Genomic DNA, 56,643 nt, shown 5'->3' with positions numbered 1-56,643 from the left:
TGCGCTTCGAGCCACGCCCACTGGGCTTCACCGAGGACGGTGGCGCCGGGGTCGGCGTTGGGGGCGTAGGGCGGCACCTTCTCGCCGGGGAGCGGCGACTTGGCGCGGGTGAGCTTCGTGCGGTGGTAACGCGTGTCGAGCATGATGACCTGCACGCGCTTGCCCGGCGGGCCGAACACGGCGGCGGTGTAGACGCCTTTCTGCGTGCGGCGCGGGTCGTTGGCGGCGGCGCCGAAGAAGTCGAGGAACAGCTTCTGCGAGGCGTCCTTGAGGGCGAAGTCGCCGCCGGCGTCGTTGGCGCCGAGGTCGTGGTCGTCCCAGGTGGCCATGAACGGGCACGTCGCCTTCAGCTTCTGGAAGCCCGGGAGGCCGCGGAGGATGTCGTACTTCGCGGCGATCCGCTCGGCCGTGATCTTCGCCGCGGGGATGAGCTTGTTCGTCTTCTCGTCGATGTCGGCATAGATGTTGTCGCCGAGGAACAGGAACAGCTCGGGCTTCGCGGCGACGATGCTGTCGAGGATGGGGAGCGGCTGGTCCTGGTCGCCGCAGCTGCCGAAGGCGATGCGCGTGAGGGGCGCGGCCGGCGGCTGGGCGGGGGCCAGCGACACGGCCGCGACGAGGACGGCGAAGGGGAGCAGCAGCCGGCGCATGGTGAGTCAGACCATTCGGAGGAGGAACGGGATTTCGGCGAGGACGTGCAGCAGCGCGACGGTGAAGTACACGCTGCGGGTGGTCGGATAGTCGAGTAGGAAGCACGCCCACAGCGTCAGCACGACGAGCAGGCCGCAGGCGAAGAACGCCGCCACGCCGCGGCCCCACGCCGGGCTGCGGCGGGCGGCGGGGATGGCGCCGAGCTGCCACGGCCACGCCCGCAGGCCGACGAGTGGGATGAGTACCACCCACGCGCCGTAATGCACCATTTCGAGAAACGTGTGCGCCGCGACGAGGAAGTGCGTGGACACGTTCTCCAGGTAGCCGGCGCCGGCGTGGTTCGTGATCGCGGCCGTGAGCGCGTCGGTGCCGGGCAGGTCCGGGGTGTCGTGGAGCCGGCCGTACAGCAGCGCCAGCCCCAGCGGCACAGCCAGCAGCGCGACGCGGTACGCCGGCCGCCACGCCTTCCGTGAGCGGCCGAGTTCGCGGTCGAGGAGGAGCAGCGCCATCAGCGGGTGGAGGTAGACCATCACGACGTTCAGCGCCACCGGGTTGAGCCACACCCCGGCGGTGAGCAGGAACGCGACCGGCCACACCCAGCCGCCGTCGAAGCGGGGGTTGGTGCGCGAGCGCATCCCCGTCAGCGCCGCGACCCAGAACACGAACGCGGTGTTCCACGTCGCCAGCACGGCGCCCTGGCCCGCGGCGGTGTCGAACACGTCGAACAGCCACGGCAGCGCGGCGAACCCGGCGGTGAGGCCGACCATCCCGACGGCGGACAGAAGGAAGAACGGCCACAGCTTGCCGACGCGGGCGGGGAGCCGGCCGAGGACGTAGCGGGCTTCGAGCCAGTTGTGCGGCCCGGCGAACAGGAACACGGTGGCGATCGAGAACGCGACCGGCACCGCCCCCGCGAGCACCCCCGCGCCGACGACGAGCGCCACGAACGCGACGGCGAACGACAGCCCCGGCACCCGCATCGCAGGTACGGGCGGAGCCGTGAGCGGCGCGGCGGCGCTCATGCGGCGGCGACCTTCCGGTTTCGGCGGGCCAGCCACAGCCCTAGGCCCATGACGGCCAGCCCGAGGGCCGACCCGATCACGACCGTCTCCATCGAAGTAGTGGATGGCGGCGGCGGAGGCGGCGGGGGCGGCAGGCGGACGTCCGCCCGGGCCGCGGCCGCAGTGAGAGTGACGACCAGCAGCGCGAGGGAGGCGATCTTCACGGGCCGTCCTCCTCAACGCGGGTGAATGTCGTTCGGGAGCGGCGGACCAGCCAGTAGCCGAGCCACGCGATGCCGGCCGCGCCGAACACGCCGGCCACGACCATGCCGCCGAGAACGACGTAGACCGGCCACACGGCCACGTCGGCGAACAGGGCGGTCATGCGGCGGCTCCAGGTGTTGCTTCCAGTATAACTGGCCGGCGGTCAGTCCATCAGCCCCGCCGCGGTGAGGATGGCGCGGAGCTTCTGGCGCTTTTCGTCGGACAGCGGCGCGATCGGCCAGCGGTTCGGGCCGGCGGGGCGGCCCAGCAGCGCCATCGCCTCCTTCACCGCGCCGTTGCCGGTGCCGAGCGTCATCGCCATCCGCACGCCGTGGAGGCGGGACTGATACTCCTTCGCCGCCGGCAAATCGCCGCGGACGAACGCCTCGTACAGGCTCACGCACAGGCTCGGGGCGATGTTGCACGACGCCGGGATGGCCCCCGCGCACCCCATCTGCAGTGCCGAGAAGATCAGCGTGTCGCGGCCGTTCAGCACCGCGAACGTCTCGCGCGGCGTCTGCCGCAGGATCTCGATGGTGTTTTGCAGGTCGCCAGAGGAGTCCTTGATGCCGACGATGTTCGGCACCGCGGCCAGCCTCGCGCACGAGTCCGGGTCGATGCTGACGCCGCCGCATGTAGCCGGGTTGTTGTACAGCACTACCGGCAGCGTTGTGCTCTCGGCGACGCGGCGGAAGTGATCGACGAGTTCGGCCTGAGTCGGCTTGAGGAAGTACGGAGTGATGACGGACACGCCGCTCGCCCCTTCCTGTTCGGCCATCTTGGTGAGTCGCACCACCTCGCGGGTGGTCTCGGCCCCGGTGCCGACGAACACCGGCGACGTGCCGCCGCAGTGCGCGACCGCGGCGGCGACGACGGTCTGCTTCTCGCGCTCGTCGAGGGCGTAGAACTCGCCGGTGGTGCCGAGGACGAAGATGCCGTGGACGCCGTGGGAGAGCTGGTAGTCGATGCCGGCGCGGAGGCCGGGGAGGTCGAGTTCCTGGTCGGCGGTCATCGGCGTGACGACCGGCGGGATGATGCCGCGCAGCTGCATGGGCGGGGCTCCGGGGTAGGTGTCGCTGTTGTACGGCTCCGCCGGGCGGCGTAGGCTGCCTGGGTTACCAATCGGGGGGTGTGGCGTGTGGGGTGTCGAACTGCTGGTGATGGCCGGGATGATCGCCTTCAACAGCGTGTTCGCGGCGTTCGAGATCGCGCTGGCGTCCATCTCGAACGCCCGCCTGCACTCCCTGGAGGCGGCGAAGCGGGCGGGGGCGACCGCGGCCCGCTACATGAAGGAGAACCTGGAGGGGAGCCTCGCAGGGGTGCAACTCGGGATCACGCTCGTCGGCGCGATCGCGGCGGCCGTCGGCGGGGCCGGGGCCGAGGAACAACTCGCCCCCACCCTGGAGGGGTCGCTCGGCATCTCATCGGGCACGGCCGAGGTGATGTCGATCGCCCTGGTCGTCGCCCCGCTCACCGTCGTCACCATCATCTTCGGGGAGCTCATCCCGAAGGTGTTCGCGCTGCGGAACAAGGAACTGGTCTGCCTACGCCTGTCGCCGCCGATGAAGCTGTTCGTGACCGGGGTGTGGCCGGTCGTGTGGGTGCTGGAGAACGCGACGACCGGCCTGATGAGCCTGGTCGAGCGACGGCTGAAGGCGCCGGGCGGGCCGGCGTCGAAGTCCGAGGCTGCGGAGTTGCAGGAACTGCGGGCGAGCGTGGCCCTGGCCCGCACGTCGCGGCTGATCGGCGTGCAGGAGGAGCGGATCATCCTCGGCGCGGCCGCCCTGTCGCACCGGCCGATCCGCGACGTGATGCTCCCCGCCGCGGCAATTAGCACGCTCGACGCGACCGCCGGCATCGCCGACGCCCTGGTCGCCGCCCACCTCGACATGCACACCCGCTTCCCGGTGACCGAGGCGCCCGGCGACCCGAACCAGATTGTCGGCTACGTCAACTTCAAGGACATCGTGGCCCACGCCCGGCTGGCGCCGAACGATCCCACGCTCCGCGGTGTCGTCCGGTCGATCCCGTCGGTCCCGGCGGACATGCTGGTGTCCGACGTGCTTGCCCGACTCACTCGCGAGTCGACGCACATCGCGCTCGTGCGGGACGCGGCGGGAGCGGTGGTCGGCATGGTGACGCTGGAGGACATCATCGAGGAACTGGTCGGCGACATCGAGGACGAGTTCGACCGCCTGCCGGGCTCTCTGGCGAAGGCGGGGGCCGGGTGGGTCGTCGGCGGCGGGGTGACGCCGGACCGGCTGAAGGCGACGACGGGGATCGACCTGCCGCCCGGACCCGGCGGCGAGCCGCCGCGGCACCTCAGCGAATGGGTGTTGGCCCGCCTCGGGGGTGTGGTCCGCGGCGGTGAAGTGGTGGACGCCGACGGCGTGCGAGTGTTGGTTCGCAAGGTCCGCCGCCAGAAGGTACAGGAGGCGCAGGTCGAGGCCCGCGGCGGGTGAACACCGACGCGGACGCCCGGCCCGGCTGTCACCCCGCCGCCGCTCCCGCGTCCTTCGCCGCCGCGTTGATGCGCTCCTGCAACTCGGGTGTCATCTTCGAAGTACCCTTGCACTTGGGGTACTTCTTGCAGCTCAGGAAGTAGCCGCCGCCGAACCGCGACGGCTTCAGCATCATCGGGCCGTCGCACTGCGGGCACTGCTCGGTGATCGCCACCTGCGGTACCGCCGGGCCGGCGCCCTTCTCCGACTTCGGCGGCGCCGCCGGCAGCTCGATCCCCTTCGCCTTCAACTGCTCGCGCAGCTCGGCGTTGATCGACTTGGCGTTGCGGCACTTCGGGTAGCCGCTGCACGACAGGAACGGGCCGCGCCACGCCACCTTCACCACCATCGGGCTGCCGCACTTCTCGCACGCGATCCCCGTGTCCGGCGGCACCACCGGGTTGCCCTGGTCGTCCGAGTCGGAGATGAACTTGCACTTCGTGTCGGGGCACTGCACGTACTTCTTCCCCGCCTTGCTCTCCTTCAGCAGCAGCTTGTGCTTCTCGCACTTCGGGCAGGTCACCTGCGTCGGCAGCGCCGTCACGACGCGGCTGCCGTCGGGGCGGAGGTTCATCGTCGTCGGGCAGTCGGGGGCGCCCTCGCAGGTGAAGAAGACGCCGAACCGGCCCTCCTTCCGCACCATGAACTTGCCGCACGCCGGGCACGGGATGTCCGTCACCTCGGGGCCGAGGATCTCCTTCCCCTCCGCGTCCCGCTTGTACCGGCAGGGGTTCTCCTTGTCCTTCCAGTTCACGCAGCCGATGAAGTAGGTGCCGGTCTTCGCCGTGTAGCGGCGCTCCAGGTTCCCGCCGCACTTCGGGCACACCTCGCCCTGGATGATCTCGCGGACCGGCGCCAGGTCGTTCCCCGCGGCCGTTAGCGCCTCCGAGAACGGGCCCCAGAACTCGTCCAGCACCTCCCGGTACTGGCACTTGCCAGTCTCGATCTCGTCCAGCTCCTCCTCGAAGTGGCTCGTGAACTTCAGGTCCATCACCCGCGGGAACGACTGCACCAGCAGGTCTGTCACGACCTTGGCGATCGGCGTGGCGCTAAACCGCCCCTTCTCCTCGACCACGTAGCCGCGCTTCTGGATGGTCGAAATGATCGTGTTGTAAGTGCTCGGGCGGCCGATCCCCTCCTTCTCCAGCGCCTTCACCAGCGACGCCTGGTTGTACCGCGGCGGCGGCTGGGTGAAGTGCTGGGTCTCGAACAGGTCGAGGCGGTCGAGCGGGTCGCGCTCCTTCACCAGCGGCAGCTCGCTGTCGTCGGTCTTGCTCACCGGCGACAGCACCTTGCGGTAGCCGGCGAACTTCACGACCTGGCCGCGGGCGCGGAACAGCCCCTGGCCGGCGGTGATGTCGTAAGTGGTGACGCCGACGACCGCGGGGGCGCACTGGCAGGCCACGAACCGGCGCCAGATCAGCTCGTAGAGGCGGTACTGGTCGCCGGCGAGACCGAGGTCTTGTGCCCGCTTCGGGGTGACGGTCACGTCGGTCGGGCGGATCGCCTCGTGGGCCTCCTGGGCGCTCTTGCCGCTGGCGTACACGTTCGGCTTCGCCGGCAGGTAGCTCGGCCCGAGGTTCGGGCTGTCGTGGATGAACGTGCGGACCGTGTTCAGCGCGTCGGGCGAGATGCGCGTGCTGTCGGTTCGCATGTACGTGATGAGCGCCGTCTGCCCGAGGCCGGACAGCTCGACGCCCTGGTACAGCGCCTGGGCGGCGCTCATGGTGCGGCTCGTGCTCATCCGCAGCCGCAGGAACGCCTGCTGCTGGAGGGTGCTGGTGGTGAACGGCGCGTGCGGCCGGTCCTGGCGGTCCTTCTGCTCGACGCGCGACACCACGAACGGCACGTTCTGCAGCGCCGCGACCACGGCGTCGGCCGCGCTCTCGTTGCCGAGCTTCGGGTCGGCGCCGCTCCAGCGCACGAGTTCGGCCATGAAGGCGCCGGCGGGCGGCTTCGGCAGCCCGCCCCCGCTACGGGCCGGCGCGCCGGGGGCGTCAGCGCCCGCAGCCTGTGCCGTCTCGCCGTCCGTCTCGGGCTCCGCGTCCTCGGTGTCCTCGACCGGTTCCTCGGGCTCGTCGCTCGGGGCCGCCTTGGCCTTCTCGTCGCCCGGCTTCTTCTTGGCGAAGATTTTGGACAGCTTCGCGTCCGCGCTCCAGGCGATGCCGCTCCCCTGCGGCGCGAGCAGCGCCGTGACCTTCCAGAACTCGTCCGTCTTGAACGCCTCGATCTCGCGCTCGCGGTCCACGATCAGCTTCACCGCGACCGACTGCACGCGGCCCGCGCTCAGCCCGCCGGCCACCTTCTTGCCGAGGAGGTTCGACAGCGGGAAGCCGACGACGCGGTCCATCGCCCGGCGCGCCTCCTGGGCCTCGACGCGGGCGGTGTTGATCTGGTCCGGCTGCGCCATCGCCTGCTGGATGGCGTTCTTCGTGATCTCGTTGAAGCGGATGCGGAACGTCCGCTTCGGGTCGAGGCTCAGCTCGTCGGCGATGTCGCGGGCGATGGCCTCCCCCTCGCGGTCGGGGTCGCTCGCCAGCAGCACCCGGTTCGCCTTCGACGCCTCGCGCCCCAGCTCGGAGAGGATGTCGCCGGACGTGCGGCGGCGGCGGTCGCCGTCGTCCTGCTTCTCGTCCACGGCGTAGCGGAGTTTCCACCCGTCGGCGATGCGGATGCCGGCGACTTCTTCGCCCTTCTGCTTGCGGCTCGACAGGTCGCGGACGTGGCCGTAGCTGGCCAGCACCTTGTACGCGCCGCCGAGGTACTTGTTGATCGTCTTCGCCTTCGCCGGCGACTCCACGATCACCAGGTCGAACGTGCGGCCGCCGGGCGGCGGGCCGTCGCCCGGCACCACGGCCCACGGGCGGCGCGGGGCGTCCTGCACGACCGCCGTCGGCTTGGCCTTCGGCGCAGCCTTCCTCTTAGAAGGGGCTTTGGGGGTGGTCGCCGACTTCTTCCGTGGCGTTGGCACCAGCGGTCACTCCAAACAGAGCTAGGGCGTCGAATGAACCCGATTCTAGTCACCCCGGCAACGGGGGGTGAAGTTAGATGGGCGTCGGGGGAGGGTGGTTCCGGCACGAAAGCCCACCCGCTGCAGCGGGTGGGCTTGGCCCGACGCTTCCCCTCCACCCGCGGCGTCAGAATCACTACAATCGGGAAGCCGGGGGCGGGAAACGCCCATCACCACTAGTACAGCATCTCGCCGGGTGTCAACCCCCCCGGCGGGGTTGGGACGTGGTACCGGTCGCCGCAAGTCGAGGACTGGCAATGGCTTTCAGCCCGTTTAACGTTTTCCGCCGGAACCAGCGGGCGATCTTCGCGGTGGTGACCGTGTTCATCATGTTCACCTTCGTGCTCTCCAGCGGCCTCGGCGGCGGGGCCGACTTCTTCGACTGGTTCCCCCGCCAGTTCGGCGGCGGCGGCGACCGCCTCTGCACCATCGACGGCGACCGCGTCAACGACCGCGACGTCCGCGAACTGCGGCTAAACCGCGTCATGGCCAACCGCTACATGCTGCTGGCGGCCACCGACGTGTCGGGATCCCTCCGCCGCGACGCGCAGGAGAAGCTCCTCGACGCCACCCCCACGCTCGCCAACCCCGCCCGCGCCGTCCTCGAGGGGAAGGACCCGCAGGCCATGGGCATGTTCCAGATGCTGTCGGGGATGATGGCCAACGCCCCGAACGCCCGCCAGGCGGACAAGAGCCTCGTCGCCGTCATCGACGCGTGGCTGACGGTGGAGCGGCACAAGGCCTTCTCCGAGCAGGCCGGCGGCACCTACTTCCTGAACGCCCCGAACAGGACCGTGCGCGACGCCATCGACTTCATGTTGTGGGAGCGGAAGGCGACCGCGATGGGGATCGAGTTCACCGACGACGACGTGAAGAAGCTCGTCCGCCGCGAGTTCTTCGAGCAGTTCCGCAACGACATCGCCGTCCGCGAGTACATGACCCGGGAGTACGCCGGCCGCTTCACCCCGAACGCGATCTGGCGGGCGCTGGCGGCCGAGTTCAAGGTCCGCGCCGCCCAAACGGCGCTGCTCGGGCCGGTGTCCGAGAGCAGCGAGCGGACCGCCACCGCGGCCCCGATCTTCACCACCCCGTTCGACCTGTTCAGCTACTACAAGGACAAGGCCAGCCCGACCGAGTACCGGGCGCTCGCCGTCCCCGCGTCCAGCTTCGCCTCGCAGGTCACCGGCGAGCCGTCGGACGGCGACGTGCAGCGGCTGTTCAACGACCGGAAGGACTACGAGCCCGACCCCTCCAAGGAGGAGTTCGGGTTCAAGGAGCCGCGGAAGGTCAAGATCGAGTGGGTCGCGGCCAGCGGCGACGAGCCGTACTACAAGAAGGCCGCGGCCGACTGGATCTCCCGCACCGAGCTGTTCGCCAAGGGCGGCGTCGCCACCCTGACCGTGCCGACGCCGGGCGTCGGCCCCGCGGGGTGGGCCGCGGCCGCGACCGCCCCGATGTCGCTGACCGAGCCGCTGGTGCAGTCGCTGTACCAGGGGAAGGTGACGGCGCACAAGCAGTCGCTGTCCTTCAAGTGGACGGAGGCCGACCGCGTCAGCCCGGTGTACCTGCTCGACAGCAGCTACACGATGTGGACCAACCGGGCCGAGCGGACGCACGAGAACAACCTCAAGAAGCTCCCCTACTACGCCGCCGGCCCGGAACTGGCCGCGATGATCACCGGCCTGGGCACCACGGCCATCGGCGGAAATTCCATCGTCCAGCCGGCGGCGTTCCACGCGCAAGCCGTCGCCCACGAGTCGCGCGACCGCGGCATCTCCGGCGGCCTCCTGTTCCTCGCCGGCGTCCCCGGCCCGGGGCTGCTGGGCCGCGTCGTCGTCACCGAGGCCGCGTACCGGCAGACGCTGCCGCCGCCGCCGCCGGTCGAGGCGCTGCGGGCCGAGTTGCTGACCGACCTGACCGACCGCAAGGCCCGCGAGCTGGCGGTGACCGATCTGCGGAAGTTGCAGACGGAGCTGGTGAAGCTCGGCAACAACGGCCGGCCGGCGGACAAGGGCGCCGCCGCCCGCGCCTACGTCGCCGAGTTCATCAAGGAGCGCGGCCTGAAGACTGGCGCCACGCCCGAGGGTGTCAGCACCTGGACCGTCCGCGACGAGCCGGCGCTGGCCCCGCTGCGGGACTCGCAGAAGGCGCCGCCCGGGTTCGACCCGCACGGCGGGATGAACGTCAACTTCGGTCAGCGGTTCTTCACGAGCATCGACCCGAAGCGCGGCGTGCCGGTGACGGCCAGCGGGCTATACCTGCCGGAGTTCTACCCCGAGCAGATCGACCCGCGGATGCTGACCGGGAAGGACCCTCTGTACATGGCCTGGCGGACCGACGACCAGGCGGCGCGGAGCATCCCGCTGCAGACCGCGAAGCCGCGGGTCGTGGAGGCGTGGCGGCGGTCGAAGGGCCGCGAGGACGCCAAGAAGGTGGCCGAGGACTACGCCGCCCGCATCCGCGCCGTGCCGGGCAACGCCCCGGCGCAGTTCGCGCTCCTGCTGGCCGACCTGCAGGGCGAGCTGCAGGGCAAGTTCGCCGACCCGAAGGCCAAGCAGGCGGTGAAGCTGTTCAAGCTCGACAACGTCTCGCCGATCCAGATTCTGAACGACGTGAACGGCATGGCCCGGATGTTCAGCCTGGCCGGCATCCCGGACCTGCCGTTCCCGACGGCCGACATGGCCAAGCAGCTGGTCGACCACCGGCTGGACCCGGTGAAGACGGTGCTGGTGATCCCGGACGCGGCGAAGGACACCTACTACGTGTTCGTGCTGACCGGCCGGCAGGAGCGCGGGGTAGAGGAGTTCCGGGCGCACCTGTACTCGCCGATGGGCCGCGGCCCGGTCCGCGAGCTGGTGCTGGCCGGCCACGCCCGCGACGCCGTGATCCGCGCCCGCGACTCGGTGATGGCGATGCTCCGCACGGAGTTCAAGTACGAGGAGACGGACGCCCAGAAGGCCAAGCTCGACGAGCGCGACAAGAAGGGCGAGGAGTAGTGTCGGGTGCCGGCGTGAATTAACCACAGAGGCACAGAGGGCACAGAGGGAAGACAGAAGACCGAGGCGGGGCAGAGTTTGAAATCAATCAATCTTCTGACTTCTCTCGACCTTCTGTCTTCCTCTCTGTGCCCTCTGTGCCTCTGTGGTTAATCCTCCTTCCGATCCACCCCCATGACCGTTCCGACCAACCTGATCACCGGGTTCCTCGGGGTCGGGAAGACGACCGCGGTGCTCGACCTGCTCGCCCGCAAGGCGGCCGGGTCGCGGTGGGCGGTGCTCGTCAACGAGTACGGCGAGGTCGGCGTCGACGGCGCACTCATCGACGGCGCCGCCCCCGCCGGCGTGACGGTGCGCGAGGTCGGCGGCGGCTGCGTCTGCTGTGCGTCGGCCCCGTACCTCGGCGTCGCGCTCCACTTCCTGCTGATCGACGCGAAGCCCGACCGCTTGCTGATCGAGACGACCGGTCTCGGCCACCCCGCGCGGCTGATCGACACCCTGCGCGCGAGCTACCGCGGTCGGCTCGACGTGCGCGCGACGCTGGGGCTGATCGACCCCGCCGACTTCGCGCAGCCGGCGATGCGGGCCAACCCCATCTTCCGCGAGCAGGTGGAACTGGCGGACGTTCTGGTGCTGAACAAGCTCGACGCGGCCGGGCCTGCGCTGGTGGCCGAGTTCCAGGCGTGGGCGAACGACTTGGACCCGCCGAAGCTGCTGGTCGCGGCGACGGAGCGCGGGCGGATCGACGAGGCGTGGCTCGACCTGGAAGCGGACCGCGCCCCACCGAGCCGGCCCCGTCAGGGGTCGGAGCCTCAAGCGGCGCGGACGGCTCCGACCCCTGACGGGGCCGGCTCGGGCGTGCCGCACGCCCGCGGGTGGACCTTCCCGCCCGACGTCGTCTTCGACCGCGACCGCGTCGTCGCGCTGCTCGCGGCGCCGGGCCTGGTCCGCGCCAAGGGTGTGTTCCGCACCCCGTACGAGTGGTACGCCGTCAACCGCGCCCGCACGTCGGCCCCGACCGTGACGCCGACCGCCTACCGCCGCGACAGCCGCGTCGAGGCGTTCGCCGACGCCCCCGACTGGGCCGCGTTCGAGCGCGAGCTGCGCGCCGCCATCCTGCCGCCGAGGTGACCCCCATGCGGGCCGTGGACATCATCCGCGCCAAGCGCGACGGCGGCGAACTCACCCCCGCCCAGATCGACAGCTTCGTCGCCGGCGCCACCCGCGGCCACGGTTGGTCCGACTACCAGCTGTCGGCGCTGCTCATGGCCGTGTTCTTCCGCGGCATGTCGCCCGCCGAGGCGGCCCACCTCACGTCGGCGATGACGAACTCGGGCCGCCGCTACGACCTGTCCGACCTGCCCGGCCCGAAGGTGGACAAGCACAGCACCGGCGGCGTCGGCGACAAGACCTCGCTGATTCTCGGCCCGCTCGCGGCGGCGTGCGGCGTGGTGGTGCCGATGATGTCCGGCCGCGGGCTCGGCCACACCGGCGGCACCCTCGACAAGCTCGAAAGCATCCCCGGCTTCCGCGTCAACCTCCGCGAGGACGAGTTCCGCGCGGCGCTGAAGGCCGTCGGCCTCGGCATGATCGGCCAGACCGCGGACGTGGCACCCGCCGACAAGAAGCTCTACGCACTCCGCGACGTGACCGGAACGGTCGAGAGCGTGCCGCTCATCACGGCGTCGATCCTGAGCAAGAAGCTGGCAGAAGGTATCTCCGGGCTGGTGATGGACGTGAAGGCCGGCCGCGGGGCGTTCATGAAGACGCACGTGGACGCGAAGGTGCTGGCCGAGTCGCTGGTGCGGGTGGGCACGGCGAACGGGTTGAAGGTGCGGGCGGTGCTGACGGCGATGGACGCCCCACTCGGCCGGTACGTCGGCAACTCGCTGGAGGTGGCCGAGTCGGTAGAGACGCTGAAGGGGAACGGCCCCGCCGACCTGACAGAGCTGTCGGTGCTGCTCGCGGCCCGGATGGTGGAGTTGGCCGGCATCGCCGACGCGGAGGCGAAGGTGCGGGCGGCGCTGGCGTCCGGCGCGGGCGTGGACGTCTTCCGCCGGTGTATCGAGCAGCAGGGCGGCGACCCGCGCGTGACCGACGATTATTCGCGCCTGCCGACGGCGCCGCACACGACGCAGGTGCGGGCGCCGCGCCGCGGGTACGTCGTGGCCATGGACGCCGAGAAGGTGGGCGTGGCGACGATGGTGCTCGGCGCCGGCCGCCGCCGCGCGGAGGACGCCGTGGACCACGCCGTCGGCGTGATCGTGCGGGCGGCCGTGGGCGAACAGGTGAAGGCGGGCGATACGGTGTTCGAGGTCCACTACCGCGACGCCGCCACGCTCGCCGCCGCGCTGCCGCTGCTGACGGAGTCGCTCGCGCTCGGCGACACGCCGCCGGCCGCGCAGCCGCTGGTGCTGGAGGAGATCGGTTGACGCGGCCCGGTGCGCGTGCGACTCTACATTCACCCGCCGGTCCCCGCTTTCCCCGCGACCCCCCCATGCACCCGACCCCCCGGCCGCTGTCTCGCCGCACGTTCCTCCGCGGCGCCGGCGTCGCCCTCGCCCTGCCGTACCTCGACGCCATGCAACCGGCCCGCGCCCGGGAGCGCCGCGAGGTGCCGCGGCGGATGGTTTGCGTCGAGACGAACATGGGCATCCTGCCGCAGTTCTTCTTCCCCTAGAAGGACGGCGCCGACTACGTCCCCACCCCGTACCTGCAACGCCTCGTCGCGGTGAAGAACCAGCTGACCGTGTTCAGCGGCGTCAGCCACCCCGGCGTGACCGGCGGCCACGCGGCCGAGAAGTGCTTCCTCACCGGCACCCCGCACCCGGAGCGCGGCGGGTTCCGCAACGGCGTGTCGCTCGACCAGTTCGCCGCCGAACAGGTCGGCAACCGCACCCGCTATCCGTCGCTGGTGCTCGGCGTGGGCCAGGAGGGGCAGACGCTCAGCTACACCCGAAGCGGCGCCCCCATCCCGATCGAGAAGAGCCCGAAACGGCTGTTCGAGAAGCTGTTCGTGCAGGGGAAGCCGGGCGAGGTGGCCGCCCGCGTCGAGGAGATTCGGCAGGGCCGCAGCACGCTGGATTTCGTGGGCGACCAGGCCCGGCGGCTGAACGGCACGCTCGGCCCGGCCGACCGGCAGCGGCTCGACCAGTACCTCACGTCGGTCCGCGAGCTGGAGCGGCGGCTGGCGAGTGCGGAGGACTGGGAGCACCGGCCGAAGCCGGTGGTGTCGGCGACGCCGCCGGTGGACGTGACCGACGCGAAGGAGTTCGCCCGGCAGACGGCGATCATGTTCGACGTGGTGAAGCTGGCGCTGGAGACGGACTCGTCGCGGCTGGTGAGCGTGTTCATCGACACCACGGTGATCCACAACATCACGCACCACGGCAACCGGCCGGACGTGCTGGCCGAACTGCGGGCGAAGGAGGAGGCGCAGTTCGACGCCCTCGGCGGATTCCTGTCGTCGCTGGCGGGCGCGGCCGAGCAGGGCGACACGCTGCTGGGGCGGACGATGGTGCTGTACGGCACGTGCATGGGGAGCGCGAACAGCCACTCGAACACGAACCTGCCGGTGCTGCTGGCCGGCGGCGGCTTCCGGCACGGGAAGCACCTGGCGTTCGACAAGCAGAACAACTACCCGCTGGCGAACCTGTACGTGTCGATGCTGCAGCGGCTGGGGGTGGAGGCGCGGGAGTTCTCGTCGGGGCAGGGGACGATGCGCGGGTTGGAGACGATGGGGTAAGGACAAGCCCGACCGACAACACACTCGCCCCCGTGAAACATCGCATGAACCGGCTCGCCGTCCTCGCGCTGCTCGCCCTACCGGCCGCGGCGCGCGCTGCCCCGCCGGCCGCGTTCCTCGACGCGCACTGCGTCTCGTGCCACGACGCCGCCACGAAGAAGGGCGGCCTCGACCTCACCGCCCCGCTCGACGCCGCCGGCTGGGTCAAGGTCCACGACCGCATGGCCGCCGGCGAGATGCCGCCGAAAACACGCCCCCGCCCGCCTGCCGCGGACCTGGCCGCGGCCGTCGCCGCCGTCCACGACGACCTCATCGCTGCCGAAAAGTCCGGCGCCGCGAAAGACGGCCGCACCCGGCTGCGCCGCCTCACCCGCGCCGAGTACGAGAACACCGTCCGCGACCTGCTCGACCTCCCCGGCATCCTCCTGCAAGCCGACCTGCCGCCGGACGGCCAGGCCCACGGGTTCGACCGCAACGCCGACGCCCTCGACGTGTCGCACGTCACCCTCGCCCGCTACCTCGAAGCTGCCGACCGCGCTCTCGACACGGCCGTCGCCACCCGGCCGCGGCCGCCGGCGGTCGTGAAGCAGCGCGTCTCCCTGGCCAACCCACATGGGTTCGTCGCGCACGTCCTCCTGCACGGCGACGGGGTGCTGCTGAAGAACAAGCAGCCCGACCCGGACTTCCCGCCGGCCGGCGCGCACGAGCACATCGACCAGGGGGCGCACGAGCGCATGGGCTCGTTCCGCAACGGGGCCAGCGTCGGCCTGTTCCGCCCCGAAGACGAGTCGTTTCACCCGTACTTCAACGAGTTCGTCGCCGTCTACCCGGGCCGCTACCGCCTCACCACGAGCCTGTGGGCGTTCGGCTGGGACAAGGGGAAGGTGCTCCCCGCCCGTGGCACGGAGGCGGCGCGGCTGTCGATCGTGCAGTTGGTCGGCGACGGCCGCGGCGGCGGACACCCGAGCACCGTCCTCGGCTACTACGACGCCCCCTCGCTGAAGGAGCAGCTTCACGAAGTGCCGACGTGGCTGAACCCGCGCGAAACGGTCGGGTTCAACGCCGCTTCGCTGGCACACGCCCACACCCGCGGGCCGTTGCGGGCAATGGGTTTCACCGGCCCCGGCATCGCCTGCGATTTCCTCGACGTGGAAGGCCCGATTCACGACAGTTGGCCGCCGCTCGGCTACAAGCGACTGTTCGGAGACCTGCCGATCACGCGATTCGACGCCAAGAGCAGCGTGCGTCCGCCGTCGCGGCAGCCAGACCGGCAGCAGCTGGTCATGGGGAAGAACAAGGCCGACCCCGTCGAAGGGCTGTGGACCGTCAGTTCGACGCAACCGCTCGTGGACGCCGACAAGCTGCTCGCCGACTTCCTGCCACGGGCGTTCCGCCGGCTGGTGAGTGCCGACACCCGCAAGAGCTACGTGGACCGCGTCGCCGACCGGCTCAAGGCGAACGACTCGTTCGAGGTGGCAATGCGTTGGGCGTATCGCGCCGCGCTCTGCTCGCCGGACTTCCTCTACCACGTCGAGCCGGCCGGGGAACTGGACGACTTCGCGCTCGCCAACCGGCTCTCGTACTTCCTGTGGAATTCGCTTCCCGACGACGCCCTGACCGCGAAGGCGAAGGCCGGCGAGTTGCGCAAGCCCGGCGCGGTGAAGGCCGAAGCCGCGCGGATGCTCACCGACCCGAAGGCGCAGCGCTTCGCCGATGACTTCCTCGGCCAGTGGCTGAAGCTGCGGCTGATCGCCGCCAACGACCCCGACCGCAAGTTGTACCCGGAGTTCAGCAAGTACCTGCAAGACTCGATGATGTTGGAGTCGGTGGCGTACTTCCGCGAGTTGCTGGCGAAGGACCTGCCGGCCGACTACCTCGTGCGCTCCGACTTCGCCATGCTCAACGAGCGGCTCGCGGTCCATTACGGCATCCCGGGCGTCAGCGGGTCGGGGGTGCGGCGCGTGGCCCTACCAGCGGATAGCCCGCGCGGCCCGTTCCTGACGCAGGCCGCGGTGCTGAAGGTCACGGCAAACGGCACCACGACGTCGCCGGTGCCGCGCGGGGCGTTCGTGCTCGACCGCCTGTTGGGTCGCCCGCCCGAACCGCCGCCGCTGAACGTGCCGGCGGTCGAGCCGGACGTGCGCGGCGCGGTAACGATCCGCGAGCAGTTGGAGAAGCATCGGGCGAACGCGGCGTGCGCCGGCTGCCACGCCCGCATCGACCCGCCCGGGTTCGCACTCGAGGAGTTCGACGTGATCGGCGGGCAGCGGTCGCGCTACCGGTCGCTCGGCGCCGGCGACCCGGCCCCGCGCGGCACCATCGACCCGTTCATCGGCATCGGCTTCAAGCTCGGCCCGAAGGTCGATCCGAGCAGCGTCCTTCCGGACGGCCGGGGCTTCAAGGGGGTCGGCGAGTTCCAGGCGCTGCTGGCCGCGGACCGCGACGTGCTGCTGGCGAACCTGGCGCGGCAGTTCGCTGTGTACGGCACGGGCCGCGGCACGTCGTTCGGCGACCGGGCGGACGTGGCGGCGCTCGTGGCCGCGACGACCCGCCAGGGCGGCGGCGTGCGGACGCTGCTGAACGAGCTGGTGGAGTCGAAGCTGTTCCGCGCCCGCTGAGGCCCGCACGTATGCGAACCGCTCTTTGCGTGATCCTGTTCGCCGCCGGTGTCGTCGCCGCGCAAACCCCGCCGCTGCCGGCGGGGCCGTACACGTACCGCGTCGTCGGCCTGTTCTCGAAAGAGCGCGAGGCCGACCTCCGCGCCGCGTTCGCGGAGCTGCCCGAGTTCAAGCTCACCAAGGTGGACTTCGACGACGCCGAGGTGACGATCGAGTTCGCGCCGGCGAAGCTGTTCCCCGGCCAGAAGGCGGAGCGCGTCGCGGAACTGGTGAACGACCGCGTACGGCAGGCCAGCGGCCACACGTTCGGGCTGAAGCCGCGGCGGACGGTGCCACGGGAGAAGCTGCAACGGGTGGTCATCCCAGCGGCCGGGCTCGACTGCAAGGCGTGCTGCCTGGCCGCCTACGAGATCGTCGCCGCGGTCGATGGCGTCGAGCAGGCGACAGCTAGCTTCAAGGACGGCCGTATCACGGCGCTGATCGACACGGCGCGGACGGACCGGGCGAAGCTGGAGGAGGCGTTGACCAAACGCGGCGTGAAGGTGGGGAAGTGACGCCGCTCGCGGCGTAGCGATGGGATGCTACGCCGCGAGCGGCGGCCGAACTACTTCCCCGCGACCAGCCGCTTGACGCGATAGTCCTTGCCGGGGCCGGCGAGCCACTTCACGAACGCCTCCTTCGTCACCGCCGCGAAGTCCACCGGCTGCCCCGGTTGCGGCCGCACCTGCGGCTGCACCCACCCGTCTTGCGGCGTCAGCCCGAGTTGGTTGAACGCCGTGAACGGGCTCGGCGAGTTGAACCGGTTGCCGAGCTTCCAGTCGCCCTCGGCTAGCCCCTTCAGGATCAGCCGGCTCTCGTCGGCCGCCACCGGCTCCTCCTTCGGCTCGCCGCCGCCCTCCGGGTACGCCCGGTACTTCGCCACCAGCATCGTCGCCGCGAACGCCCGGTCCTCGGCCTTCGCCGCCGTGAGCGCCTTCGTCGGCTCGGCGACCACCGCCAGCGACCTCTTCACCTCGGCCAGTTCCGTCTTGCCGTTCTCCGACTTGGGGTCCAGCGGCGGGCTGCTGAAGGGCATGACGTAGAAGTTCCCCTCGTGGTGCCGGGTCAGGAATAGCACGTACTGGTCGCCCTCCTTCAACTCGACGCCACCGCGGCGCGGGAGGATCGGCCGGCCCGGCTGGGGCGCCGGCGCCCCCACCGACACGAACCCGACCTTGAGGTGAGTCAGCCCGGTGGCGCCGGCCAGCGCCTCGTCCACCTTCACGACCGCCAGCTTGTACGGCACCTTCCCCGGTGCCCCCCGGCCGGGCGACACCTCGACCGGCGCCTTGTCGATCGACGTGACCGTGCCGACGACGACGACCTGGGCCGCGACCGCGCGCTGCGCCGGCGGGCTGAACGCGACCACGAGCCGGGCCAGCGCCGGCCCGGCGAACAGGACGGCGACCGCGGCGGCGGGGAGTGCGAGACGGAACCGCATGAAACGCTCCGGGTTCGGGAGGTGACCCCGCCATTCTACCGCGTGCCGCCCGGCGGGCCGTAGTTGTTACGATCCTGACACGAATTCTGGACGCCGATTATTGCTCCGATCACAATCGTGGTCTAAAGTGTTAACAGATCGCAACCACCCGCGTGGGGCGGTCTCCCGGCCGCCCGGTGGTGTCCCCGCACCCCGGGCGGTGTCGTTTCCGCCCAATCTTCTGCCGCCGCGGGCGAATCCCCGGTATCCCGTCCGCCCGGGAGGCCGACCCGTGTCCGAGCTCGACCGCAAGCCGCCCGTCCTGCTGGTGTTGGCCGCCGAGGGCGTGCTGCCGGTGCTCGCCGGCTGCGCCGGAGTCGCCGCCGCGGGGCCGGTCGGGGGTATGGCCGGAGTCGCCGTCGGGCACGCCGTGGAGCGGGCCATTAACCTGTTCGGCCGCGGCATCGTCGCCCGCTGGCAGGCGTGGTTCGCCGAACACCCGGAGCAGGCGAAGGCGGCCGTGGCCGAACTCGCGGCGGCCTCGCCGACGGAGGTCCGGGCGGAAGCCAAGAGCATCTTCCTGGAACTCGCCCCCGATGCCGCCCCCGAGGACGTGGAGCGGGCCGTCGAGTTCCTGACCGCGATCCCGCCGGCCGTGGATCGGGCGCTCGTGCCGGACGCGGCCGGCACCCGCTCCGTGCCGCCGACTGTGCTGTGGGACGACCCGCGTTCGCTGTTGCAACTGCTGCCCGAAGACGTGCCGCCGTACCCGGCCGACGCGCCACTGAGCGGCACCCCGTACCGCCTCCGCGAGCTCCTGGGTGCCGGCGGCTTCGGGGCGGTGTATCGGGCGGAGTCGCCGTCGCTCCAGCACCTGCCGCTGGCGATCAAGTTCTGCCTGGACAAGACGCTGCTGCCGGCGCTGCACCGGGAGCGGAGCAACCTCGAACGCCTAATGCGCGCCGGCGGCCGCGGCTCGGCTCACGTCGTGCGGCTATACGGCTACGACCTCGACCACGCGACCCCGTACCTCGTCTACGAGTTCGTCGACGGCGGCGACCTGACGAAGTTGCTGGCCGCGCGGGTGGCGGCGCTCGGCCGGGCGCCGGGGGCCGCGGAGGTGTTCGGCTGGGTGACGCAGATTACGGAAGGGCTGGCGTTCGCGCACGCGGCCGGGCTCGTTCACCGCGACATGAAGCCGGCCAACGTGTTAGTCACCGCGGACGCCCAACTCCGGCTCGGCGACTTCGGCATCGGTGGTATCGCGGCGGCCGCGGCGGCGGTGCGTAGCCGGATCGGGGCCAGCACCATCGACTTCCTCAGCCTCGCCGACCAGGCGAGCTTGTTCCGCGGGGCCGGCACGCCGTTGTACATGTCGCCGGAGCAGCGCCGCGGCGCCGCGCCCGACCCGCGGCACGACCTGTACGCCCTCGGCGTGATGTGGTTCCAACTCCTTGTCGGCGACGTGTCCCGCGAGCTGCCGCACGGCTGGGCGAAAGAACTGACGGTGCGATACGGCGTGCCGGCGGAGCACGTCGCGCTCATCGAGCGCTGCGTGGGCTGGATGGACGAGCGGCCGAAGGACGCCGGCGAGCTGCTGCCTCTGCTGCGCGGGGCGGCCGGGAACGCCTCCACTCCCGTCGAGCCGCCGCCGCTCGTGGCGGTCCAATCCACCGTTCCTACGATCACGAACGCCGCGCAGGTCACGCCGTCGCCGCTGACCGACGGCCGCCGCCGCGGGTTGTCCGCGGCGCTCGCCCGGCTGACGGCCGCCTACGAAGAATTGAACGACATGGCGAAGTGGACGTTCGGGTCCACCGCCCGCTGGGGCCTGCTGTTCGCCGCCCCGATCGCCGTCATCCCGGTCGTCATCGACATGCCAGTGCTGACCTGGTTCAGCGTCCTCTTCGGCCTCTTGGCGGTGGTCGTGTGGGCCGGCTACGTGTACGTCATCCGGTCGGGGGTCCGTGGCGTGGCCGACGACCTTCGGAAGAAGGCCGAGGCACTGGTGGACGAGGTGGCGACCGACTTCCCCGCCGAGGTCGCCGACTGGGGCGGGAAGGCGGCGCTGCGGCACGCGCCGACCGTCCGCCGCCTCCGCGCCGAACTCGACCCGCCGCCCGCGCCGCCGCCCTCCACGACGGCCGGCCTGTCCGCCGCCGACGTGGCCGCGGACGCGACCTCCAAGACGCTGCTGCTCGGCCGACTGGCCGAGGTGCGGAATACTCGCAAGTCGGCGAAGGACAACCACGACGGGACGTGGGTCGCCCAGGTGTTTCTGTGGATGTTCACCGTCGGCCCGAGCGGGGCGGCCGCCTACGGGCTACTGGGCGAGATGTGGCACCTGAACCACGGCTTCGCCGGCGCGGTCGCGGTCGCGGTCGGGGTCGCCGTGTTCGCCCTCGTGTGGCGGTGGATGGCGGCGGTCCGCGTGCGGCAGGCGCGGTGGGTGGCCGAGACGACGGACCGGTTCGCCGCCGACTACCCGCGGCTGGTCGAGGCGTGGGGCGGGCGGCGGGTGCTCGACAGCCCCGAGTCGCTGGAGGCGATTACCCGCCTGCTCGACCCCGCCGCGGCGGGCGGTCGCGGCGGGTGGCTCCGCCGCGTGTTCGGGGGCTGAGGTCGTCGCGGGGCCGGTCACGAACCGGCCGTACCCGCGCGGCCAGTTGGAAACCGGCCCCGCGACACCGGTGTCATTCCGGCAGGCGGCTCCTTCGCTCGCCGCGCAATCTTGGCAGAATGCACTTCCCCTCGGCACGCCGGCCGCATCGCAAATCCCTTCGGATGAACAACTTTCGTCGTCGTCATCGGCCGGGCACGGCCTTTGCTGTGGGGGCGGGGCACGCAGACTGACGCCGCTCCCGGAGACGACCGCGATGGGGCTCAAGCCGATCGGTGACCGTATCATCGTCCGCCGCGAGGCGGCCGAGGCCAAGACCAGCGGCGGGATCATCCTGCCGGACACCGCCCAGAACAAGCCGCAGAAGGGCGAGGTGGTCGCCGTGGGCCCCGGCCGGGTGAAACCGGACGGCACCCGCGCCCCGATGCAGCTGAAGGCCGGCGACAAGGTGCTGTTCACGTCCTGGGCCGGCGACGAGTTCAAGGACCGCGGCCGCGACGGCGAGATCCTCGTGATGCACGAGGGCGACGTCCTGTGCGTCATCGAAGGCTGAGCGGCTCCGCACCCCAAAACACCTGACACCCCACCCCGAAGGTAAACGAACCATGGCAGCCAAGCAGATCGCGTTCGACCAGGAAGCCCGCGAGGCCATGCGGCGCGGCATCGGCAAGCTCGCCAAGGCGGTCAAGGTGACCCTCGGGCCGAAGGGCCGCAACGTCATCATCCAGAAGTCGTTCGGCAGCCCCACGGTCACCAAGGACGGCGTCACCGTCGCCAAGGAGATCCAGCTGCCCGACCACTACGAGAACATGGGCGCCATGATGGTGAAGGAGGTCGCCAGCAAGACCTCCGACGTGGCCGGCGACGGCACCACCACCGCGACGGTCCTGGCCGAGGCCATCTTCAACGAGGGCCTCAAGGCCGTCGTCGCCGGCACCAACCCGATGCTGATGAAGCGCGGCATGGAGAAGGCCGTCGAGGACATCGTCGCCAAGCTGAAGGGGCTCAGCATCCCGGTCAAGGGGAAGGCCGACCTGCAGAACGTCGCGACGGTCGCGGCCAACGGCGACACCGTGATCGGCAGCATCATCGCCGAGGCGATGGACAAGGTCGGCAAGGACGGCGTCATCACCGTCGAAGAAGCCAAGACGATGGAGACGGGCCACGACTTCGTCGAGGGGATGCAGTTCGACCGCGGCTACCTGTCGCCGTACTTCGTCAACAACCCCGAGACGATGGAGGCCGAGCTGGAGGACGCCTACGTCCTCGTGTACGAGAAGAAGATCAGCGCCAACCGCGACCTGGTGCCGGTGCTGGAGAAGGTGCTGCAGCAGAACAAGCCGCTGCTCATCATCGCCGAGGAGGTCGAGGGCGAGGCGCTGGCCACGCTGGTGGTCAACGTCATCCGCTCGAACGGCGCCTTCAAGGTGTGCGCCGTGAAGGCCCCCGGCTACGGCGACCGCCGCAAGGCCATGCTCCAGGACATCGCCATCCTCACCGGCGGCGAGGCCATCTTCGAGGACCTGGGCGTCAAGCTGGAGACGGTGACGCTGAACCAGCTGGGCCGGGCCAAGAAGATCAAGGTGGACAAGGACAACACGACGGTGATCGAGGGGGCCGGGAAGAAGGCCGACATCACCGCCCGCATCGCCAGCATCCAGAAGGAGCTGGACAAGAGCACCAGCGACTACGACAAGGAGAAGCTGAGCGAGCGGATCGCCAAGCTGTCGGGCGGCGTCGCCAAGATCAACGTCGGCGGGGCGACCGAGAGCGAGGTGAAGGAGAAGAAGATGCGCGTCGAGGACGCGATGCACGCGACCAAGGCCGCGCACCAGGAGGGCATCCTGCCCGGCGGCGGCACGGCGCTGCTGCGGTCGTCGAACGGCTTGACCGCCCCGGACACGCTGACGGACGACGAGAAGATCGGGTACAACATCATCGTCCGCGCCTGCCGCGCCCCGATCAAGCAGATCGTGGAGAACGCCGGCGGCGACGGCAACGTGGTGGCGAAGGACGTGCTCGCCAACAAGGACAAGAACTACGGGTACGACGCCCGCGCCAGCGAGTACTGCAACATGGTCGAGAAGGGGATCATCGACCCGACGAAGGTGGTCCGCAGCGCCCTGCAGAACGCCGCGAGCGTGGCGACGCTGCTGCTGACCTCGGACGCGATGATCGCCGAGGAGCAGAAGGACGACCACGGCAAGAAGGGCGGCGCCGCCGGCGGCGGCTACGACGACATGTACTGAGTTGAGCGGCAGGTTTGATCCGCCGCTTGCGACGCAGCGAGGCTGACCCCCTCGCTACGCCGCAAGCGGCGGTGCTCATTTCACCCCACGATTCCCGCCGCCTCCGCGCGCAGCCGCGCCAGCACCCGGCTCTTGGCGATGTACACCGCGTTCGGCGTCGTCCCCGCGGCGCCCGCGGCCTCGTCCGCGCTCTGCCCGTCGATCACGACGCGGCGGAACAGCTCCCACGTCTCTGGGGCGAAGTCGCCGCGGATGCGGTCGAGCAGGTGCCGCGTGACGGCGCGGTCGTGCTCGCGGTCCCAATCGCTTGCCAGCGGGTCGGCGGGGTCTTCGAGGCGCTTCAGGTACTCGCCGAAGTCGGTGCCGCCCGCCGCAACGGGGGCGCGGCGGCGGGCGCGCCAGAAGTCGCGGGCGCAGTTGGCAACGATGGCCCGGAGCCAGCCGCGGAAGGCGCCGGGCCGCTCCGGGTGCACGAACTCGGGGAAGCGCCGCACGACGACGGCGAGCACGTCTTGAACGAGGTCGTCGGCATCGGGCCCGCGGGCGCCGAGGCGCTCGGCCCAGCCGCGGAGGAGCGGCCCGTAGACGCCGAGGAGCGTGGCCCAGGCGTCGGCGTCGGCCGGGTCGCGGAGGCGGGCGAGCAGCGTGGGAGACGTGTGCGCCATCGCGGTCAGTCTACGACACACCGCCGCGCGCCAACTCCACGATCGTCCGCACCATGCACCCCGTGCCGCCGGCGTCCGCGGCAGCCGACTCCCCCTCGGACCACGCCGGGCCGGCGATGTCGAGGTGAGCCCACGGCACGTCGCCGACGAACTGTTGCAGCAGCTTCGCCGCGGTGATCGCGCCGCCGTAGCGGCTGCCGCCGGTGTTCCGCATGTCGGCGACCTTGCTGCGGATCATGTCGTCGTAGTGCGCGTCCATCGGCAGCTTCCACGCCCGCTCGCCGGCGCGGCCGGCGGCCGCGAGCACGCGGTCGCCCCACGGGTCGTTGTTCGTCATCAGCCCGGACACGTGCGGCCCCAGGGCGATCATGCACGCCCCGGTCAGCGTGGCGAAGTCGACCATCGCCGCGGGCTTCTGCTCGGCCGCGAAGGCGAGCGCGTCGGCGAGGATGAGCCGCCCCTCGGCGTCGGTGTTCAGCACCTCGATGGTCTTGCCGAGCCGCGTCGTCAGCACGTCGCCGAGCTTCATCGCCTTGCCCGACGGCATGTTCTCGACCAGCGCCAGCACGCCGAGCAGGTTCACCGGCAGTTTGAGTTCCGCCGCCGCGCACACGCCGCCGACCACGGCCGCGGCGCCGGCCATGTCGCACTTCATGTCCACCATCTGGTCCGTCGCCTTCAGCGACAGCCCGCCGCTGTCGAACGTCACGCCCTTGCCGACGAGAGCGAGCGTCGGCCCGCCGGGGTTGCCGGCGTAGCGCAGGATCACGAGCCGCGGCGGCTTGTCGGAGCCGCGCGCGACGGCGAGCAGGGCGCCCATCCGCTCCGCTTCGAGCCGCGATTCGTCCCAGATTTCGGCTTCCACACCCACGGCCGTGGCGTGCTCGGCGGCGACGGCGGCGAACGACTCGGGGAACAGCTCCGACGGCGGCGAGTTCACCAGTTCCCGGGCCAGCCACAGCCCGCGGGCCTCGGCGGCGACGCGGGCCACGACCGGCGTGGGGTTGAAGCCGCAGTCGGCGGGCAGGGCGAGGACGAAGTGGTTGGGCGCGTGCCGCGTCGGTGTTGCCTTGCGGAGGCCGGGGCCGACGAAGCCTTGAGTGATGCCCACGGCGAAGGCGTGCAGCGCGTCGGCGTCGCTCAGGCCGCCGCCGTGACCGGGCGCGGCCGCGGCGAGCGTCGCCACCGGCTTCCCGGTGATGGCCCGCGCCGCGGCGGCACCCGCCTCGTGGAAGCGGAGGCGCGTCGCGTCCGCACGCTTGCCCAGGCCGACGAGCATGAGCCGTTGCGCCGTCAGCCCGGCGGGCTTCAGCAGCGGCACGAGTTCGAGCGGCTTCCCGGTCAGGTCGCCGGCGGTGGTGAGCCACGACAGCAGGCTGCCGGTCGCGGCGTCGAGGTCGGTAGGCGGCTTCTCACCCTCCCAGACGCCGGCGACGAGCCAGTCGGCGACGACGCCCGTCGGCGTGGCGGGAACCCGTTCGATCGGCGTGGTGGGGATCATTCAGTTCTTTGGGACGGGGACGCGGTCGAACCGGCGGAGCATTTCTTCCACGTCGGCGACGAGCCGCGGGTCACTCTGCCGCAGGGCCGCGACGAACCGGCGGGCGTCGTCGTTCGGACACGTGAGAGCATAGCGGACGATGGCCCGGCGGACGATCGGCGCGGCGTGCGTCGGCTTCGGGAACTGGGCCAGCACGTCGGCGGTGAGCTCCCAGTAGCCCCAGCGGCGCAGGTCTTCGACGGCCTGGTCCGCGAGGTCGCCGCAGGGCAGCAGTGCGGCGCAGCAGCGGAGGACGTTCGGCTTGCTCTCCGCAGGGCGGGTGGCCTGGAAGAAGCGGACGGTGTTCACCGCCGAGAGGCGGTCGCCGTAGCCGCGGCGCTCGTCGGCGAGCACCGTCGCGGCGAAGGCCCAGCCGTCCTGCGGTTTCAGCAGGATGTACCCCGCGAGCAGCCCGCCGAACGCGGCCGACGTGCGCTCCGCCGGCGGGTTCGCGGTCAGCAGAGCGGCGAGGAACGCCGCGTCGTCGGCGGCGCCGCAGCTGCCGAGGAGGAAGGCGAACACGCCAAGCCGCTCCGTCGGCGTTGCGGGTGCCGCGATCAGCGTTCGCAGCTTGGCGCGGTCGAAGGCGGGGGCGGCCTTCAGGATGTCGGCGTCGGCCGCCTTGGCGAATTCGAGGAAGGCGTCGGCCGCGACCACGGGCTGAGCGTGGTCCAGGCGGCGGAAGAAGAAGCCGAGCTGCTTCGCCGGGTCGGCGTCGGTCGCGGCGGCGGCCGCGCGGGCGTACTCGACCACCGCAGCTGGCGCCGACAGGCCGAACGTCGGGTCGAGCGTGCCGTTCACCACGTCGCAGTAGATCAGGTAGTCGGGCGGGGTGTCGCCGATGACCGGCAGGTACTTCGGGAGCGTCAGCACGGCGCGGCCGCCGCGGGCGGGGTCGTCCTTCAGTACCACGGTAACGTGGAACTCGGTGGTGCCGCCGCCGGGGGCGTTGGCATCGACGCGCGGGTTCCGCAGCTGGCCGGCGAGTACGGCCTTGGCGCCGGCGTGGTGGAGGCGGAGCGTCTGGCGGCCGCGGAAGCCGCCGTCGCAGAACGTACACGCGGCGGCGGGCTCGGCGGCGATCAGCAGCAGGGCGAGGGCGGCGGCTCGGGTTCCGCGCATGGGCTGTTCCTGGCGGGGCGACGCTCCGTGATACCCCATCGGGAGCGGCACCGGAAAGGGGAATCCGTACACCAACCGCACCCACCCGGAGTTCCACCGATGCCCGCCGCGGCCGTCCGCCCGCTCGTCGACCGGTACACCGCCGAGTTCCCCGGCTCGAAGGCCCGTTTCGAGCAGGCGAAGGGCATCTTCCCCTGCGGCGTCACCCACGACACGCGGATGATGGACCCGTTCCCCGTCTACGTCACCCACGCCGCGGGGGCGCACAAGTGGGACGTGGACGGCCACAAGCTCACCGACTACTTCGTCGGCCACGGGTCGTTGTTGCTCGGCCACTCGCCGCCGGACGTGGTCGCGGCCGTGCAAACACAGATGGCGAAGGGGACGCACCACGGCTCGTGTCACGACCTGGAAATCGCGTGGGGCCGGCTCGTGCAGCAGCTGGTGCCGTCGGCGGAGCGGGTGCGGTTCACCGGCAGCGGCACCGAGGCCACGCTCATGGCCCTGCGGCTCTCGCGGCTGTTCACCGGGCGGCCGAAGTTCCTCAAATTCCTCGGCCACTTCCACGGCTGGCACGACACTGTGACCGTCGGCTCCGACCCGCCCTACGACGGCGCCGCGGCGCCGGGCGTGCCCGAAGGCGTGGCCGCGCTCTGCGTAGCCGTCCCGCCGAACGACCTGAACCGCGTCGAGGCGGCGCTGAAGGCCGACGACGGCATCGGCGCCGTGATCCTGGAACCGACCGGCGGCCACTGGGGCGCCGTGCCGATCCGCGGCGATTTCCTGAAGGGGCTGCGCGACATCTGCACCCGCCTCGGCCGCGTGCTCATCTTCGACGAGGTGATTACCGGCTTCCGCGTGGCCCCCGGGGGGGCGCAGGGCTTCTACGGCGTCACGCCCGACCTCACGTCGATGGCGAAGATCCTGGCGGGCGGCCTCCCCGGCGGCTGCCTCGCGGGCCGTGCCGACATCCTGGCCTACATCGAGCCGCGGCCCGGCAAGCCGAAGATGAAGCACCCCGGCACGTACAACGCGAACCCGCTGTCGGCCGCGGCCGGGGTCGCCATGCTCACCCGCGTCGCCACCGGCGAGCCCGGCCGGCTGGCGAACGCGGCCGCGGTCCGGTTGCGGAACGGGTTGAACGAGCTGTTCGAGTCGCACGGCTGGCCGATGGTCGCCTACGGCGACTTCTCGATGGTCCGCGTCGTGTTCGACTACCACGGCCCGCGCCCGGCCACCGACGCGGGCGTGAACGACGGCCTGATCCCCTACGACGGCGACCTGGAGAAGCTGGACGGGCCGAAGAACGCGAAGCAGTCGAACGCCCTGCGGCAGGCGATGCTGCTGAACGGCGTGGACTGGTGGGGCACCGCCGCGATGACGAGCAGCGCCCACACCGAGGACGTGACCGACCACACCCTCGCGGCGTTCGAGGCGGCGGTCGAAGACCTGCGGGCGGAGGGGTTCGCGTGACCGAGAATCAGGCGCCGAATCGGGTGTCGGGCAAGGCCGTGGTGATCGGCCTGAGCGTGTTCGGGGTGGCGTTCTTCATTTTTATGCTGGTGCTGGCACTTCGGCTGACGCCGGCCGCGGAGCGGTTCCACAACCCGACGCGGGCCACCAGCAACAAGTGACGCCGCAAGCAGCGGATCAGGAGCCGCCGCCCATCAATCGGCTCAGCCGCTCGGCCAATTCGTCGTCGGCGGTCGGCGTCCACGCGAAGTCGGGCGGCGGCTTGAACCCGCCCTCGGCCGTCAGCGCCGCGCTCGGCACCGGCCGCAGCGACGCCGACCCCAGCACCCGCCCCTTGTGCCGCAACTCGAACCCGCCGACGGTCGGCGTCTCGGCCGCGTCGAGGAGGCCCGGGGCGAACACGGTCGGGCCGTCGGTGACGAGCACGTCTTGCTCCATCAGCAGCGGCGGCCGGCGCTCCCCCGGCGTCGCCGCGTGAATTTGGAGCCGGCACACTCCTGCCATCCCCGGCTCGGAACTCGCCACCAGGAAGCACGGCCCCACGCGCGCCGCCTCGCCCGTCGCCGGCGGCTGCCGCAGCACACGCACCGCGCCGGCCTTGTCGGCGGCCACGAACCGCGTGTCGGCCACCCGCAGCGACGCCTCGAACCGCCGCGCCGGAATCGCCTCCACCCGCTGCACGCACATCTCGCGCCCGCCGATCACCCACGACACCGCCCACCGCCCGACCCGCCGCGGCACCTTGGGACAGGCCGCCGTGAGCAACGCCTCCCGCGCCGCCAGCTGGCTGCTGCTCAGCGTCACCGGCACCTCGTAAGTGGTGCCCGCGCGCTCGCTGCGGAACACGGCCGTCAGCCCCAGGTCGCCGACGGGTGCCAGTGGCGTCGCGCCCCGCAACACGCACGTGGCCGTCAGCCCGCGGCACTGCGACGCCACGAACGTCTGCGCCGCGACGGTCTGCGCGCCGAGGCGTACCGCGACCGTCGGCAGCGTCAGCCGCAACCCGGTGAGGAACTCCCCGACCGTGAGCACCGGCACGCTCACCCGCGACAGGTGCTTCGACTTCCACAGCAGTTCGCCGTCGGTGGTGGAAGCCGGCACGGGGAGGCGGAACAGGAGGCGGTGGCGGCTATCGGCCTCGGGGCGAAGTGACTCCGCCGGCACGGGCTCGCGGCCTGGCAAACGAAGAGTGAAATCACCCTTCTTGCGCGCCGCGGGCGGCAGCTTCAGCAGCACCTCGACCACGACGGCGTCCGCGTTCCACGGCACCGGCAAGTCGTAGAGAGCCAGCCCGGCCTTTTCGTACCGGGTGTGGACGGCCTGCCCGTGCGGGCGGGAGCGGGAGAGGGGGAGCACGTCAGTTGTCACCCAGTCGAGCCAGCGCTTCATCCAGGGCCACATCGAGCTCCTCCCCGGCCGGGGCGGGTCGGGCCGCGCACACCAGGCACGCGGCCGCCTTTTGGATGGCGAACCGGTACGGCCGGTACGCCGCGTCGAACACCCCCGGCACCGCCGCCAGGGTGAACAGCAGGCTGGTGAAGTCGGGCGGCGGCGTGCCGCCGAGCACGTCGAGTGTGAGTGTGGCGTGCAGCGACGCGATGACTGCGATGCTCGCCCGGCTCGCGGGCACGGTCGTTTCCTGAGCGGCGCCGCCGGGGTCGGAGTAGTCGGGCGCGGGGGCCGGGGCTTCTTCCGTCACGCTGCGCCGGAGGTGGGCGGCGACGCAGCCGTAGCAGGCGCCGCCGGGCGCGAATCGGTGAACCCAGCCGCCGATGCCGCCGCTCAGGACTTCCCCGAGCGTCCAGGGCTTGCCGGCGGCGCGCATCAAGGCGTCGAACGCGAACTTCGCCGGCTCGTTGTCCACGGCGCACACGCCGACGTCACACGCCTCTGCGAACCGGTGGAAGTCGTCGGCGCGGGTCGGGTCGGTCAGGTCGGCGACGACGGCGTCGACCGTCACGTCGGGCCGGCGCTCGCGGACCCACTCGGCGGCCAGCTCGGCCTTCAACCGGCCGACGGCCGCGGGCGGGAGCACATGGCGGTAGACGTTGTGCGGCTTGTAGGTGTCCGGCTCGACGAGGGTGAGGCGGGTGACTCGCGGGTCGCGGGCCACGAGGTCGAGGACGACAATGCCGCCGCTGCCGGCGCCGACCTGGAAGACGTGCATGGGTCGATCCGTGGCCCGTCTGCTACTTGGCTTCCGGCAGCGGCCACTCGCCGGTCTCGTGCCACACCTCGTAGCACGCCAGCCACCGCCACGCCGCCTGCACCGCGAACACGCACGTGAACTGCGCCGGATCCCAGCGGCTCGCCGCCCGCGTGCTCCCCTGCCGCCACAGGCACAGCGTCTGGCCTTCGAGCAGGTGCGGGCAGTGCTTCAGCGGCGTCAACACCCGCGTCTCGGGCGGCACCGTCGGGTAGCTGGAGAGGAGCCGCGTCTCCAGCCGGTACACGTTGTGACACGGCTTCAGCTGGTAGCCGAGCACCAGCGCGCCGCCGACGCGGTTCAGCGCGATGCCGAACCCGGCGTCGCGGCCGCAGTTGTACGCCTCCACCGCCGGCACCTCGACCGTCAGCAGGCGGCGCTTGCCGAACTCGGTATCCAACAGGCCCATGTCGTCATTCGTCATTCGTCATTCGTCATTCGGCCTGGGTCGTACCCGAAGGACGAATGACGGATGACGAAGGACGCGCTAGTAGTGGCACGGGACGGACTTGATCGCGGCAATGACCTCCTCGTCGGGCACCTCGTCGGCGGCGCCCATGAAGCTGGTGTCGCGGCGGTCCATGAGCAGCGACAGGCCGCGGTCGGCGTTGCCCCGCAGGGCGGTGACGAGTTGACGGCGTTCGACCTCGTTCAGCGGACGGAAGTCCATGAGAGTGGCCTCCTGACACGGGCGACGGGAACGGAACGACGATTCGGGTGGAACCATCGTGCGGGCGGCGCGGGAGAGGTCGCGCCGTGTTTCGCTGCGGCGTCAGCCGCGGGCGGCCAACTCGGCCAGGATGCGGTACACGCCCTCGTCCGGGGCGGACGCCTCGGGATCGACCTGGAAGGCCGACTCCCCGGCCTCGTACACGTACCGCGCTTCGGGGCCGTCCAGCACCACGCGGACGCCGTGCCCCGGCTCGGCCAGCCCCACCACCACGGCGAGGGCCGGCCCGTACTTCCCTTCCACCACCTCGAACCGCACCCGGCTCTGCTGTTGAGCCAGTCGGTCGAGCCGGGCGGCGTGTGCCTCGAACTGCGGCCACACCGGGCGGAGGTCGCGGGCCAGGTCGGGGCCGATCACCAGTTCCAGCGCCGCGTCCTGGTACTTCTTCGCGTCCGCCGCCAGGGTGTACCAGCTGAAGCGGAGGCCGCCGAGGCACTGCGTGTTCGGCGTCGGGTGACAGCCCACTGTCGTGCCGTCCGCGTTCTGGTCTGCATCCGCCGTGCCGATGGCGAACACGCCCTCACCGCCGCGTAACTGCCGCACCCAGTCGCGGTCGCCCTGGAAGTCGCCGCGGCTCGGGTGCCGCAGGCTGCCCGGGTGCGTGTGAACCACGCCGAGCAGCGCCAGGCGTCGGTCCTTCTGCCGCACCGCCCGGCTGGCGACCGCCTGCGCCGCGCTGTTGAACTTTACGTGCGCCTCGCCGGCGTCGCGCTCGGTGCCGGCCGGCAGGGTGGCGAGCACGGTGGCGGTGTCGGGGCCGCGCACGCCCAGCAGCACCCAGCCGATCTCCTCGTCGCCGCGGTCGCCGGCGCGGTGGGCAGCGTACTCGCCGAACAGGGTGCGGTTCACCTCGTCGGTCAGCACCACCTTCGCCAGCGGCTCGTAGGTCGTCGGGGCGGCGGCCGCCGGGGTCGGCGGTGCGGGCGGGTCCGCGGTCAGCTCCCGGGCCTTGCGGATCAGGTCGCGCAGCAGCGGGGTCCAGCGGATGCCGCGGTCTCCGGTTGTCGTCGTCGTCGTGGCCCCCGGGCGGGGGTGGGGCCGGGTTGTCGGGAGGGGCGGTCGGAAGAGGCCGGTCCTGGCTTCGGGATCGGTCGGTTCGCGTTGCCGTCGCCACCTGAACGATAAACCGCGCCGGCGGCGAATTCAAGTCCACGCGCGGGGCGCGCGGAAGCCCGGGGCAGTCGCCCCGGGCCTCGTGCCGTCTCACTTCTTCTGCGCGGCGTGGATCGAGGTGATGTCGAAGTTGGCCTGCTCGGTGCCGCCGGCGGGCACGTCGTAGTCCTTGCCGCCCTTGTCCGAGTACCACTCGGCCGGGATCGGGTCCACCTTGCCGCCCTTCTTCGGGACCGGCGCGGCGCCGCGGTCGTCCGAGCCGACGGTCGGGTCGTAGAAGGCCGCGGGGTCGTCGCGCTTCGTCTGGATGCGGACCTTGTGCTTGCCCACCACGGCCCCGCGCTCGCCGGTGTCCACGTATAGCGTGTAGTGGCCGTTCGAGTCGGTGACGGCGCTCGACCCGCGGCCCGGCGACGGGTTCTCCTTCGTGCCGACCGGCTGGAACGACACGACGGCGTTCGGGTACGGCTGGTCGTCGACTTTGACGAAGCCGGAGACGGGGGCCAACTTCGGCCCGTCGCCGCCGCACCCGGCTGCGGCGAGGAGCGCGGCCAGGGCGAGCGGCACGGCCGTCCGGGAGAGGAGGGGGTGGTTCACGGGACGGCCACCTCGCCGCCGGAGAAGGTGGCGGCGTTGCCGAGCAGCGTCATGTCCACGCTGGTGTTGATGACCCGCACCGACCCGTCGGCCATGCAGAAGTTGATGACGTTGGTGTGGTTGCTGCTGAAGTTCCGCTTGCACATCTGGTCGCCGTACATGGTCGTCGGCGTGTAGCACCCGCTGCCGGCGGTGCCGTTCCCGTACCGGTTCATCAGGTGGAAGCTCTGCGGCCCGATGCTCGACTGGTTGTACGAGGCGTAGGTGTACGCCCAGAACGTCGCCCGCCGGGGCACGTCGGCGAAGGTGCACTCGCCGACCAGGAGCGTGTTGCTGGTGCCGTCGATGACGGACGCCATCCGCTCGGGGCCGCCCATCTGCGCGGCCACGCCGCCCGCCGCGCCGCCGCTCTGCGCCGGCACGCCGTTGTATGCGGCGCCGGTGCCGTGCAGGACGCCGGCGTAGGCCCGGTCGAACTTCGCGCCCGGCCAGTTGTTCGGCTCGAACGTGTCCCAGCACCCCCACGACACCGCGTACTGCACCTTCCCGGACACGGCGCGGTAGCTCCCGTGCGCCCACTGCCGCGACGTGTCCGGCCCGCTCGCCGGGGCGGCCGACCGGCCGGCCAGCAGGTCCGACGGGCACTCGTAGGTGGCCACCCGGGTGTTGGCGAGCGCGTTGTAGTTCGCGGTGTCGGTGTTGACGCGGAGTTGGTTGTACCGGGTGTAGAGTGCCTGCTGCTCCATGAACGGCAGCGCCTCGATGGCCCAGTTGGTGTAGCAGGCGGTGCCGTTGTTGCCGGTCTGCATCCCGCCCGGGGGGAACGTCCCCTTCGTGTCGTGGTGCGCGTGCAGGGCGATACCGATCTGCTTCAGGTTGTTCGCGCACTTGGCGCGGGCGGCGGCCTCACGGACCTTCTGCACGGCCGGCAGCAGCAGGCCGATCAGGATGGCGATGATGGCGATAACGACCAGCAACTCGATGAGCGTGAACCCGCGGCGCGGGCCGGACCGTGCGTGTGGAGACATGCGAGCCCCTTCGTGGAGAGAAGGACAGGGCTTTCGACGAACGCGGCGACTACCCGGAAACGGGTGTAAGGCTTATCCTCGTGACAGGGCGACCGCGAGCTTCCGGGTTGCGAGCCCCGGCGGGTGGCGGACGGGTGAAATGAAACCGCCCGCTCCCATTCTTTTCTCATGTATACACTCCGGGAATGGGCGACGCCAACACGAATCTGCAATCTGTGACCCTCCCACTGCCCGGCGGCGGGGAGCTGGTCGGCGACTACCTGCCGTGCCACGCCGGCCCCGCCGACTTCGCCGTGCTGTGGGTCCACGGGTTCGGCAGCCACCGCGGCGGCGAGAAGGCCGCGGCCGTGCGCGACGAGTGCGCCCGCCGCGGCTGGGCGTTCGCCGCCTTCGACTTCCGCGCCCACGGCGCCTCGTCCGGCGCCGTACTGGAACTGACGGCAACCGGGCTGCTCGCCGACCTGGACGCGGCCGCGGAGTTCCTCGCGGGTAGGGGGCACACGCGGCTCGGCCTCGTGGGGTCGAGCATGGGCGGGTTCGCGTCGGCGTGGTGGGCACTCGACAACCCGAACTCGGTAGTCGGCTGCGTGCTGCTGGCGCCGGCGTTCGGCTTCGTCCCGAGCCGGTGGGACCGGCTGACGAAGGCCGAACGCGACGACTGGAAGCGGACCGGCCGGCTGCGGATCAAGAACAAGTGGATCGACACCGAGATCGGCTACGCCCTGGCCGAGGAGCGCGACCGCTTCCGCCCCGCCGACCTGGCCAGGCGGTGGCGGGCGCCGGCGCTCGTGTTCCACGGCGTCGCCGACGACACGGTGCCCTACGCTGGCAGTCTCGACTTCCTCCGCGACGCGGCCGGTTCGGCCGTGGAGGTGCGACTGTTCAAGGACGGCGACCACCGCCTGACCGCGTACAAGGACGAGATCGCCGCCGAGGCCGGGCGGTTCTTCACCCGGCTGCTGTCTCCTACTCCCGGAGCCTCGACGTGAACGTGACCCGCGCCCTCATCGCGCTCCTCCTCGCGGCACTCGCACTGGCCCCGGCGCCGGCGCAGCCGAAGGCCGAGCCGCCCGCCCCGCCGGCGGCGCTCACCGACTACGTGAGCCGCGAGGACAAGTCGTTCGCGTGGAAGCTCGCCGACAAGACCGTCACCGACGCCGGCACCGTGTACACGATCGACCTCGTGTCGCAGACGTGGCACGACATCAAGTGGGAGCACAAGCTGCAGGTGATTGTCCCGGCCGGGATGAACCCGCAGAAGTCGATGATGCTGTGGAACCAGGGCGGCCGCCCCGGCCCCACCTCGGCGCTCCTCGGGCTGGAAATGGCGAAGCGCGTCGGGGCGCCGGTGGCGTTCCTGTTCGGCGTGCCGAACCAGCCGCTGTTCGGGGGCAAGACCGAGGACGCGCTCATCGCCGAAACGTTCGTCCGCTACCTCGACACGAAGGACGCCACCTGGCCGCTGCTGTTCCCGATGGTGAAGTCGGTGATCCGCGCGATGGACGCGCTGCAGGCGTTCGCGCGGGAGCACCTGGGCGTCGAGCTGACCGGGTTCGTGGTGACCGGCGCGAGCAAGCGGGGCTGGACGAGCTGGCTGACGGCCGCGACCGGCGACCCGCGGGTGAAGGCGATCGCCCCGCTGGTGATCGACACGCTGAACTTCCCGGTGCAGGTGCGGAACCAGCTTGCGGCGTTCGGCCGACCGAGCGAGATGGTGAAGGACTACACCAACCGCGGCCTGATCCCGATCCCCAACACGCCGGAGGCGACGCAGCTGTGGCAGATGGTGGACCCGTGGGTGTACCGCAGCCGGGTGCGGGTGCCGAAGCTCATCATCAACGGCACGAACGATCCGTACTGGCCGCTGGACGCGCTCAATACCTACTGGGACGACCTGCAGGGCGAGAAGTACCTGCTGTACGTCCCGAACGCCGGCCACGACCTGCGCGAGACGGACAAGGACGGCAGGAAGGAGCTGCTGCCGCAGCGGGCGGTGAACGCGCTGTCGGCGTTCACCAAGGCCAAGGTGTTTGGCAAGGCGATGCCGGCTCTGACGTGGAAGGAGGTCGCGCCAGCCGCCACCACACTCGCCGTCGGGTTCGAGTCGGACACGAAGATGAAGGGCGTGCGGCTCTGGGGTGCGACCGCCCCGACCAGGGACTTCCGCAAGGCCCGCTGGGAGTCCGCTCCGCCCGCCGGCATGATCTGGACCAAGGGCGAGGCGACGTTCGCGGTCCCGGAGTCGGGATCGTTGAAGGCCGGGTTCGTCGAGGCCGAATACGAGTTGGACGGGCAGCCGTTCTCACTGACGACGCAACTCCGCATCCTGGAACCGAAGAAGTGAGCTGGGACTTCGCGCGGGAGCTGGCGCGGTGGGGGCCGGCGAGCGGCCCGCGTCAGCGGGCTGTTCCTGAGAGCGACAGCGGCGCTCAGAAACAGCCCGCTGGCGCGGGCCGCTCGCCGACTTTGGCGCAGGCCCGCGCCTACTGCGCTCACGTCGCCCGGTCGCACTACGAGAACTTCACCGTCGTGTCGGCGCTGCTGCCGCGGCGGCTCGTGCGGCACTTCCACGCCGTCTACGCCTACTGCCGCTGGTCCGACGATCTCGCCGACGAAACCAGCGGCGGCCAGGTCGCGCTCGACCTCCTCGCGTGGTGGCGCTGCGAACTCCTCACCTGCTATCGTGGCACGCCCACGCACCCCGTGATGGTCGCTCTCCGCGAAACCATCCGCCGCTTCGACATCCCCGCGGAGCCGTTCCTGGATTTGCTCTCTGCCTTCGAGCAGGACCAGATCATCAAGCGGTACGACACCTTCGCGCAACTGCGTGACTACTGCCGCCGCTCCGCCGACCCCGTCGGCCGGCTGGTGCTGTACCTGTTCGGCTGCTTCAGTCCCGAGCGGGCGGCGCTGTCCGACGAGGTGTGTACCGGCCTGCAGCTCGCCAACTTCTGGCAGGACGTGGCCCGCGACTTCGCCATCGGTCGCGTCTACCTGCCGGCCGAGGACCGCGCCCGCCTCGGGTACGCCGACGACGAGTTGGATGCCAGGCGGTGTACGCCGGCGTTCCGCGATCTGATGCGCTTCGAGGTCGAGCGCGCCCGCGGCTACTTCGACCGCGGCGCGAAGCTGCTGCCGCTGCTGCCGCGCGAGGCGCGGGTGGACATCGACCTGTTCATCGCCGGCGGCCGGGCGATCCTGCGGGCCGTCGAGCGGCAGGGGTACGACGTGTGGGCGCGGCGGCCCGAGGTGGGGAAGGGCGAGAAGGTGAAGTTGTTACTGGGCGCCGCGTGGCGGTGGTGGGTGTCATAGTTCCGCCGCTTGCGGCTTGGCGGCGCCCACGCCGCGAAGCCGCTAGCGGCGAATCCTATCAGTCCTTCTTCAGCGAATTGAACACGAGCCCCGTCAGCAGCTTCGGGTAGAAGTACGTCGACTTCTGCGGCATCTTCTCGCGGTTACCGGCGATCTCCTCGACGTGTTCCATGGTCGCCGGCGGCACCAGCACGGCCAGCTGACACGCCTTTGCCGCGACCGCGTCCGTCACCTCCTTCACGAGGTGGACGAACGTCAGCGACGGCGTGCCGAGCGCCGCGAGTTGCTTCTCCAGCACCAGCTTGTGCAGGATGCTGACGCCGAGCCCCTGCCACTCGGCCGACTGCTCCGGCGCCAGCCCGGCCATCACCGCGGGGTCGCGCAGCTTCGCGGCGAACCACTTCCCGTCGGCCACGGTCCCGAACCCGAGTACGTCCTGGCCGCCGTCCATCTCCAGGTGCTCCCAGCACTCCTCGGCGTTGTCGAACCGGCCGACTACCTCGAAGTGCTCGCCCAGCGCAGCCTCCACCTGCGCCGCCGTGACCGCGGGAAGCCCGCTCACGAGCCGGTGCGTCGGCAGGATGATGAGGCCGGGGTCGCCCATGCTCACCAGCATCATCAGGCAGTAGTTCGCCGGCGCCTCGGGGTCGGTCGCGCCCTGCTCCTCGGCGTACTTCAGGCCCGTCTCGTAGCGGTGGTGGCCGTCGGCGATGAACACCGGCTTCGGCCCCATCAGGCCGATGACGGCGCTGATCGCCTGCGTGTCGGTAATCACCCACAGCCGGCTCGTCACGCCCAGGTGGTCCTTCGCCACCAGCGGCGGCCCCTTCCGCGTGAACGGCTCCAGCACCCGGAAGACTTCGATCTCCGGGTCGGGGTACAGGCCGAACACCGGCGACAGGTTGAACCCCGTCGCCTGGTACAGCTTCAGCCGGTCGGCCTTCGGGCCGCTCATCGTCTGTTCGTGCGGGAAGATGCGACCCGTGCCGAACGGTTCGAGGCGGACGCGGGCGAAGAAGCCGCGGCGGGTGTACGTCTTCCCCTCGGCCTCGAACTCCTGCTCGTACACGTACAGCGACCGGGCCGTGTCCTGCCGCAGGGCGTCCTCGGCGATCCAGTTGCGGAGCGTCTGGCCGGCGCGGGTGTACTTGTTCTCGCTCTCGTCGTCGCCGGGCTCGTCCTTCGTCAGTTCCAGGCGGATGGCGTTGTGCGGGCTCAGGTCGTAGAGCTTCTGTTGCAGCTCCGGGCCGATCACGTCGTAGGGCGGGGCCACCACGTCGGAGAGCGACCCGACCGTGCCCAGGTCGTAGCGGAACCCGCGGAACCCACGAATCTCGGCCATCTGAACCCCCGGCGACCACGAACGGAGAGGGCGAACCGGGTTAGAATACGACTCGGGCCGCGGGGTTCGAGCCCTCACCAGTGCCGGTGAACGACCTCGATGCGGGCGTCGCGGCCGGTGCGTTCGAGCCAGTACACCGCCCGGCGCGCCTCGTACAGGTCGTCGAACACGCGGTAGCGGTCCCAGTGGCCGTGGTGGCGGACCAGCACCTCGTAGTCGTGGCGGTCGCGCTGCGGGTAGCGGGGGCCGTGGGGCTCGTGCCGGCCGGGGCCGTAGGGGCCGTAGGGGAGCGGCTGGGCGTCGGCGGCGGCGGCCGTGGCGGTGGTGACGACGGCGGCCAGGATCAGCTTGCGGAACATGACTCGGCTCCTCGCGGGGTTCGTTGTTTCGTCCGTCCCTTCCGCCGTTGCAACGCCGCCGGCCGGCCGACTTGCGTGAATTTCATTGTGCTTTGGGGCGTGAAAGGGGGCCGCGTGGGGAAGGTATTTGAGGGGCTCGACGACGACCTGAGGCGGTTCATTTCGCGGCAGCACGTGTTCTTCGTGGCGACGGCCCCGCTGGCGGCCGACGGCCACGTCAACCTGTCGCCGAAGGGGCTGGACACGTTCCGCGTGCTCGGCCCGACGACGGTGGCGTACCTCGACCTGACCGGCAGCGGTGTCGAAACGATCGCCCACCTCCGGGAGAACGGCCGGCTGACGGTGATGTTCTGTGCATTCGAGGGCCGGCCGCGCATCCTCCGGCTGTACGGCCGCGGCCGCGCCGTGGAGCCGACCGACGCCGCGTGGGCGGAACTCGCGCCGCACTTCCCCGAGCTGCCGGGGGTGCGGTCGGTGGTGGTGCTGGAGGTGGAGCGGATCGCCATCTCGTGCGGCTACGCGGTGCCGCGCTACGAGTACGCCGGCGACCGCCCGCAGCTGACCGAGTGGTGCGAGAAGAAGAGCCCCGAGGCGTTGAGCGACTACCGGGCGAAGAAGAACCGCACCAGTATCGACGGCCTGCCGGGGCTGCCCTCGGCGGGGTGAGGTGTCACCGGACCCGGAAGCGGCACACCAGCGGGCGGTGGTCCGATGTGTCATCGGGGACGACACGGGATTCAAGCAGCTCCCACGCGGCGGGGGCGAAAACGTAGTCGAGCCGCTCGGCCCGCTTCCCCTCGAAGTACGTCGGCGGGCCGTCGAATGCGCCGCTGAACCGGCCGCTGTCGCGGACCAGGCGGATCGACTCTTCGCCCGGCCGGTTGTTGAAGTCACCCGCCAGCACGCAGGACCGGTCGCCGATGAACTCCAATAACTGCCGCGCCTGCGCGGCGTTGTTCCGCATGTCGAACGAGTCGTTGTGCAGCGCCCCGAGCAGCACCGGCTTCCCGCCGATCTCGGCCGACGCGAACAGGGCGCGGCGGTTGTTCTTCGTCACCCAAAAGGGCTGGCGCCCGGCCAGGTCGATGTTCGCGACCGGTGTCAGCGGCAGCCGCGACAGGATGGCGTTGCCGCCGACGACGCGGAGGCCGGGGACGCCGAGGTTGTAGTTCTCGCCGGTGGCGACGTGCGGCAGCCCGCACTCCCGCGCGAACCGCTCGACCTGATCCACCGGGCACGGCGCCAGCTCGGTCAGCGCCTCGGACAGGAACAGCAGATCGGGCTTCTCGGCCCGCACGACCGCGGCCATCTTCGAGACGCGCGCCTCGACGGCGGTGCGGCTGTCGAACCGCAGCCCGCCGCGATGCGCGAAGCCCTTCGCCACGTTGTACGCCACGACCGTCAACTCCCCCGGCGCGGACGCCGACGGGGTGACTGCCACGTCGGCGTAGTGGCGCATCCGCGGCGCCTGCCGGTCGGCGAGGACGAGGCCGTTCAGCGCGACCAGCCCGCCGACGAGCAACACGAGCGCGCCCGCGGCAAGGACGAGGCGGACGGCCCAGCGACGAATCCGTGTCATCATGATCTCAAGCGGTACGAGCGCGGCGGGCGTCCGCCAGCACGCGCTGCCGGTGGTAAGCCCGGCCCGGGATGAAGAACGACAGCGCCGACACCACGCCGAACAGGAGGACGCTCGCTCCCGGGATCAGCGGCATGACCAGCGCGGCGGCGAAGTTCAGCGCCGCCCACAGGTAGAACTTCCCCGACAGAATGCCGGCCTGGAACAGGCACACCATCCCGGCCGCGACCGCCACCGCCGGCGACAGCGACAGCGCCGGCAGCGGGATGATCCACTCGATGCCGAACATGATGATGCTCGCGCTCACGCCCGCCGCCCAGGCGTGCGCGATCTGCCGCTCCACGAACAGCACCGGCCCGGCGCGGCGCCGCAGCTGCCAGAAGATCGCCCCCCACGTCACCAGCCCGACCGACCACAGGGCCAGGTAGTACACGTGGTCGCCGACACTCGCCCACGCCATCGCCTGCGTGGCGAGGCACAGCAGGAAGATCATGAGGCTGTGCCACATCCACAGCTTGCCCCAGTTCTCCAGCACCTCGGCGTGGTGCGTCTCGCGGAACACGCGCGCCAGCAGGAACCGCAGCCCGCTCGGCTGCGCCGCGATCGGTTCACCGGCCGCATAGGCTTCCAGGTCGGCGGCGAGCAGCCCGGCCGACGGGTAGCGCAACTCCGGCGGCTTCTGGAGGCACTTGAGGCAGACAAGTTCCAGCTCGCGGTCCACGGTCGGGTTCAGGTCGCGCGGCGGCACCGGCTCCTGTTCCAGCACGAGCAACAGCGTGTCGACGGGGTGCGCGGCCTGGAACGGCGGCCGGCCGGTGAGGAGTTCGTAGAGGATGGCGCCGAGCGAGTACACGTCGGCGGTGGCGGTCAGGTCTTTGCGGCCGCCGGCCTGCTCGGGGCTCATGTACGCCGGCGTGCCGACGACGGCCCCGGTGCGGGTCAGCGTGCCGCCGCTGTCGAGCCGCTTGGCGAGGCCGAAGTCACTCACCTTGAGTGCGGATTGCGGATTGCGGAATGCGGAATCCGAGCCGGGAGCCGGGGACGGGAATTCCGCATTCCGCATTCCGCATTCCGCGTTACCGAGGAGGATGTTGGACGGCTTCAGGTCGCGGTGCAGGATGCCTTCCGCGTGCGCCTGCTGGACGGCCCGCGCGATGACGGCCACGAGCCGGGCCGCCTCGCGCGGCGGCAGCGGGCCGTCGGCCGCGACCCGTTGGGCGAGCGTCGGGCCATCAACGTACTCCATGCACAGGTACGCCTGTCCGCCGACCGTGCCCACCTCGTACACGGTCACGATGTTCGGGTGCTTCAGCCGGGCCGTCGCCGCGGCCTCGGTGCGGAACCGGGCCGCGTCGTCGGGGCTCGCCAGGTGCGCCTCGCGGATCATCTTCAAGGCGACCGTGCGGTCGAGGCTTTTCTGCCGGGCCTTGTACACGACGCCCATGCCGCCGCGGCCCAGCTCGCCGACGATCTCGAAGTCGCCGAACGCCCGCGGCGGCGCGGCGGGCGCGGCGGCAGCCGGTGTCGTCGGGCGCGGGTCGTAGGCGACGGTGGGGGTAGGGACGGCGAGGGCCGCGAACTGGGCGACGGCCCACAGGTCGGTCAGCTCCGCCGCCAGATCGGGGTTCGCGGCTGCTGCGGCGGTGATGTCTGCGCGACGGCCGGCCTTCTGCTCGGCGGTCAGCTGCTCGATCAGGGCGGCGAGGCGCTCGTCGTGGTCGGCGGGGTGCATGACGGTAGTTTACGCCCGCCGCGCCCACCGGAGCTTCGCCGACCGCGACCGCGGGTTCGCCTTCCGCTCGTCGAACGTCGGCCGGGTGGGGTCGTCCGACACCGCGGCGTACACGCCGGCGCGGAGCCCGGCGCGGAAGGCCGCCTTCACGAGCCGGTCCTCGCCGCTGTGGAAGCTGATGATCGCCGCGGTGCCGCCCGGGGCGAGCACGTCGGGCAGGACGCGGAGCAATTGGCGGAGGTTGTCGAGCTCGCGGTTGACGCGGATGCGCAACGCCTGGAACACTCGCGTGACCGGGGCGAGCCGCTGCTTCCGCTCGGGCGGCGCCCCCGGCGTGCGGTCCAGCACCACCGGCGCCGCGGCCTCCACCACCTCGCGCAGCGCCTGCGTCGTCGTCACCGGGTCGGTGTCGCGCCGGGCCACGATTGCCGCGGCGATGGCGTCGGCCTGCGGCTCGTCGCCGAACTCGCGGAAGGCGGCGGCGAGTTCGGTTTCCGGCAGCGTCGCCAGCAGGTCGGCGGCGGTGCGGCCGCGGGTCGGGTCCATCCGCATGTCGAGCGCGCCGGCGCGCATGAACGAGAAGCCGCGGCCGCGGTCGTCCACCTGCATGCTCGACATGCCCAGGTCGGCGAGGAGCCCGTGGACGCCGGCGACGCCCTCCGCACCGAGGACGTAGGACAGGCCGGCGAAGTTGGTGTGGTGCAGCGCGAACAGCCCGCCGACGGCGTCCAGCTTGGTGCGGGCCGGTTCCAGGTTCGCGGGGTCGAGGTCGGTGGCGACGAGGAGGCCGTCCGGGCCCACGGCCTTTAGCAACTCGACGGAATGCCCGGCAAAGCCGAGCGTGCAATCGACGACGGTCTGGCCCGGTTGCGGCTTCAGGGCGTCGAGGACTTCGGCGAGAAGGACGGGCTTGTGCTCGCCGGCGGCGGTGCTGCGGCGGACGCGCTTCCGCCAGAACGGCCGGCGCTTCTTCTTCGGGGGGTCGTCGGCCATCCTGGCATTCTAGAACGGCCGCCGCACATCGACCGACGCCATGCCGGCGCGGCGGGCCGCCTCCAGGCCGATGTCGGTGTCCTCGAACACGACGCACGCCGCGGGCGGCACACCGATTCGGCGGGCGGCTTCCAGGAACACGTCCGGTTCCGGCTTGTGGCGGGTGGTGTCCTCGGCCGTCACGACCGCGTCGAACCAGTCGCGGACGTCGAGCTGGTCGAGTGTGCGCGTGATGGTTTCGCGGTAGCCGCCGCTGGCGACGGCCATCGGCAGCCGGCCGCGGTGGGCCGCCGCGACCGCAACCACGGATTCGAGCGGCTGGATCGCGTGAATGTGCGTCAGGAACAAGGTTTCCTTCTCGACGACCATCACGTCCACGTCGGCGACCGGGACGCCGGTCTCGGCGGAGAGGATGCGAATGATCTGCGCCGTGGGGACGCCGCCGAGCTCGTAGAAGCGCCGTTCGGTGAAGGCGATGCCGTGGCGGCCGAGCATCGCCGTCCAGGCGCGGTAGTGGGCCGGCATTGTGTCCGCGAGCGTGCCGTCGCAGTCGAAGATCAGGCCGCGGGTGCCCGGCGGCGGCGTCCAGGTGGGATCGGTCATGCGGTTGGGTTACGGATTCGACACCGGCCGGCGACCTGCGTTATACTGTCTGCGTCCCCCGTCACCCGCCTGGCCCGCGGAGGGCCGCCGATGCCGATTCGGTTCCGCTGCCCGCACTGCAACCGCCTCCTCGGGATCGCCACCCGCAAGGCCGGCACCGACATCCCGTGCCCGCAGTGTGCGGGGCTGGTGACCGTGCCGAACCCGAACGGCGACGGCCCGGTGCCGAAGGAACTCGACGAGATCGACGAGCTGCTCGGCCTCACCGGCCCGGAGCCCACGTCGCCGGTGGTGGCGCCGCCGCGGCCGCAGGTGAAGGTCGCCCCGCCGCCGAAGCCGGCTGCGCCGAAGAAGCAAATGAAGCCGGGCGACTCGCTGTTCGAGACCGGCGACGTGGACGAGTTGCTCGGCCTGCCGCGCGAGCTGCCGCCCGTCGAAGACGTCGCCCCGCCGCCGCCGAAGCGCGGCCCGACGCCCGTCAGCGGCATGGACGTGCAGAGCCTCGACGGCGGCAACGGGACGTGGATCGTGAGCCCGCGTAAGGCGGCGATTCTCGTAGTCGCCGTGGCGCTGCTGCTGCTGGCGGCGTTCGGCGGCGGGTTCGTGATCGCGTCGCTTCTCTAGGCTCACCGCACGACGCGGATGCGGTGGGCGTTCGTGTCGCCGATGTACAGCCCCCCGTCGGGGCCGACCGCCACGCCGTGCGGCCGGCCGAGCGTCGCTGCTGTCGCCGGGCCACCGTCGCCCTGACCCGGCGTCTTGGTGCGGCCGCGACCCGCCACCGTCGTCACCACCCGCGTCTTGGCGTCGATGCGGCGGATGGCCTCGTTCTCGGTGTCCACCACGTACACGTTGCCGGCCTTGTCGATGTCGATCTCCTTCGGGCCGTCGAAAGTGGCGTCCAGCGCCGCGGCGCCGTCGCCGGTGTAGCCGCGCACGCCGGTGCCGGCGAAGCGCTCGATCGTGCCCGTGGTGAGGTCGATACGGCGGACGCAGTTCCCGTTGCGTTCGACGACGTAGAGCTTGCCGTCCGGCCCGATCGCGACCGCCCGCGGGCCCAGGAGCGAGGCCTCCTTGAACGGCCCGCCGTCGCCTGCGCGGGCCCCCTTGCCGGTGCCGCACAGGGTGGTGATGATCCCCGTCTTCAGGTCCACGACGCGGACGCGGTGGTCGGCCACGTCGGCGATGTAGAGCTTCCCCTTGCCGTCGAGGCAGATGCCGTTCGGCTCCTTCAGCCCGGCCTGCGTGGCGGGGCCGCCGTCGCCGCCGTAGGCCGCCTTGCCGTTCCCCGCGACGGTGGTGATGACGCCGGTCTTGCCGTCCACGCGGCGCACGACGAAGTTGAGGCGGTCCACGATGTACAGGTTGCTGTCGGCGTCCAGCTCCACGCCGTAGGGTTCGTTCAGGCCGGCAGCGGTGGCCGGGCCGCCGTCGCCGTGGTAGCTCTTCTTGCCGCACCCGGCGACCGTGGTGATCACGCCGGTTTTGGCGTCCACCTTGCGGATGCGGTGGTTGAACGTGTCGGAGAAGTAGAGGTGCCCGGCGCGGTCGAACGCCACGTCGAACGGCTGGTCGAGCTTGGCCTTCGTGGCGGGGCCGCCGTCGCCGGCGAAGCCCTTCTCGCCGGTGCCGGCGGCGGCGGTGATGGTCGGCGGCTGGGCGAGGGCGAGGGCGGTAACGAGGGTCGTGAGCACGGGGCACCTCCGCGGTTACTCGAATCGCACCACCAGGTCGCCACCCTCGACCGGGATGCCGGGGCGGACCAGCACCTCGGCCACCTTGCCTGCCACGGTGGCGTAGAGCGTCGTCTCCATCTTCATCGCTTCGAGCGTCATCAGCTTCTGCCCGGCGGCGACCTCCTCGCCCGGGGCCACGGCCACTCCCACCACCGCGCCGGGCATCGGCGCCGCCACGTGCTTGGCGTTCCCGACCTCGGCCTTCGGGCGGCTCTTGGTCGCGGTCGCGTCGAGCGACCGGTCCACCACCACGACCTCGCGCGGCTGGCCGTTCAGCTCGAAGTACACGACGCGCCGGCCGTCCGGCTGCGGCTCGCCGACTGTCAGGAACTTCACGATCAACGTCTTACCCGACTCGATCTCGATGCTGACCTCGTCGCCCTTCTCCATGCCGTGGAAGAACACCGGCGTCGGCAGCACGCTCAGGTCCGAGTACTTGGCCTCGGCCGCGGCGAACTCGGGGAACACCTTCGGGTACAGGACGTAGGAGATCACGTCCGTCTCGCTCGCCGGCCGGCCCAGCTTCTTCTCCAAGTCGACCCGCGCCTTGCCGAAGTCGGTCGGCGAGAGAAGCGCCCCCGGGCGGTCGGTCAGCGGCTTCTTGCCGCGCAGCACCTTCGCCTGGAGCTCCTTCGGGAACCCGCCCGGCGGCTGGCCGAGCTTCCCCTCGAAGAACTCGACCACCGACTCGGGAAACGACACGGCCTTCTTCGGGTCGAGCGCGTCCGCCGGTGTCAGGCCGTGCGACAGGAGGAACAGCGCCGCGTCGCCCACAACCTTCGACGTGGGCGTGACCTTGACGATGTCGCCGAACAGCTGGTTCACGGCGGCGTACATCGGGCCGACCTCCGCCCACCGGTCGCCGAGCCCGAGCGACTGCGCCTGCTGGTACAGGTTGGCGTACTGGCCGCCGGGCATTTCGTGCTGGTACACGTCGGCCGACGCCGCCAGCTGCCCCGTCTCGAACGCCGCGTAGTAGCCGCGGACGCGCTCCCAGTAGAGGGCCGTTTCGCGCAGCGTGTCGAAGTCGAAACCGGGGTCGCGGTCGGTGAAGCGCAGCGTCTCTTGCAGCGCGTTGAGGCTGGGTTGCGCCGTGTTCCCGGCCAGCGGGGCGAAGGCGCAATCGACGATATCGACGCCTTCCTCCGCGGCCATGACGTAGGCCGCGACCTGCCCGCCGGCCGAGTCGTGCGTGTGGAAGTGGATCGGCAGCCCGACCGCCTCGCGGAGCGCCTTCACGAGCTTCTTCGCGGCGTACGGCTTGAGCAGGCCGGCCATGTCCTTGATGGCCAGGAAGTGCGTGCCGAGCTTCTCCAGTTCCTTCGCCAGTGTCACGTAGTAGGTCAGCGAATACTTGTCGCGCCGCGGGTCGAGGATGTCGCCGGTGTAGCACACGGCCGCTTCGCAGATGGCGTCGGTCTTCAGCACGGCCTCGACGCCGACGCGGAGGTTCGGCAGCCAGTTGTTGGCGTCGAACACGCGGAAGATGTCCATGCCGTGCTGCGCCGAGAGGCGGACGAACTCGTCCACCACGTTGTCGGGGTAATTCGAGTAGCCGACGGCGTTCGCGGCCCGGAGCAGCATCTGGAACAGGATGTTTGGCACCGCCTCGCGCAGCCGGGCGAGCCGGTCCCACGGCGACTCCTTGAGGAAGCGCATCGACGTGTCGAAGGTGGCGCCGCCCCACATCTCCAGGGAGAAGAAGTTGGCGTGCGCCGCGGCGTAGCGCGGGGCGACGGCGAGCATGTCGGCGGTGCGCATCCGCGTCGCCAGGAGCGACTGGTGGGCGTCGCGCATCGTCGTGTCGGTGACGAGGAGGCGCTTCTGCTCCTTCACCCACTGGGCGAGCTTCTTGGCGCCGTGGGCCTTGAAGTAATCGCGGGTGCCTTCAGGGAGCGCCGGTGAAGGGGTGAAGGGGTGAAGGGGTGAAGGGGTGAGGGAACCCGGCCCGGTCGTCACCCCTTCGCCCCTTCGCCCCTTCACCCCTTCACCACGGACCTCCGGGTGGCCGTTCACGATCACGTCGGCGACGTAGGCGAGCAGCTTCGTCGCGCGGTCGCGGCGGCCGGACAGCTTGAACAGGTCCGGCGTCTCGTCCAGGAACCGCGTCGTCACGTTCCCGGCCAGGAACTCCGGGTGCTCGATCAGGTTCAGCAGGAACGGGATGTTCGTCTTCACGCCGCGGATGCGGAACTCTTGCAGACAGCGCTCCATCCGCGTTGCGGCGTCGGCGAAGCGGCGGCCGCTGGCGGTCACCTTTACCAGCAGCGAGTCGTAGTACGGCGTGATGATCGCCCCGCCGAACGCGGTGCCGCCGTCGAGCCGCACGCCGGGGCCGCCGCTGGAGCGGTACGCCGTCAGCCGGCCGTAGTCGGGCACGAAGCCGTTCGCGGGGTCTTCCGTCGTCACCCGGCACTGGATGGCGAACCCCTGCGTGGCGATCTGTTCCTGCACCAGCCCCACCTCGGGGTGATTCAGGGGGAGCCCGCCGGCGATCAGGATTTGGCTGCGCACGATGTCGAAGCCCGTCACCTGTTCGGTGACCGTGTGCTCGACCTGGATGCGCGGGTTGACTTCGATGAAGTACACCTTGCCGGCGTCGGTGTCGTACAGGAACTCGACCGTGCCCGCGTTGTCGAGCCCGACCGCGCCGCCGACCGCCAGCGCCGCGTCGAGAATCTCCTTCCGCACCTTCTCGGGCAGGTTCGGGGCGGGGGCCAACTCCACGACCTTTTGGTGCCGCCGCTGGATGGAGCAGTCGCGCTCGAACAGGTGAACGAGCCCGCCGTGGCGGTCGCCGATCAGCTGCACCTCGATGTGCTTGGCCCGCTCGACGAACTTCTCCAGGAACACGTCCGGCACGCCGAACGCCGTGCCCGCCTCGCGCTGGGCCGACTCCACCGACTCCTTCAACTTGTCCGCCGACCGCACCACCCGCATCCCGCGCCCGCCGCCGCCCATCGACGCCTTCACGATCACCGGGTAACCCAGCGCGTCGGCGAGTGTCGAAGCCGCGTCGGCGGATGTCAGCGGGTTGTCAGTCCCCGACAGGACGGGGACGCCGGCCTTCTTGGCGATGGCGCGGGCTGCGACCTTGTCGCCGAGGTTGTCGAGGATGTCCGGCTTCGGGCCGACGAACGTGATGCCGGCGTCGGCACAGGCGCGGGCGAAGCCGGCGTTCTCGCTCAGGAAGCCGTAGCCGGGGTGAATCGCGTCCACGCCCACGGACTTCGCCAGAGCCACGATGCCGGGGATGTCGAGGTACGAGCGGATGGGCTCGCCGGGCTTGCCGACCTGGTACGCCTCGTCGGCCTTGAACCGGTGGAGGGCGAAGCGGTCTTCGTGGCTGTACACCGCGACCGTGCGGATGCCGAGCTCGTGGGCCGAGCGGAACACCCGGGTGGCGATCTCGCTGCGGTTGGCGACGAGGAGCTTCTTGAAGGGCTGGGGGAGCGAATCCGGCATGTCCGGCGCGGCCTCGGAGAGGGTGGGCACGCCGGATGGGATACGGAATCGATGCGCGCAAAAAAGCCCGGGGACTGCCCGCGTAGCCCCGAGACTCGGGGCGTCGCCGGTCTTCCGACTGGTGGCAAAGCGGCGCATGCCGCATCGGAGGGATGTGATGAATCTGAACTGGGGTCAGGAGTACCGCGGTCCTGGGGAGGCGGACCCGTCGAAGTCTCGGGCTGAGCGAGCGGCCGAACTCGGCCGCCTGATGCGGACGGCGGCGGGTGAGGAGATCGTGGATTACTACTTCGCGCGGTACACCGGTGTGCTGTCCGGCCTCGCCCCGCCGGTCGGGATGCCAACGATCAAGACGATCCTCGACCACGAGTACCCGAACGAGCAAGTGTGAAGCCTCGTTCCCCCGCTCCGCGGGGGAACGAGCCGCCCGTCTGTCTCAGGCTGAGACGGACCGATCTCGTTACCCCGCGGAGCGGGGGAACGAGTGTTAGGCCGCTCCGCGGCCTGCCTGTTAACCCTTCAGCTTGCTGAGGGGAGAAACGGGGCATGCCGCGGAGCGGCTAAATGCACTCACCCCCGCAGAGCGGGGGGCAAGGTAGAAAAGCCCAGGGACGGCCCTGAGATTTTCTTGGGGGCGGCTCCCAACCGGACTGAGTCCGCTAGGCCGGTTGGAAGCCGGCCACACGTTACGGCCGCGCGGTCGTCGCAGGTTCCTCGCCGGTCTGTGCCGCCGCGGGGCTGACCGTCACCGGCGGCGTCACCGTCACCAGCACCGGCACGCGGACCGACGCCACCCCAGGGTTCGACGTCTTCAGGTACAGGTCGGCGGCCCAGAACCCGGCCGGGCAGTCCTTGTCGAGCGTCACCGTCACGGCGTACGTCACCATCGAGCCCTGCCGCGACTCCAGCTTCGCCTCGGCCTTCACGAACGCCCCGGTGCTGGTCACCTCGCTCACCTGCCACCCCGGGTCGGAGGTGAACGTCACCTTCGTCTGCCCGTTGTGAGCCTGGCCCTTGCGGACGGTGCCGAGGTTAATCGTGTCCGGCGACAGGATCAGGTCGTCGCGGATCACCGCCTGCACCCGCAGCGACACCTCCGTCGCGCTCGGGGAGACGAACGGCACGTACACGGTCACCGACTTCGTGACGTTGGCCGGGCCGGCGCGGGTGGTGTTCATTTGCGCGATGATCGCGGCCGACTGCCCGGGGGCGACGGTGAACTGGCTGACCGACGCCGACACGCAGCCGCACGAGACGCGCGGCTGGCCGAGCGTCAGCGTCTGGTTGGTGGTGTTGGTGAAGCGGAAGTAGTGGGTGACGACCGGCCCCCGCGGGGTCGGGCCGAAGTCCTTCACCTTCTCGGCGAACAGGGCGGCGGGGTTGGCCGCGGCCGACCCGAGTGAAAGCGCCACCCCCACCGCCGCGAGCGCGAACCGCAACATGGTAACTCGTCCCCCAGAAGCCGGCGGGCCGCCGCTCCCCCGAACAGCGTCCCGCACGGGATACTCGTTCTCTATCAGACGCGCCGGCGGTCCTTCACCAGCAGTTTGCCCGCCGGGTACCCCCCGCCGGGTGTCGCCGCCTGTCCTGGCCGGCGTTCCTGGTCCCCTCGACACGACCGTTACGCCCGGGCCAACACGGCAACTCCAACCCGGCTCGCCCCCGCCGCTCGAATCATCCGGGCGGCCTCCGCCGCGGTGCTCGCGGTGGTCATCACGTCATCCACCACGAGGACCGACGCCCCGGCGAAACTTGCACGGCGCCCCACGCGGAAAGCGCCCCGGATGTTCACGGCCCGTGCCGTCGCGGAGGGTTGTGTGTGTTGCTCGGCCGGTTTCGTCCGCACCAGCCACGCCGGTCGTAGGGGCAACTTCAACGCCGCCGCCAGCTCGTCGGCGACGGCAGCGGCCTGGTTGTAGCCGCGTGTCAATCTGCGGCGCCAGTGCAGCGGAACCGGCACAACCACCGTCGCCGCGAGCGCCCGCAACTCGGTCGCCCGCGCCTCGGCCAGCGTCCGCCCGAGCATCTCGGCTACCGGCTCGCCCGCCGAGCCCTTCGTCTTCAAGATCGCGGCCCGCAAGGACCCGTCGTACGGGCCGAGTCGGACGGTGGCGTCGAACCCAAAGCCGCGGCCCCGGCACGCCGGGCAACCGCCCTTCAGGTCGGTGTGCGGCCCGACGGTCGCCGCACACTTCGGACACCGTGCCGCCGGATCGGCGGTCAGGGCGTCGCGACAGGCCGAGCAGAACCCATGCCGGAACGGCGCGGCTTCGGCCTCGGCGGCGTCGCAGAGGAGGCAGGCGGGCGGAAAAATCAGATCCGCCGCGCCACGCGCCAGATCGTACAGAGTTCGCGGCCACATGACGGGACTCCGTCCCGGCGACCGGTGAGAAACTGATCGAATCGTAGGGCGGAGCGTGTCGGAACTCAAGACGTGGAGGGACCGAAATCGACTACGCCGCTTCCCGCGTCGGGAATGCCGATTCCCGCGCGGCGGGGAACGTGAACACGAACCGCGTGGGGCCTGCGCCGGGTTCGTGGCGCAGGTCGCCGCCGTTCTGGCGGGCCAGGCGCCAGGCGGTCGGCAGGCCGAGCCCGCGACCGCGACCGGCGGGTCGGCCGCAGTAGAAGGGGTCGAAGGCGTGCGTCGCCACGTCCGCCGTCAGTCCCGGCCCGCCGTCCTCGACCAGGAGCCGCACGGTCGTCGCGCCGGCTTCGGCCCGGAGGCGGACCCAGCCGTCGGCGCCGGCCGCCTCGATCGCGTTGCGGACGACCGCCGCGACCGCCGTCCGTAGCTGACCCGCGTCGGCGTCGACGGACCCGGCGGCGTCGGTCGCCTCGAGCCGCACCGACCGCTCCGCGGCGAACGGCTCTTGCTCCGTCACCACCGCCGCGAACAACTCCGCGACCGCCACCCGGCCGGGCGTGGGCTTCGGCGGGCGGGCGAACTGCATCACCTCGCGGAGGATGCCGGCAATTCGCTGCGTCTGGCGGACGACGGTGCGAAGACTGTCGGCGCGGTCGTCGTCCTGTTCGGTGCGAATGAGCCGCTGGGCGTGGCCCGAAATGACGGCGAGCGGGTTGTTGATCTCGTGCCCGGCCCCGGCCGCGAACTCGGCCAGCGCCGCCAGTTTCGCCGCCTGCAAATCGACGTTTGCGGTCTCATCAGCGAGCCGGGCGTGCAGCGTGTCGATCTCGGCTTCCAGGCGCAGCACCAGCGCGGCGCCGTTGCGGCGGCGGGCGTCGGCGGCGGTGCGGAGCAACGTCGGTAGCAGCGGCACGCGGTACGGATTCGGGTTGAGGGCCGAAGGCGAGCGGCCCGCGTCGGCGTGCGCTTGCTCCCACCCATCAGCGACGAAAGGCACAGCCCGCTGACGCGGGCCGCTCGCCAGGCGGGCGTGCAGCCGCTGAACGTCCACCTTCGGCGTCAGCCCCAGGTCGCGGGTCTCGCGCTGGGCTTCGGCGACGGCCAGCGCCACCACGTCGGCCAGGGCGTCGGCGCGCGCCGAGTCCGGCAGGCCGAGCCCGCCGAGCGCAGTCGCCAACCACCCGGGGAAGCGCCACCGCATCGTCAGCCGCCGGGTGATTGCATGGGCGTCGTGTCCCCAATGCTCGCGCTGGTAGGCAGCCGGGTCCGCGGCCCGCAGGCACGCAACCGCGGCCGCCCTGTCCGCCGCGGCGACGGCGTACCACCCGAGCGGCGCCAACCGCGCGGCCAATTCCGCGGCGTCCGGGTCGGCGCGGCCCGTCTGTTCGGCGAGCGATCGTGCTACTTCCGCCGCGCGGCCGCCGACGGCATCGATCTCAACGATTACCGCCGAGAGCGGGTCGAGCCAGCCGGCTTCGGAGTGAGCGAGGAACGCGGCCGCCGCCTCGGGCAACTGCGGTCCGTTCAAGCGTTGGGGGCAGACGCGGCCGTCCGTGCCGAGCGCGAACCGCGCAAGAAATGCCAGCAACGCTGGGTCGGCGACGGCGAGCGCGGGGAGGTCGTCCGGCCGCTCGGCCAGCGCGACCAGCCCGGTCGTGTTCGGGCACAGCCACGGCAGGTCCGCCGCGCGCCGCCCCACCGCCGTCCGTGGCACGGGACTCTCCATTTATGATCGATGATCGAGGATTGATGATTGGGAGGAATCGGGAAGTGCCGTCGGCCCCTCCCAATCCTCGATCCTCAATCCTCGATCATCAACGCCTACGCGACCGCCGCGACCTCGATGTCCAGCTGGACGCACATCTTCTCGATCAGCACGTCCACGTCGAACGGCTTGGCGACGAAGTCGTCCGCGCCGGCCAGCTTCAGCTCCTGAACCTTGTCGTCCTCGATCATGCCGCTGATGCAGATGATGCGGACGTCCTCCATCGTGTTGTCGGCCCGCACCCGGTGGCAGACCTCCTTGCCGTTAATGTCCGGCAGCATCACGTCGAGGATGATCAGGTCCGGCCGGTACTCCTTCACCATCATGCCGGCGTCGAACCCGTTCGAGGCGATCCGCACCTCGAACCGGCCGTCGTCCTGCAGGGCGCGGTGGACGGTGTCCACCAGGTCCGGGTCGTCGTCCACGAGCAACACCTTCCGCTTGCCGCTCTCCAGAGCGTCCGTCGGGATGTTGTTGTCCTTCATGAACTTGTACAGGGCCTCACGCGGGATGCGCCGGAACTTCGAGCCGGGCACCCGGAACCCCTTGAGCTGACCGTTGTCGAAGCAGCGGATGATGGTCTGCTGGCTGACCTTGCAGATCTTCGCCGCTTCGCCGGTCGTGAACACCGTCTTCATACGCGTACCCGTCCTGCCGGCTCCGGCCGGCTCGCATGAAGGAGGTCCGCGCGGCGCGTGGCCGAGCCGGCGGCGGACCGGAACCCGTCCGTGAATCGCTGCTGCCGAGTACCACCCCCGCAGGCCGGGGGAGGGAGGAAAGGCGGTGAACCCACGCGGGCCGGGCGGTCCTTACCGCTCCCGACCCATCGTAACCCGGTGACCTGTTCGGACCAAGAGACAGGAGCAGCCGCCGGCGGCGCTGGTGCCGCGGAAGCCGGAGCCGGTCGCACGACCCGGAACCCTTCCCGAGCTTACCCCGCTTCGCCCCGAAGGGCCGCAAGCGCGGCGTCACACCTTCCCTGCGTGTTCGGCGTCAGCACCGTTGCCGACTCGGCCACCCCTCCCATCGACCGCCCAGCCCCCGCAGCTTCCGCCATTTTGCCAGATTCCCGGATGGGAAGGAAGGCAATTTGGGTCGGCTGCGGCAACCGGCGCGGCGAGTCGGAGGCAGGGTCGAGCCGGTTGGCGCGGCGGCGGACGAATCCCGCTGCCACCGCTGGCCCACCCGGGTCGGCCGCAACGAGCGACCGGAACCCGTCCCGCGTGGGGTCCGCCGGTTCCCCGGCTTCCCCCCTCGGGCAGGCCCCGCATAACGGCTCAATCGAGATAAAACAACAGCACTGCTAAGTCGGCCGGCGTGATGCCACTCACGCGGCTTGCCTGCCCGAGACTGTGGGGCCGCAGACGGCTCAGCTTCTCGCGCGCCTCGGCCCGCAACTGGGGCACTGCGGCGTAGTCGAAGGCCGCGGGGATCGGGCGCCCCTCCATCTTGCGGAAGCGCGCCACCTCCGCGGCCTGCCGGTCGATGTAGCCGCGGTACTTCGCCTCGATCACGACCTGTTCCACCACGTCGGGCCGGGCGTCCCAGTCCGCCAGCGCGGGGTGCCGCACCTTCAGCGCGGCCCACTCCACCTCCGTGCGGCGAAGCCACGTCTCCAGCGTGTCCCCGTCGGACCGCGTAGAAGCGAGAAGCTTCTGAAGCCCCGCGATTCCCGCTTCCTTCGCTTCGTACCGGCCCCACGCCTCCGCCCCGACCGACCCCACCCGCCGGCCGACCGGCGTGAGCCGGCGGTCGGCGTTGTCGTGCCGCAGCAGCAGCCTGTACTCGGCCCGAGACGTGAACATCCGGTACGGCTCGTCGACGCCCTTCGTCACGAGGTCGTCGATCAGCACGCCGATGTACGCCTGGCTGCGGTCGAGGATCAGCGGCGGCTCGCCCTTCAGCTTCAGCGCCGCGTTCAGCCCGGCGACGAGCCCCTGCGCCGCGGCCTCCTCGTAGCCGGTCGTGCCGTTGATCTGCCCGGCGAAGTACAGGCCCGCCACGAGCTTCGTTTCGAGCGTCGGGTGGAGCTGCGTCGGGGGGGCGTAGTCGTACTCGACGGCGTACCCCCAGCGCATGACCTCTGCGTTCTCCAGCCCCGGAATCAACTTCAACATCGCGTGCTGCACGTCCTTCGGCAGGCTCGTGCTGATGCCGTTGCAGTAGTACTCGCGGGTGTTCAGCCCCTCGGGTTCGAGGAACAGCAGGTGCGAGTCCTTGTCGGCGAAGCGGACGACCTTGTCCTCGATGCTCGGGCAGTAGCGCGGCCCGCGGCTGCCGATCTGGCCGCTGTACATCGGCGCCCGGTGGAGGTTGGCGCGGATCAGGTCGTGGACGGCCGGCGTCGTCTCCGTGCTGTGGCAAATCACCTGCGGCACCGTGACGCGGTCCGTCCCGAAGCTGAACGGCCGTGGCGGGTCGTCGCCGGGCTGCGGCGTGAGTTTGGAGAAGTCGATGGTGCGGCCGTTGAGGCGGCACGGCGTGCCGGTCTTGAAGCGGGCCAGCTCGAAGCCGGCGGCGGCGAGGCTGCCGCTCATCCCCTCCGCGGAGGCGTCTCCGGCCCGACCGCCGACCGTCTTCGCCTCGCCGGTGTGCATCACCGCCTTGAGGAAGGTGCCGGTCGTGAGCACGACCGCCGGCGCCAGGTAGCGCGTGTCGCCGGTGGCGATCACGCCCTCGACGCGGCCGTCGCGCAGGAGCAGGGATTCGACGATCTCCTGCCGCAGCGTGAGGTTCGGCTGCTCCTCGACGAGCCGCTTGGCGGCGAACTGGTAGAGCTTCTTGTCGCACTGGGCGCGGGGCGAGTGCATCGCCGGCCCCTTGCTCGCGTTCAGCATGCGGAACTGGATGCCGCTGGCGTCGGTGAGCCGGCCCATGACGCCGCCGAGGGCGTCCACCTCGCGGACGATCTGCCCCTTGGCCACGCCGCCGATGGCCGGGTTGCAGCTCATCTGGCCGACGGCGTCGGCGTTCATGGTGAGAAGACAGGTGCGCAGCCCGAGCCGGGCGGCGGCGGTCGCGGCCTCGACGCCGGCGTGCCCGGCCCCGACCACCACGACGTCGAACTGAAAAGTCAGGGTCATCGCGCGTCTACACCCGTTCGTCGGCACCGGATCATCGTAGCAGACGCGTGTGCCGCTCTGCCGGTTCGGCGCCCCCGTACCCGGCACGGGCTCTCATTCGGCTCTCATTTGTCAGGGGCGTAAGGGTTCGTGCGTATTCCCAGATAGAAGAACGAGTTTGTCGTGGCGGCGGCTGTGCTCGGGGGTATCCTCAGACCCGGGTGCGCGGAGGCGTTCCATGGCGGAACCCGAAACGGTCACCGGGTCGGGGTCGGACGACGACGCCGTCGCCTCGGTCGGCAACCTCCAGGCGTCGGACCTGTCCGCCGGCGCCACCCGCTCCCTCAACGGCAGCGCCAGCACCGGCGTCCTGACCACGGCCCTGTCCACCACCGCGCCGCGGTTCGGCCCCTACGAACTGCTGGAGAAGATCGGCCAGGGCGGCATGGGGTCCGTGTACCGCGTCCGCAACACCGAACTGGACCGCACCGAGGCGCTGAAGCTCATCACCCCGCGCAACAGCGGCGACTCGGCGGCCCGGGCGCGGTTCGAGCGCGAGTTTAAGTCGCTGGCCAAACTCGGGCACCACCACATCATCCCGGTGTACGCCGCCGGGACGTGGGAGGGGGTGCCGTTCTTCACCATGAAGTACGTCCCCGGGGGAGCGCTCAGCACGCAGCTCGACCGGTTTCGGATGGACCCACGGGCCGCTGCCGGGCTGATGGCGAAGGTCGCCCGC

Annotated in this window: 49 protein-coding genes and 1 pseudogene (2 of these 50 running past the window's edge); 20 read left to right on the top strand and 30 right to left on the bottom strand. The window is 71.0% G+C overall.

Annotated features, from left to right (window positions below):
* The 5 genes in view from ETAA1_RS23355 to dapA are tightly spaced (at most 42 nt apart) and all read right to left on the bottom strand, a layout consistent with a single transcriptional unit that may run on beyond the window.
* Positions 1-650, bottom strand: partial view of an alkaline phosphatase D family protein gene (locus ETAA1_RS23355; RefSeq protein WP_145242800.1) — the 5' end (the start) only. The gene continues 766 nt to the left of window position 1, outside the view; only the first 650 of its 1,416 coding nucleotides appear in the window; the start codon lies at positions 648-650; its stop codon lies beyond the left edge, outside the window.
* Between the two features lie 6 nt (positions 651-656).
* The gene (locus ETAA1_RS23350; RefSeq protein WP_145242798.1) at positions 657-1,673 is read right to left on the bottom strand and encodes a hypothetical protein; all 1,017 of its coding nucleotides are present in this window, start codon (positions 1,671-1,673) and stop codon (positions 657-659) included.
* Complete coding sequence (locus ETAA1_RS23345; RefSeq protein ID WP_145242796.1) at positions 1,670-1,876, bottom strand: LPXTG cell wall anchor domain-containing protein; 207 nt, start codon at positions 1,874-1,876, stop codon at positions 1,670-1,672. Before ETAA1_RS23345 ends, ETAA1_RS23350 begins: the two co-directional genes overlap by 4 nt.
* Positions 1,873-2,037: a hypothetical protein gene (locus tag ETAA1_RS32325; protein WP_202920358.1), complete on the bottom strand. Its 165-nt coding sequence runs from the start codon at positions 2,035-2,037 to the stop codon at positions 1,873-1,875. The genes ETAA1_RS23345 and ETAA1_RS32325 overlap by 4 nt, the downstream gene beginning before the upstream one ends.
* Positions 2,038-2,079: 42 nt before the next feature.
* A complete protein-coding gene (gene dapA / locus ETAA1_RS23340) occupies positions 2,080-2,967 on the bottom strand; it encodes a 4-hydroxy-tetrahydrodipicolinate synthase (RefSeq protein ID WP_145242794.1) in 888 nt (295 codons plus the stop codon).
* A gap of 85 nt (positions 2,968-3,052) precedes the next feature.
* Here dapA and ETAA1_RS23335 point away from each other — a divergent pair, with 85 nt between their 5' ends.
* Entirely contained in the window at positions 3,053-4,378 is a 1,326-nt protein-coding gene (locus ETAA1_RS23335) for a hemolysin family protein (protein ID WP_145242792.1), read from the top strand.
* 28 nt (positions 4,379-4,406) lie between these two features.
* On the opposite strand, the gene topA is transcribed toward ETAA1_RS23335, so the two are convergent.
* Positions 4,407-7,388 (bottom strand): type I DNA topoisomerase, encoded by a 2,982-nt coding sequence (topA, locus tag ETAA1_RS23330; RefSeq protein WP_145242791.1) that lies wholly within the window; start codon positions 7,386-7,388, stop codon positions 4,407-4,409.
* A gap of 296 nt (positions 7,389-7,684) precedes the next feature.
* On the opposite strand from topA, the gene ETAA1_RS23325 reads away from it, so the two are divergent.
* The 7 genes and pseudogenes from ETAA1_RS23325 (at position 7,685) to ETAA1_RS23300 (ending at position 17,340) form a co-directional block, all read left to right on the top strand.
* Entirely contained in the window at positions 7,685-10,423 is a 2,739-nt protein-coding gene (locus tag ETAA1_RS23325; RefSeq protein ID WP_145242789.1) for a hypothetical protein, read from the top strand.
* A gap of 174 nt (positions 10,424-10,597) precedes the next feature.
* Entirely contained in the window at positions 10,598-11,554 is a 957-nt protein-coding gene (locus ETAA1_RS23320; protein ID WP_145242787.1) for a CobW family GTP-binding protein, read from the top strand.
* 5 nt (positions 11,555-11,559) lie between these two features.
* Complete coding sequence (locus ETAA1_RS23315; protein WP_145242785.1) at positions 11,560-12,855, top strand: thymidine phosphorylase; 1,296 nt, start codon at positions 11,560-11,562, stop codon at positions 12,853-12,855.
* A 65-nt stretch (positions 12,856-12,920) separates the two neighbouring features.
* Complete coding sequence (locus ETAA1_RS33055; protein WP_238389290.1) at positions 12,921-13,103, top strand: hypothetical protein; 183 nt, start codon at positions 12,921-12,923, stop codon at positions 13,101-13,103.
* 15 nt (positions 13,104-13,118) lie between these two features.
* A pseudogene (locus ETAA1_RS23310) lies at positions 13,119-14,168 on the top strand (DUF1552 domain-containing protein); the annotation flags it as partial.
* Positions 14,169-14,212: 44 nt separating this feature from the next.
* Complete coding sequence (locus tag ETAA1_RS23305) at positions 14,213-16,786, top strand: DUF1592 domain-containing protein (protein WP_145242783.1); 2,574 nt, start codon at positions 14,213-14,215, stop codon at positions 16,784-16,786.
* Between the two features lie 11 nt (positions 16,787-16,797).
* Positions 16,798-17,340, top strand: a complete 543-nt coding sequence (locus ETAA1_RS23300; RefSeq protein ID WP_145242781.1) for a hypothetical protein — start codon at positions 16,798-16,800, stop codon at positions 17,338-17,340.
* Between the two features lie 50 nt (positions 17,341-17,390).
* Here ETAA1_RS23300 and ETAA1_RS23295 read toward each other — a convergent pair whose 3' ends face one another.
* Positions 17,391-18,266, bottom strand: coding sequence for a hypothetical protein (locus ETAA1_RS23295; RefSeq protein WP_145242779.1), 876 nt, complete (start codon positions 18,264-18,266; stop codon positions 17,391-17,393).
* Between the two features lie 271 nt (positions 18,267-18,537).
* On the opposite strand from ETAA1_RS23295, the gene ETAA1_RS23290 reads away from it, so the two are divergent.
* The 3 genes from ETAA1_RS23290 to groL all read left to right on the top strand — a co-directional run bounded on the left by ETAA1_RS23290 (position 18,538) and on the right by groL (position 23,114).
* Positions 18,538-20,865, top strand: a complete 2,328-nt coding sequence (locus ETAA1_RS23290) for a serine/threonine-protein kinase (RefSeq protein ID WP_145242777.1) — start codon at positions 18,538-18,540, stop codon at positions 20,863-20,865.
* Between the two features lie 256 nt (positions 20,866-21,121).
* Entirely contained in the window at positions 21,122-21,418 is a 297-nt protein-coding gene (locus tag ETAA1_RS23285) for a co-chaperone GroES (RefSeq protein ID WP_145242774.1), read from the top strand.
* Positions 21,419-21,470: 52 nt separating this feature from the next.
* Entirely contained in the window at positions 21,471-23,114 is a 1,644-nt protein-coding gene (gene groL / locus ETAA1_RS23280) for a chaperonin GroEL (protein WP_145242772.1), read from the top strand.
* Positions 23,115-23,194: 80 nt separating this feature from the next.
* Here groL and ETAA1_RS23275 read toward each other — a convergent pair whose 3' ends face one another.
* Genes ETAA1_RS23275 through ETAA1_RS23265 form a run of 3 tightly spaced genes read right to left on the bottom strand, consistent with a single transcriptional unit; the run spans position 23,195 to position 26,441 of the window.
* Entirely contained in the window at positions 23,195-23,779 is a 585-nt protein-coding gene (locus tag ETAA1_RS23275) for an RNA polymerase sigma factor (protein ID WP_145242771.1), read from the bottom strand.
* A gap of 10 nt (positions 23,780-23,789) precedes the next feature.
* Entirely contained in the window at positions 23,790-25,280 is a 1,491-nt protein-coding gene (locus ETAA1_RS23270) for a leucyl aminopeptidase (protein WP_145242769.1), read from the bottom strand.
* Positions 25,281-26,441 carry a hypothetical protein gene (locus ETAA1_RS23265; protein WP_145242767.1) on the bottom strand — a complete coding sequence of 387 codons (1,161 nt, stop codon included), beginning with the start codon at positions 26,439-26,441 and terminating at the stop codon, positions 25,281-25,283. It abuts the gene before it with no gap.
* Positions 26,442-26,540: 99 nt separating this feature from the next.
* On the opposite strand from ETAA1_RS23265, the gene ETAA1_RS23260 reads away from it, so the two are divergent.
* Together ETAA1_RS23260 and ETAA1_RS32320 are read left to right on the top strand one after the other, a co-directional pair.
* On the top strand, positions 26,541-27,914 hold the full coding sequence (locus ETAA1_RS23260; protein ID WP_145242765.1) for an aspartate aminotransferase family protein: 1,374 nt from the start codon (positions 26,541-26,543) through the stop codon (positions 27,912-27,914).
* On the top strand, positions 27,911-28,075 hold the full coding sequence (locus ETAA1_RS32320; RefSeq protein ID WP_202920357.1) for a hypothetical protein: 165 nt from the start codon (positions 27,911-27,913) through the stop codon (positions 28,073-28,075). Before ETAA1_RS23260 ends, ETAA1_RS32320 begins: the two co-directional genes overlap by 4 nt.
* Before the next feature lie 16 nt (positions 28,076-28,091).
* Here ETAA1_RS32320 and ETAA1_RS23255 read toward each other — a convergent pair whose 3' ends face one another.
* The 7 genes from ETAA1_RS23255 to ETAA1_RS23225 all read right to left on the bottom strand — a co-directional run bounded on the left by ETAA1_RS23255 (position 28,092) and on the right by ETAA1_RS23225 (position 33,588).
* Positions 28,092-29,315 carry a hypothetical protein gene (locus tag ETAA1_RS23255; protein ID WP_145242763.1) on the bottom strand — a complete coding sequence of 408 codons (1,224 nt, stop codon included), beginning with the start codon at positions 29,313-29,315 and terminating at the stop codon, positions 28,092-28,094.
* Positions 29,272-30,081 carry a HesA/MoeB/ThiF family protein gene (locus tag ETAA1_RS23250; protein WP_145242761.1) on the bottom strand — a complete coding sequence of 270 codons (810 nt, stop codon included), beginning with the start codon at positions 30,079-30,081 and terminating at the stop codon, positions 29,272-29,274. Before ETAA1_RS23250 ends, ETAA1_RS23255 begins: the two co-directional genes overlap by 44 nt.
* 22 nt (positions 30,082-30,103) lie before the next feature.
* The gene (locus ETAA1_RS23245) at positions 30,104-30,544 is read right to left on the bottom strand and encodes a hypothetical protein (protein WP_238389288.1); all 441 of its coding nucleotides are present in this window, start codon (positions 30,542-30,544) and stop codon (positions 30,104-30,106) included.
* Positions 30,545-30,607: 63 nt separating this feature from the next.
* Positions 30,608-30,790, bottom strand: coding sequence for a hypothetical protein (locus ETAA1_RS23240; RefSeq protein WP_145242759.1), 183 nt, complete (start codon positions 30,788-30,790; stop codon positions 30,608-30,610).
* Between the two features lie 102 nt (positions 30,791-30,892).
* Positions 30,893-31,717 (bottom strand): Mov34/MPN/PAD-1 family protein, encoded by an 825-nt coding sequence (locus ETAA1_RS23235; RefSeq protein WP_202920356.1) that lies wholly within the window; start codon positions 31,715-31,717, stop codon positions 30,893-30,895.
* A gap of 336 nt (positions 31,718-32,053) precedes the next feature.
* The gene (locus ETAA1_RS23230) at positions 32,054-32,560 is read right to left on the bottom strand and encodes a carboxypeptidase regulatory-like domain-containing protein (protein WP_145242755.1); all 507 of its coding nucleotides are present in this window, start codon (positions 32,558-32,560) and stop codon (positions 32,054-32,056) included.
* Entirely contained in the window at positions 32,557-33,588 is a 1,032-nt protein-coding gene (locus ETAA1_RS23225) for a DUF1559 domain-containing protein (protein WP_145242753.1), read from the bottom strand. The genes ETAA1_RS23230 and ETAA1_RS23225 overlap by 4 nt, the downstream gene beginning before the upstream one ends.
* Positions 33,589-33,803: 215 nt before the next feature.
* Between ETAA1_RS23225 and ETAA1_RS23220 the strand changes: the two genes are divergently transcribed.
* The 3 genes from ETAA1_RS23220 to hpnC are packed head-to-tail and all read left to right on the top strand — an operon-like array spanning position 33,804 to position 36,900.
* Positions 33,804-34,577 carry an alpha/beta hydrolase gene (locus ETAA1_RS23220; protein ID WP_202920355.1) on the top strand — a complete coding sequence of 258 codons (774 nt, stop codon included), beginning with the start codon at positions 33,804-33,806 and terminating at the stop codon, positions 34,575-34,577.
* A complete protein-coding gene (locus ETAA1_RS23215; protein WP_238389287.1) occupies positions 34,574-35,932 on the top strand; it encodes a PhoPQ-activated pathogenicity-related family protein in 1,359 nt (452 codons plus the stop codon). Before ETAA1_RS23220 ends, ETAA1_RS23215 begins: the two co-directional genes overlap by 4 nt.
* Positions 35,929-36,900, top strand: coding sequence for a squalene synthase HpnC (gene hpnC / locus ETAA1_RS23210; protein WP_145242749.1), 972 nt, complete (start codon positions 35,929-35,931; stop codon positions 36,898-36,900). Before ETAA1_RS23215 ends, hpnC begins: the two co-directional genes overlap by 4 nt.
* Before the next feature lie 58 nt (positions 36,901-36,958).
* Here hpnC and ETAA1_RS23205 read toward each other — a convergent pair whose 3' ends face one another.
* Both ETAA1_RS23205 and ETAA1_RS23200 read right to left on the bottom strand, forming a co-directional pair.
* A complete protein-coding gene (locus ETAA1_RS23205) occupies positions 36,959-38,242 on the bottom strand; it encodes a DUF1015 domain-containing protein (protein WP_145242747.1) in 1,284 nt (427 codons plus the stop codon).
* A 74-nt stretch (positions 38,243-38,316) separates the two neighbouring features.
* On the bottom strand, positions 38,317-38,601 hold the full coding sequence (locus ETAA1_RS23200) for a hypothetical protein (protein ID WP_145242745.1): 285 nt from the start codon (positions 38,599-38,601) through the stop codon (positions 38,317-38,319).
* 114 nt (positions 38,602-38,715) lie between these two features.
* Between ETAA1_RS23200 and ETAA1_RS23195 the strand changes: the two genes are divergently transcribed.
* Positions 38,716-39,267, top strand: a complete 552-nt coding sequence (locus tag ETAA1_RS23195) for a pyridoxamine 5'-phosphate oxidase family protein (protein ID WP_145242743.1) — start codon at positions 38,716-38,718, stop codon at positions 39,265-39,267.
* Positions 39,268-39,271: 4 nt separating this feature from the next.
* Here the strand turns inward: ETAA1_RS23195 and ETAA1_RS23190 are convergent, their stop codons facing one another.
* Genes ETAA1_RS23190 through ETAA1_RS23175 form a run of 4 tightly spaced genes read right to left on the bottom strand, consistent with a single transcriptional unit; the run spans position 39,272 to position 43,508 of the window.
* Entirely contained in the window at positions 39,272-40,180 is a 909-nt protein-coding gene (locus ETAA1_RS23190) for an endonuclease/exonuclease/phosphatase family protein (protein ID WP_202920354.1), read from the bottom strand.
* 7 nt (positions 40,181-40,187) lie between these two features.
* Positions 40,188-41,912, bottom strand: coding sequence for a serine/threonine-protein kinase (locus ETAA1_RS23185; protein ID WP_145242739.1), 1,725 nt, complete (start codon positions 41,910-41,912; stop codon positions 40,188-40,190).
* A 9-nt stretch (positions 41,913-41,921) separates the two neighbouring features.
* The gene (rsmH, locus tag ETAA1_RS23180; RefSeq protein WP_145242737.1) at positions 41,922-42,905 is read right to left on the bottom strand and encodes a 16S rRNA (cytosine(1402)-N(4))-methyltransferase RsmH; all 984 of its coding nucleotides are present in this window, start codon (positions 42,903-42,905) and stop codon (positions 41,922-41,924) included.
* A gap of 9 nt (positions 42,906-42,914) precedes the next feature.
* On the bottom strand, positions 42,915-43,508 hold the full coding sequence (locus ETAA1_RS23175) for an HAD family hydrolase (protein ID WP_145242735.1): 594 nt from the start codon (positions 43,506-43,508) through the stop codon (positions 42,915-42,917).
* Between the two features lie 90 nt (positions 43,509-43,598).
* Between ETAA1_RS23175 and ETAA1_RS23170 the strand changes: the two genes are divergently transcribed.
* Positions 43,599-44,132 (top strand): hypothetical protein, encoded by a 534-nt coding sequence (locus tag ETAA1_RS23170; protein WP_145242733.1) that lies wholly within the window; start codon positions 43,599-43,601, stop codon positions 44,130-44,132.
* A gap of 2 nt (positions 44,133-44,134) precedes the next feature.
* Here ETAA1_RS23170 and ETAA1_RS23165 read toward each other — a convergent pair whose 3' ends face one another.
* On the bottom strand, positions 44,135-45,202 hold the full coding sequence (locus ETAA1_RS23165; RefSeq protein ID WP_145242731.1) for an NHL domain-containing protein: 1,068 nt from the start codon (positions 45,200-45,202) through the stop codon (positions 44,135-44,137).
* 15 nt (positions 45,203-45,217) lie between these two features.
* Entirely contained in the window at positions 45,218-48,709 is a 3,492-nt protein-coding gene (locus tag ETAA1_RS23160) for a pyruvate carboxylase (RefSeq protein WP_145244753.1), read from the bottom strand.
* Positions 48,710-48,866: 157 nt separating this feature from the next.
* On the opposite strand from ETAA1_RS23160, the gene ETAA1_RS23155 reads away from it, so the two are divergent.
* Positions 48,867-49,100 carry a hypothetical protein gene (locus ETAA1_RS23155; protein ID WP_145242729.1) on the top strand — a complete coding sequence of 78 codons (234 nt, stop codon included), beginning with the start codon at positions 48,867-48,869 and terminating at the stop codon, positions 49,098-49,100.
* Positions 49,101-49,395: 295 nt separating this feature from the next.
* Here ETAA1_RS23155 and ETAA1_RS23150 read toward each other — a convergent pair whose 3' ends face one another.
* The 5 genes from ETAA1_RS23150 to mnmG all read right to left on the bottom strand — a co-directional run bounded on the left by ETAA1_RS23150 (position 49,396) and on the right by mnmG (position 55,925).
* Positions 49,396-50,151 (bottom strand): DUF1573 domain-containing protein, encoded by a 756-nt coding sequence (locus ETAA1_RS23150; protein WP_145242727.1) that lies wholly within the window; start codon positions 50,149-50,151, stop codon positions 49,396-49,398.
* Between the two features lie 179 nt (positions 50,152-50,330).
* Positions 50,331-51,071 (bottom strand): phosphoribosyltransferase family protein, encoded by a 741-nt coding sequence (locus ETAA1_RS23145; RefSeq protein ID WP_145242725.1) that lies wholly within the window; start codon positions 51,069-51,071, stop codon positions 50,331-50,333.
* 91 nt (positions 51,072-51,162) lie between these two features.
* Positions 51,163-52,791 carry a sensor histidine kinase gene (locus tag ETAA1_RS23140; protein WP_202920353.1) on the bottom strand — a complete coding sequence of 543 codons (1,629 nt, stop codon included), beginning with the start codon at positions 52,789-52,791 and terminating at the stop codon, positions 51,163-51,165.
* A gap of 107 nt (positions 52,792-52,898) precedes the next feature.
* Positions 52,899-53,480 (bottom strand): response regulator, encoded by a 582-nt coding sequence (locus ETAA1_RS23135; protein ID WP_145242721.1) that lies wholly within the window; start codon positions 53,478-53,480, stop codon positions 52,899-52,901.
* Positions 53,481-54,119: 639 nt separating this feature from the next.
* On the bottom strand, positions 54,120-55,925 hold the full coding sequence (gene mnmG / locus ETAA1_RS23130) for a tRNA uridine-5-carboxymethylaminomethyl(34) synthesis enzyme MnmG (RefSeq protein WP_145242719.1): 1,806 nt from the start codon (positions 55,923-55,925) through the stop codon (positions 54,120-54,122).
* 217 nt (positions 55,926-56,142) lie between these two features.
* Between mnmG and ETAA1_RS23125 the strand changes: the two genes are divergently transcribed.
* Positions 56,143-56,643 carry the 5' end (the start) of a serine/threonine-protein kinase gene (locus ETAA1_RS23125; protein WP_145242717.1) on the top strand. 1,353 nt of this gene lie beyond the right edge of the window, so 501 of the gene's 1,854 nt are visible here — the first part of the coding sequence; its start codon is at positions 56,143-56,145; its stop codon lies off the right edge, out of view.

Source organism: Urbifossiella limnaea (genome assembly GCF_007747215.1).
GTDB lineage: Bacteria > Planctomycetota > Planctomycetia > Gemmatales > Gemmataceae > Urbifossiella > Urbifossiella limnaea.
This window is presented reverse-complemented; position numbering and strand designations above follow the sequence as displayed.

What these genes read in the sequence shown, in the direction of transcription:
- ETAA1_RS23320 (WP_145242787.1), top strand. Translation starts at nt 10,598, where the DNA reads ATGACCGTTCCGACCAACCTGATCACCGGGTTCCTCGGGGTCGGGAAG.
- dapA (WP_145242794.1), bottom strand. Translation starts at nt 2,967, where the DNA reads ATGCAGCTGCGCGGCATCATCCCGCCGGTCGTCACGCCGATGACCGCC.
- ETAA1_RS23145 (WP_145242725.1), bottom strand. Translation starts at nt 51,071, where the DNA reads ATGTGGCCGCGAACTCTGTACGATCTGGCGCGTGGCGCGGCGGATCTG.
- ETAA1_RS23315 (WP_145242785.1), top strand. Translation starts at nt 11,560, where the DNA reads ATGCGGGCCGTGGACATCATCCGCGCCAAGCGCGACGGCGGCGAACTC.
- ETAA1_RS23175 (WP_145242735.1), bottom strand. Translation starts at nt 43,508, where the DNA reads ATGACCGATCCCACCTGGACGCCGCCGCCGGGCACCCGCGGCCTGATC.
- ETAA1_RS23255 (WP_145242763.1), bottom strand. Translation starts at nt 29,315, where the DNA reads ATGTGGCCCTGGATGAAGCGCTGGCTCGACTGGGTGACAACTGACGTG.
- groL (WP_145242772.1), top strand. Translation starts at nt 21,471, where the DNA reads ATGGCAGCCAAGCAGATCGCGTTCGACCAGGAAGCCCGCGAGGCCATG.
- mnmG (WP_145242719.1), bottom strand. Translation starts at nt 55,925, where the DNA reads ATGACCCTGACTTTTCAGTTCGACGTCGTGGTGGTCGGGGCCGGGCAC.
- ETAA1_RS32325 (WP_202920358.1), bottom strand. Translation starts at nt 2,037, where the DNA reads ATGACCGCCCTGTTCGCCGACGTGGCCGTGTGGCCGGTCTACGTCGTT.
- ETAA1_RS23305 (WP_145242783.1), top strand. Translation starts at nt 14,213, where the DNA reads ATGAACCGGCTCGCCGTCCTCGCGCTGCTCGCCCTACCGGCCGCGGCG.
- ETAA1_RS23285 (WP_145242774.1), top strand. Translation starts at nt 21,122, where the DNA reads ATGGGGCTCAAGCCGATCGGTGACCGTATCATCGTCCGCCGCGAGGCG.
- ETAA1_RS23275 (WP_145242771.1), bottom strand. Translation starts at nt 23,779, where the DNA reads ATGGCGCACACGTCTCCCACGCTGCTCGCCCGCCTCCGCGACCCGGCC.
- ETAA1_RS23225 (WP_145242753.1), bottom strand. Translation starts at nt 33,588, where the DNA reads ATGTCTCCACACGCACGGTCCGGCCCGCGCCGCGGGTTCACGCTCATC.
- ETAA1_RS23155 (WP_145242729.1), top strand. Translation starts at nt 48,867, where the DNA reads ATGAATCTGAACTGGGGTCAGGAGTACCGCGGTCCTGGGGAGGCGGAC.
- ETAA1_RS23200 (WP_145242745.1), bottom strand. Translation starts at nt 38,601, where the DNA reads ATGTTCCGCAAGCTGATCCTGGCCGCCGTCGTCACCACCGCCACGGCC.
- ETAA1_RS23325 (WP_145242789.1), top strand. Translation starts at nt 7,685, where the DNA reads ATGGCTTTCAGCCCGTTTAACGTTTTCCGCCGGAACCAGCGGGCGATC.
- ETAA1_RS23295 (WP_145242779.1), bottom strand. Translation starts at nt 18,266, where the DNA reads ATGCGGTTCCGTCTCGCACTCCCCGCCGCCGCGGTCGCCGTCCTGTTC.
- ETAA1_RS23260 (WP_145242765.1), top strand. Translation starts at nt 26,541, where the DNA reads ATGCCCGCCGCGGCCGTCCGCCCGCTCGTCGACCGGTACACCGCCGAG.
- ETAA1_RS23135 (WP_145242721.1), bottom strand. Translation starts at nt 53,480, where the DNA reads ATGAAGACGGTGTTCACGACCGGCGAAGCGGCGAAGATCTGCAAGGTC.
- ETAA1_RS23250 (WP_145242761.1), bottom strand. Translation starts at nt 30,081, where the DNA reads ATGCACGTCTTCCAGGTCGGCGCCGGCAGCGGCGGCATTGTCGTCCTC.
- ETAA1_RS23300 (WP_145242781.1), top strand. Translation starts at nt 16,798, where the DNA reads ATGCGAACCGCTCTTTGCGTGATCCTGTTCGCCGCCGGTGTCGTCGCC.
- ETAA1_RS23160 (WP_145244753.1), bottom strand. Translation starts at nt 48,709, where the DNA reads ATGCCGGATTCGCTCCCCCAGCCCTTCAAGAAGCTCCTCGTCGCCAAC.
- ETAA1_RS23190 (WP_202920354.1), bottom strand. Translation starts at nt 40,180, where the DNA reads ATGACACGGATTCGTCGCTGGGCCGTCCGCCTCGTCCTTGCCGCGGGC.
- ETAA1_RS23270 (WP_145242769.1), bottom strand. Translation starts at nt 25,280, where the DNA reads ATGATCCCCACCACGCCGATCGAACGGGTTCCCGCCACGCCGACGGGC.
- ETAA1_RS33055 (WP_238389290.1), top strand. Translation starts at nt 12,921, where the DNA reads ATGCACCCGACCCCCCGGCCGCTGTCTCGCCGCACGTTCCTCCGCGGC.
- ETAA1_RS23205 (WP_145242747.1), bottom strand. Translation starts at nt 38,242, where the DNA reads ATGGCCGAGATTCGTGGGTTCCGCGGGTTCCGCTACGACCTGGGCACG.
- ETAA1_RS23350 (WP_145242798.1), bottom strand. Translation starts at nt 1,673, where the DNA reads ATGAGCGCCGCCGCGCCGCTCACGGCTCCGCCCGTACCTGCGATGCGG.
- ETAA1_RS23185 (WP_145242739.1), bottom strand. Translation starts at nt 41,912, where the DNA reads ATGCACCCCGCCGACCACGACGAGCGCCTCGCCGCCCTGATCGAGCAG.
- ETAA1_RS23245 (WP_238389288.1), bottom strand. Translation starts at nt 30,544, where the DNA reads ATGACGAATGACGACATGGGCCTGTTGGATACCGAGTTCGGCAAGCGC.
- ETAA1_RS23240 (WP_145242759.1), bottom strand. Translation starts at nt 30,790, where the DNA reads ATGGACTTCCGTCCGCTGAACGAGGTCGAACGCCGTCAACTCGTCACC.
- ETAA1_RS23265 (WP_145242767.1), bottom strand. Translation starts at nt 26,441, where the DNA reads ATGCGCGGAACCCGAGCCGCCGCCCTCGCCCTGCTGCTGATCGCCGCC.
- rsmH (WP_145242737.1), bottom strand. Translation starts at nt 42,905, where the DNA reads ATGGCCGACGACCCCCCGAAGAAGAAGCGCCGGCCGTTCTGGCGGAAG.
- ETAA1_RS23150 (WP_145242727.1), bottom strand. Translation starts at nt 50,151, where the DNA reads ATGTTGCGGTTCGCGCTCGCGGCGGTGGGGGTGGCGCTTTCACTCGGG.
- ETAA1_RS23170 (WP_145242733.1), top strand. Translation starts at nt 43,599, where the DNA reads ATGCCGATTCGGTTCCGCTGCCCGCACTGCAACCGCCTCCTCGGGATC.